The sequence below is a fragment of the Gaetbulibacter sp. M235 genome, from assembly GCF_043876835.1.
GTDB lineage: Bacteria > Bacteroidota > Bacteroidia > Flavobacteriales > Flavobacteriaceae > Yeosuana.
Genome location: NZ_JBAWJZ010000001.1, coordinates 345,471 through 403,141, shown reverse-complemented (window position 1 = coordinate 403,141; position 57,671 = coordinate 345,471). Strand labels below are relative to the sequence as shown.

The window sequence follows — 57,671 nt, the reverse complement described above, 5'->3', positions numbered from 1 at the left end:
AGTGCTTCTAACTACAGAAAAGAGATTAAAAAGATTATAGAACAGCCTTTATTAGCTGCAGGTTAATTAAGCCCGTTCCATTCTTTATAAAATTGTTTTAGAAAGGTTTCCATATAATTATGCCTTTCTAAAGCTATTTTATGGGCTGTTATTTTAATATTAGTTTTACTCTTTTTTGAATGATATTATTATCAGTTTTAAAAGTAAATATCCCAAATATAAGTTGATTGTGAGATTCTATTTCTTTTAATCCAATAGGAACATTATTGTTTCCAGTTTTAAAAGTAAAATTCATATTCTTTTGTGTTATTCTTCTGCCTAAAACATCATAAAATTCAGCCTTTAATTCCCCTGAAAAATTTGTGTTAAAATTTAGAAAAATGAAATCCTTATAAGGATTTGGGAAGATATGAAGCTCAAAGTCAGCATTAATAACTGTTTTGGTTAGATTTAATGTTCCTCCTGGACAGGTAAATTCTTCGATATTTTTATTTAGCACCCGATTAAATAGAATATTATGACCAACATTGTTTAAGTGTATACCATCACCAAAGTCTAAATTACTAAGAATTTTTCCATTTACATCCGCTATATCGTTCCAAAAATCAATTGCTTTATCAGTATATATTGAAAATATCTCATCTCTAACATCTATTTGAGTTTGGATCTTAGAAGGAGTTGAAAAATTTCTAGGTTGTGGTGTTGCTATCCACATTTGAACTGAATTATCTGTTGAAACAGAATTTAATGTAGCATAATTTTCTAATTGGCTAGTTATTGAATAACCATTGGCAGTATCATTTGAAGGCATGTTAACTATAATAGCCGTAGGATTATAAGTTAATGCCTTGGTTATATTTCTATTTTCGTCTATAGTTTCAACCACCCCATCAGGTAATGTTGTTCCTGTTGGTAAAATTTGATACGTTGTAAACCCAGGATAACCCAAATTAATAACATTAAGTTTTGTGTTTTTTTGGAATAAAGCAGAACTATATAAATTTACCCAAGAATTTTCTATTGGAGTTGCACCAGTGCCGTATGCTGTAGATGAGCCCAAAACTACAATAGTACAAGAAGAAGTGTCATCTGAGATTTCAAAAACAGCATTACTTACATCATCAATTGCATCAGATTTTGCACGCACTAAACACTGTAAGGAAATAGTATTAGGAATAGACCATTGATAGCTTTTGGAAGTATTGGAAACTGTAGCAATTGGAAGCCAAGAACTGCCATTATTTATTGAATACTCTAAAACAACATCTGAAGTTAAATTGGCACTTTCCCAAGTTATTGAGGGAGTTTTTCCAACTTGCCAAAATTCATTTCCATTTGGTGATCCAATGTTTAAAAAGGGTGTTGTTTCTGGTTGAGCAAATAAGAAAGAGGAAAATGAATTTATTAAAATTAGAAATCCAAAGACAATTTTGTAGGTTAATTTATAAGTCATTAAGTAATTTTAAGATAACGTATAATTTTTTTGCTAAATTATTAAAAGCATATATTTAAACATGGTTTTAACGATTAACAGCACTTTTATTTATATGAGACAATTTTTTTATAAGGATTATGCTTTAATAATCAGCTTAGTAACTTCTAGATATCCCATTCTTTATAAAATTGTTTTAGAAAGGTTTCCATATAATTATGCCTTTCTAAAGCTATTTTGTATGCTGTTTTAGTATTCATTTTATCTTTTAATAACAACAATTTTTCATAAAAATGATTAATTGTTGGAGCATTTGAAGACTTATACTCGTCCTTGGTCATGTTAAGGTTTGGTTGAATATCTGGATTGTATAATTGACGATTTTTAAAACCACCGTAATTAAAACAACGAGCAATGCCAATAGCGCCAATGGCATCCAATCTGTCTGCATCTTGAACGACGTCTAATTCTATCGATTTAAATTTTTGGGCTTCATTGCCACCTTTAAAGGAAATGTTTTCAATAATTTTTATAACATGTTCAATAATAGTAGAATCTACATTCAATTTAAATAAGAATTTTCTAGCAATTTTAGGGCCTTTGGTTTCATCTCCATCATGAAATTTACTATCGGCAATATCATGTAACAAAGCCCCAAGAGATACTACCAAGCCATCAACATTTTCAGTTTTAGAAATTAATAGGGCATTTTTATAAACTCTCTCAATATGAAACCAGTCATGCCCGCCTTCAGCATTGGTTAATTGCTCTTTTACAAAAGCAATGGTTTTGGTAATTTGTTCTTCTTTAGTTAGCATCTTTAAAAATAAAAATTCCTCTTGAAACAAAAGGAATTTAATATATTATTTAAAAAAATTATAGCTTTAAAGTTGCAGGTTCAACCCATTTAAATTGAAATGAATTTTCAGGGATTTTCATTCTATCTGCCAATCTCAACATTCTTTCTGGAAGTTTCATTAAGTATTCTCTTGCTTTTTCAGCTTCATCAGTAAGATTGGTGATTTTGTCAATTTCCCAACGAGCAATTAGTTTTTCAAGGATTTCAATATAATCTCTTGATGTGTAAACACCTATACGTTGAGCTGTATTTGAAAACTCTTCAAAAGCCGTACTTATTTTGTCTCCAGATTCTCTTAAAAAATGAGCAGGCATGGTGATTTTTTGTTTCATCATATATTGAAAAGCCATCATCATTTGGCTAGGATCTACTTTAAAAATTCGTTCAACAAACTCAGAATACGCATTATGATGTCTCATTTCATCACCAGAAATAATTTTACACATTTTACCTAACTGTTTGTTGCCACTTTTTGTTGCAATTTTAGCCACCCTATTATGTGATATATAGGTTGCTAATTCTTGAAAACTGGTATATACAAAGTTTTTGTATGGATCTCTATCTGTACCTATATCAAAACCATCAGCAATAAGATACTGTGTTGTTTTTTCGATTTCCTTCATATTCACTCTGCCTGATAGGTATAAATATTTATTAAGCACATCACCATGTCTGTTTTCTTCCGCAGTCCAATGTCTCATCCATTTAGACCAACCATTGCGCTCTACTTGTTCAACACCTTCAACATCCATTAACCACGATTCATAGGTAGGAAGTGCTTCTTCTGTAATCATATCTCCAACTAAAACCACCCAAAAGTCATAAGGTAATTCTTTTGATAATTCTCTTATTTCTTTGACTTCTTCAAAAAAATTATGTCCTTCAGAATTTGGTAAAAAATCTGTTGGTTGCCATATTTTTTCTATTGGAATCAGATATTTCTCTATTAAAGCTTCAACGTCTTTTTCCAAAAACTGCATCACTTCTAATCTCACATTTTTTAAAGACATAGTTATTTTTTAAGGTTGTATATCATTTTTTATAGTAGTCTCTATAGTTTTAATAAGAGCTTCTTTATCTGCAAAGGTAGACAATTTTAAAGGGGAATGTACTTTAAAAGTGATGTGGGTTCCTATTCCCATAGGAAATTTTCCGTAACGAACTGTTTTCCAAGAGTCATTAATTGATATAGGAACAATTAAAGCCGATGGAATTTTTTTGAATAAAATCTCCAATCCTTTAGTTTGAAATTCTTTTGGAACACCATTTTTACTTCTGGTTCCTTCGGGAAAAATAACAGCAGAACGTTTGGTTTCCTCAATATACTCACCAAACTTCATAAGAGCAGGCAATGATTGCCTTGGATTTTTTCTATCAATTAATGCAGCACCACCATGACGTAAATTATAAGATACACTAGGAATGCCTTTACCTAATTCTATCTTGCTAATAAACTTTGGGTGATGTTTACGCATATACCAGGTAATAGGATAGATGTCGTGTAAACTTTGATGGTTAGCAACAATTATTAAAGGCTGATTGGTATCAATTTTATGTGGATTGATAAATGAAAACCTAGTTCCTAAAATAGTACCACAACACATCAAGCAGAACTGTAAGGCATCAACACTTTTTTTATGAGCTTGATAACCAAAAACATTAAAACAAAACCATTGTATAGGATGGAATATTAATAATGTTATTAAAAAGAACAAATAATAAATTACTGTTAAAGGGTATGACAAAAGTTTAAGCATGCCCCAAAAATAAGTAAAAACTTAGTTTTGATAAACAGGAATACAGGTGTTATTTTCGCATTTAGTAGAAGATGGTGGATTTACGTAAGAACAATCAGAAAAAATGGTGTATTTAATATTAAAAGCAGCTTCTTTTTGGTTGTATTGTTCTACTAATTTTTCAAGTTTATTTTCATCAATAGAAGTAGAGTATACCAAATAACTCCAAGGTCCACCACAAGGTTTACTGCCAAAAGCAATAAATTTGCATTCTGTGTTTTCGTTACAAACCGATTGGGATGCTAAATCATTAATAGTTTGTTTTAAAGTAACCAATTCTTGAAGTTCTTGTTCTTTCGTTAGTTTTGAATCATCTTCACACTGAAACAACATAAAAAGGAGACTAATAGTAAATAAAGTTAAAAAAATCTTTTTCATGATTTAGCGTTTATTGTTAGATGATTTGATGCTAAAAAGGTTGCGTTATAAAATAAAAAACCATGACTTAGTCATGGTTTAATTTTTTTAAACTATAATGCTTTTAACAATATTCATTGTAAGCATCCATAAGGTTTTCAGCGATTATTTCAGCTGGTCTTCCTTCGATATGGTGACGCTCTAGCATGTGCACCAATTCACCATCTTTAAATAATGCCATACTTGGTGAACTTGGAGGAAACGGAACCATGTGTTGTCTTGCTTTATCAACAGCTTCTCTGTCAACACCAGCAAAAACGGTTACTATATGGTCAGGTTTTTTAGCGTTTTGTAAACTCATTCTAGCTCCTGGACGCGCATTTGCCGCTGCACAACCACAAACCGAGTTAACAACAACTAAAGTTGTTCCTTCTTTTGCTAAGGCTGCATCAACAGCTTCTGCTGTATGTAATTCTTCAAACCCAACCTTGGTTAAATCTTCACGCATTGGTTTTACTAATTCTGCTGGATACATATTTTTAAATGTTTTAAATTAACTTAATGTGATTGCAAAGATATTAATTGTGTAACAAAATAGACACTCAATATACTAACAAATATTATATTTGACGATAAACAAAATTTATACTTGCATGAGTTTTTCAAAATGGATAGGAGGTGCTTTAGGATGGTCGTTTGGTGGTCCAATTGGTGCAATAATAGGATTGGCGTTAGGAAGCATGGTTGACGCCATGTCTAATGGAAACTCCAGCACAATATATAAAGAACAACAAACTAGGCAATCTGTTCAAACACAACCAGGAGATTTTGAGGTAAGCTTGCTTATTTTAGCATCTATTGTTATAAAAGCCGATGGGAAACAAGACCAGCGTGAATTAGATTTTGTACGTCAGCAGTTTGTTGGCATGTATGGTAAAGAACGTGCCAACCATGCGTTTAGATTATTTAAAGAAATAAATAAACAACAAAATATTTCTGCTCGTCAGGTTTGTTTACAGATTAGGCAAATGATGGATCATCCATCTCGTTTACAACTCATTCATTTTTTATTTGGAATAGCAAAAGCTGATGGATTGGTTACTGAAGATGAGGTTAGTGAAATTCAAACTATGGCAAGTTATTTAGGTATTAGCCATATTGATTTTGAAAGCATTAAGGCCATGTTTTTTAATAGTAGCGATAATGCCTATAAAATTTTGGAAATTGATAAATCAGCCACTAACGATGAGGTTAAAAAAGCCTATAGAACCATGGCTAAAAAATATCACCCAGATAAGGTGATTCATTTAGGTAAAGAACACCAAAAAGGAGCTGAAGAAAAATTCAGGCAAGTTCAAGCTGCTTATGAGCAGTTGCAAAAAGAACGCAAATTTTAGTTCTCAAAAACAACGGTCGATTTATCCTTATCAACAATTAAATCAACAGTTCTACCAAATATCATAGCTCTGTTATCTTTTTCATGGCCGGCAGGCATATTAAATGCTATTGGGAAATCGTATTCAGAAAGAGCGTCTAAGATTAATTGCTCAACCGATGAACCCCAAGGTGTTGGATTTACACGAACTTCAGAAATGTCTCCTACAATAAGCCCTTTGCAATTGTCAAAATAACCTGCACGTTTTAAACTTTGTAACATACGGTCTATATGGTATTCATATTCACCAACTTCTTCAATAAATAATATTTTTCCAGAAGTATCTATGCTTGTTTTTGAGCCCAACATGGTGTGCAATAAAGTTAAGTTTCCACCAATTAATTCGCCTGATGCTGTTCCTTTTTTATTGTAATCAGAACCTTCTAAAGTATAAGCCAAAGGCTTTCCAAAAATAGCATCTTTAAAAGTTGAAACAGTTTCTTTAATTGAATCAAGATCTTTTTGAACACTAGTACACATCATGCCATGAATACTTTCAAAACCTTCATTTTGTAGCTGGTTGTGTAAGGCAGTAATGTCAGAATAACCTATAAGCCATTTTGGGTTTCTCTTGAATTTTGTGAAATCTAACTTATCTAAAATCCTAACGGTTCCATAGCCGCCTCTAGCACATAAAATAGCACTAATAGTAGGATCGTCCAACGCTTTTTGATAATCTTCACATCGTTCTTCATCTGTCCCAGCAAAATGATTGTTTATGTTAAATACATTTTTACCTACAACAACATTAATCCCCCAACTTTTTAAAAGCTCTATGGTAAGTTCTATTTTCTCATTTTTATTTCTTAAAGCACCAGAAGGCGCTACAATAGCAACGGTATCACCAGCTTTTAGATAAGGAGGTTGAATCATTTTATTTTGAGAATACGTTTCAATTGAAATAGCACACAAAAGAAGAAAAATTATTTTTTTTAAAATCATGATTTAATATTTTTTGTTTCAAGTTTATTTTGGGATAAAACTGGCAGGTTTTTTAGCTTGTCGTAAATGTACATTTTTTTTCTAAAAACCTCTCAAATTGCGTACTTTTGTGCCTTCAAAATATAAAACAATGTCAAAAAGATATACCATCACTGCAGCATTACCTTATACAAATGGCCCAATTCATATTGGTCATTTGGCAGGTGTTTATGTTCCAGCCGATATTTACTCACGTTATTTGCGTTTAACAGGAAATGATGTAGCTTTTATTTGTGGAAGTGACGAACATGGCGTGCCTATAACCATTAAAGCAAAAAATGAAGGTGTATCGCCTCAAGATATTGTAGATAAATACAATGCCATTATCAAACAATCTTTTGAAGAGTTTGGAATTTCTTTTGATAATTACTCAAGGACTTCGGCAAAAATTCATCATGAAACAGCATCAGAATTCTTTAAAACTTTATACGATAAAGGAGAATTTATTGAAGAAACTACTGAACAATTATTTGATGAAAAGGCTAATCAGTTTTTAGCTGACAGATTTGTTACAGGAACGTGTCCAAAATGTGGAAATGAAGAAGCATATGGAGATCAATGTGAAAAGTGTGGAACAAGTTTAAATGCAACCGATTTAATAAATCCAAAATCGGCGTTAACAGGAAATGTACCTACATTAAAACAAACAAAACATTGGTTTTTGCCACTTGATAAGCACGAAGCTTTTTTAAGAGAATGGATTTTAGAAGGTCATAAAAATGATTGGAAACCTAATGTGTACGGACAAGTTAAATCATGGATTGATGATGGTTTGCGTCCTCGCGCTGTAACTCGTGATTTAGATTGGGGAATTCCTGTACCAGTTGAAGGTGCTGAAGGAAAGGTGCTTTACGTTTGGTTTGATGCGCCAATTGGTTATATATCATCAACAAAAGAGTGGGCTGCTCGCGAAGGAAAAGATTGGGAACTTTATTGGAAAGATAAGGACACCAAACTTATTCACTTTATTGGAAAAGATAATATTGTGTTTCACTGCATTATTTTCCCGGCCATGTTAAAAGCTGAAGGCTCTTATATTTTACCAGAGAACGTACCGGCTAATGAATTTTTAAATTTAGAAGGCAATAAGCTTTCAACTTCAAAAAATTGGGCAGTTTGGTTACCAGAATACCTGGTAGATTTTCCTAATCAGCAAGATGTTTTAAGATACGCTTTAACAGCTAATGCTCCAGAAGCCAAGGATAACGATTTTACTTGGAAAGATTTTCAAGCAAGAAACAACAATGAACTGGTTGCCATTTTTGGAAATTTCATCAATCGTGTAGTTGTTTTAACGAATAAATATTACAACGGAATTGTTCCAATGCCGAATGAATTTTCACTAATTGATTTAGAAACATTAGCTGAAGTAAAAGCATTTCCAAATATTATTTCAAATTCTATTGAACGTTACCGTTTTAGAGAAGCTCAACAAGAATTGATGAATTTAGCAAGATTGGGCAATAAGTATTTAGCCGATGAAGAGCCTTGGAAAGTTATAAAAGTTGATGAAGCCCGAGTGCAAACCATCATGTATGTAGCGTTGCAGATTTCTAGTGCTTTGGCAACATTAAGCGAGCCATTTTTACCTTTTACATCTGCTAAACTAAAATCAATTCTTAATGTCAGTTCAAGTGATTCGACAACGGAGAATCGTATCGAGAACTCTTGGAAAGACATTGCAACAAAAAGCATTTTAATTCCTTCAGGACACCAAATTGGTGGAGCAGAATTATTGTTTTCTAAAATTGAAGACGAAACCATTCAAAAGCAATTAGATAAATTGATTGCCAGCAAAAAAGCTAATGAAGCTGCAAGCAGAGTAGTTGAGCCTCAAAAGGACACCATAACTTTTGATGATTTTACCAAGCTTGATATTAGGGTTGGAACTATCCTTGAGGCTGAAAAAATGCCGAAAGCCAAAAAATTATTGGTTTTAAAAGTAGATATAGGTATTGATGTAAGAACCATAGTATCTGGTATTGCCGAAAGTTTTACACCTGAAGAAGTAGTAGGTAAACGTGTTACTGTTTTAATAAACTTGGCACCAAGGGAACTACGTGGTGTAGAAAGTCAAGGAATGATTTTAATGACTGAAAATGAACATGGTAAATTGGTGTTTGTGAATCCGGACGACACTACAGTGGCTAATGGATTGCATATAAGTTAGTCATTTTCGAAATATATATTTTACTAATTTTTATGTTGTTTTAAAGTCCAATACAATACAGAATTCGTATATTAATCAGAACATTTGGGTGTTTTACCTTTATCTTTTTACATTATATAAAAGATTATTATGCTGTTTTCTAATGGAAATTATATAAACTAAACAGATAATCTTATAAGGTAATATCATCAAAATTTTTAGAAATTTGTAAAACAATATAACGACAATAATTATGAAAAAGATATTATTAATTTTTTTAGCAATTGGATTATTCAGTTGTGGGTCATCAAAAACAGTTAGAGACTCCAAAAAAGTCATTAAAGGTGAATGGACTTTAAATACAATAACCTATAATGAACCTGGAAAATATAATGTAACGCTATTAAACGATACCTCTAAAGATTGTTTTGAAGGAAGTACTTGGCAATTTATTCCTAATAATAATACAGGAACCTATTCTATTAATGAGTCAAGTTGTTCAACTGGAGTTAGAAACTTTGTTTTTACAATTCAAGAAGTGAATGCTGAAACTGGACTTTACGATTTTCTGTTAAAGCCGACAGATGCAAAGCATAAATCTGTAACCAATAAAGGGTTTAGGTTGAGTTTAACTTCTTTATCAGATACATCCATGCAATGGCAACAAACCGTATATGTTGAAGGTAAGCCATTCGTAATTACAATGAATTTTAATAAATAAAAAACTGAAATGAGATCAATTATTAATAAAACAGGAATTTTACTTTTCACAATCGTTTTAGCTATAAGTTTAACGAATTGTAGTGCAGTTCAAAATGCAAATAATAAACAAAAAGGAGCGGTTATTGGAGCTACTGGTGGTGCTATTTTAGGAGCCATTATAGGAAACAATGTTGGTAAAGGTGGTAATGGTGAATTAGGAGCTGTTATTGGTGGTGTTGTGGGAGGTACTGCTGGGGTTCTTATTGGTAACAAAATGGACAAACAGGCTCAAAAAATTGAAGAAGAAATTCCAGGAGCACAAGTAGAACGTGTTGATGATGGTATTGTAGTTACTTTTGATGAAACAAGTGGTGTGTATTTTGATACCGAAAAATATAACATCAACAGTGCGTCACAAACTACATTAAATAAATTAATTGGTGTTTTTAAAGAATACCCAGACACTAATATTCTTGTTGTTGGTCATACAGATAGTCAAGGGTCAGAAGAATATAACATGACACTATCTAAAAACAGAGCATATGCCGTAACAAATTATTTGTCGCAAAACGGAATTAGTCGAGGTCGTTTAACAACCAACTGGTTTGGTGAAACGCAACCTATGCATGATAATTCTACAGCAGAAGGTCGTGCTAAAAACAGACGTGTAAACATAGCAATTTTGCCAAATGAGAAAATGATAGAAGACGCTAAAACACAAGCCGGAAATTAAAAAACAATATAAAACTTGTATAAATCTCGTTTTCAATGTTACTTTGAAAACGAGATTTTTTTTGCAATAAACAATACTGATGACACATTTAATCAACTTCATAAGTTCACATACACAACTTCCAGAATCTTCAATAAAAAACACGGTTGAATTAATTAATGAAGATTGCACGATTCCTTTCATATCCCGTTACAGGAAAGAGCGTACTGGCAATTTAGATGAGGTTCAAATCGGGGATATTGTAAAATTTAAAGAGCAGTTTGAAACTTTAGAAAAAAGAAAAACAGCCATTTTAAAAGCACTTCAAGAACAAGGCGTTTTAACCTCAGAATTAAAACAAAAAATTGAAGCAACTCTAGACTTAATAACGCTTGAAGATTTGTATTTGCCATTTAAGAAAAGTAGAAAGACCAAAGCAGAAACAGCCAGAAAAAATGGACTAGAACCTTTGGCGAAAATCATCATGAGCCAAAATGCAAATGACTTGGAATCTATAGCGTTTAAATATATAAAAGGTGAAGTAAGCTCGATTGAAGAGGCTTTAAAAGGTGCAAGGCATATTATAGCCGAATGGGTTAACGAGCGGACTGATGTTAGAAATAATATTCGTTATCAACTGGAAAAGTTTGCAATTATTTCTACTAAGGTTGTCAAAGCAAAAGCAGATGACGAGAACGCTCAAAAGTACAGAGACTATTTTGATTGGTCAGAGTCCTTAAGTAGAATTCCTTCTCACAGGCTTTTGGCTATTTTAAGGGCAGAATATGAGGGCTTTATCAAAGTTAAAATTGAGATCGATGATGAAAAGACGTTAAGTAAAATTGAAGAAAGAATTATTCGTTCAAATAATAATTGTGCAGAACAAATTCAGTTAGCTATTCAGGACGCTTACAAACGTTTGTTACTGCCATCATTATCAAATGAAGCGTTACAAATAGCAAAAGATAAAGCTGATGAAGCGGCAATACAGGTGTTTGCTAAAAACCTAAAACAACTTTTGTTGGGATCACCTATTGGTGAAAAACGTGTGTTGGCAATTGACCCAGGATTTAGAACAGGCTGTAAAGTGGTGTGTTTAGATGCGCAAGGGCAATTAAAATACAATGAAACCATTTATCCACATCCACCAAAAAGTGATGCTGTTGGTGCTATGAAAAAAATAAGTTCGTTGGCCGATGCCTATAAAATTGAAGCCATCGCAATTGGTAATGGAACTGCTTCAAGAGAAACAGAAGCTTTAATACGAAAGATTCATTTTAAAAACGATATTCAGGTTTTTGTGGTAAGTGAGGCTGGAGCCAGTATTTATTCAGCATCAAAAATTGCTAGAGAAGAGTTTCCTAATTATGATGTAACTGTACGTGGTTCAGTTTCAATTGGAAGACGTTTACAAGATCCGTTAGCAGAATTGGTTAAAATTGACGCTAAATCGATTGGAGTAGGACAATATCAACACGATGTAAATCAAGCCAATCTTCAAAAATCTTTAGATGTGGTTGTGGAAAATTGTGTGAATGCTGTTGGGGTAAATATCAATACGGCGAGCAAATCATTGTTAAGTTATGTTTCTGGTATTGGACCCAAACTAGCCGAAAATATTTTTGAATACAGAAAAGAACATGGAGCTTTTTTATCACGTGAAGCAATAAAGAAAGTTCCAAGATTGGGAGATAAAGCTTTTGAACAAGGAGCTGCTTTTTTAAGAATTAAAGAAGCTAAAAACCCATTAGATGATTCGTCAGTTCACCCAGAAAGTTATGCCATTGTTGAAAACATGGCCAAAGATTTAGGAAAAACGGTTCAAGATTTAATTGGTAACTCAACATTGCTTCAAAAAATTGATTTAAAAAAATATTGTACATCTTCAGTTGGTTTACTTACGCTTCAAGACATCGTTAAGGAACTTGAAAAGCCGGGTTTAGATATACGCGAGCAAGCTAAAGTATTTACGTTTAATCAAAATATTAAAACCATTAATGATCTGCGTGAAGGACAATTACTTCCAGGAATTGTTAACAACATCACCAATTTTGGATGCTTTGTCGATGTTGGAATTAAAGAAAGTGGACTCATCCACGTGTCAAATTTAGCCAATGCTTTTGTAAGTGACGTTAACGAACATGTAAGTTTGCATCAGCAAATAATTGTAAAAGTGCTAGAAGTTGATATTCCTAGAAAACGTATTCAATTAAAATTACATAAATAGAAAAGGGCGAACCAATTGGTTCGCCCTTTTCTATTTAAGAATAAAATTTTATTTATTCATGTTTTTTATTTCATAGATAAAGGTTTCTAAATTAACACCGTTATGAACTAACGTTAAAGCTTTATCAACTATATATTTTACATTTACAGCGTGAAACCCTAGTCCAACTCCAATCTTATTTAAAAGCCTGTGTTTTGGGTCACCATGAATCTGATCTACATGTACCATACGAACCAAATCATACAAACGCTCTAAACGATGGTCATATGCTACAGGTGGGTTAATTGGATGACTTTGATAGTCTTTTAGAATAATTTTATAATCTTCTTCGCTAACATCTAAATTACGCGCCAATCTATCTAAAAAGGCTTTTTCTTCATTAGAAATAATACCATCATCCATAGCAACTCTTACAATGGCTGCAAAATGGTCTTCATTTCGCTTTTTAAAACCACTATCAAATAAATCTGAAATTGACATATTTTTTAATTTTTAGTGCTGCAAATATAAATAAACTAAAAGGCTATTAAAAAATAAATTCCCTTTTTTTAAATTCTCCTTTTTAAAGGAAAATAACCTGTTTTAAATGTTTTAGCTTTTAATAAAAAATTTAATTTTTAACTAAAAAAAATGTGAACTCTGTATATATAAAAATACTAAATCTAAATTCAAAAATCACAATTCTTAAGTTATATTTGCACCTTTAAGACACCAAAATGGTGAAAATTTAGGTGTACAAATTAAAAATAGTTGAGTAAAACAGTTTTGTTACAAGCTTATGAAAGGGTTTTGCAAATGCAAAATCTTCAGACTGCTATTGCCAAAACCGAAAGTAAAACCCATTTAAAGGGTTTGGTAGGTTCTTCATTTTCATTTGTTATTTCAAATGTTTTTAAACAATCTGAAAAGCCATTTTTAATTGTTTTTAATGATAAAGAGGAAGCGGCATTCTACTTAAATGATTTAGAACAATTGTGCGGCGATAAAGATGTATTTTTTTATCCGGGAAGCTACCGCAGACCATATCAAATTGAAGAAACCGATAACGCCAATGTATTATTGCGGGCTGAAGTTTTAAATCGTATCAATTCACGGAAAAAGCCAGCAATAATTGTCACCTATCCAGATGCGCTTTTTGAAAAAGTGGTTACCAGAAAAGAACTAGAGCGTAATACCTTAAAAATTTCACTTAACGATAAGTTATCTATCGATTTTGTAAACGAAGCCCTTTTCGAATATCAATTTAAACGTGTTGATTTTGTAACCGAACCAGGCGAATTTTCTGTTCGGGGTGGTATTGTAGATGTGTTTTCTTTTTCAAATGATGAGCCTTACCGAATTGAGTTTTTTGGTGATGAGGTTGATAGTATAAGAACCTTTGACGTAGAAACACAACTTTCGGTTGAACAGATAAAAAAAATCAATATCATTCCTAATGTTGAAAACAAATTTTTAGATGAGCAACGTGAAAGTTTTCTAAAATACATTTCACAAAAAACAGTTGTTTGTTTTAAAAATACCGATTTATTTTTCTCCAGAATTGATGACTTTTTTTCAAAAGCAGAAGAAGCATTTAAAACGCTTTCAACAACAATAAAACATGCAGAGCCAAATGAATTATTCTGCAATTCTGCATTGTTAAAAAAACAATTGTTAGATTTTAATTTAGTTGAATTTGGCTCTACATCTGTGTTTGTTAAATCGAGTGAAGATGTTATTACTTTCAATACTTCGCCACAACCCGCCTTCAACAAACAATTTAATTTGCTTATTGAAGACTTAAATTCCAACTACGAAAAAGGATTTACCAATTATATTGTCTGTGTAAGTGAACAACAAGCGAAACGATTTCAAGATATTTTTGATGATTCTCATTTAGAAGTAAAACCGTATAAAACTGTTGTGCTTTCATTGCATCAAGGATTTATTGATCATGAAAGCAACATACTGTGTTACACAGATCATCAAATATTTGAACGTTACCATAAATTTCAAGTAAAAAACGGGTATGCCAAAAAGCAAGCTATAACATTAAAAGAGCTTACAAATCTTGAAATTGGTGACTATGTTACACATATTGACCATGGAATTGGTCGTTTTGGAGGTTTACAAAAAATTGATGTTGAGGGCAAAAAGCAAGAAGCCATTAAACTGATTTATGGAGAGCGAGATATTTTGTATTTAAGTATTCACTCATTACATAAAATCACCAAGTTTAATGGAAAAGATGGTAAGCCGCCTAAAATTTATAAGCTTGGAAGCAATGCCTGGAAAGTTCTTAAGCAAAAAACAAAAACGAGAGTTAAGGAAATTGCTTTTAACTTAATCCAACTTTACGCCAAACGAAAAACTGAAAAAGGATATCAATACAATCCTGATAGTTATATGCAATTGGAATTGGAATCATCATTTTTATATGAAGATACACCAGACCAAATAACCGCAACAGCCGATATTAAAGCCGACATGGAAAGCGAAAGACCAATGGATAGATTGGTTTGTGGTGACGTGGGCTTTGGTAAGACCGAAGTTGCAATTAGAGCAGCTTTTAAAGCAGTTGATAATGGCAAACAAGTCGCCGTTTTGGTGCCAACAACTATTTTGGCGTATCAACATTCCAGAACGTTTAAAGAACGATTGAAAGATTTTCCTGTAACGGTTGATTATTTAAACCGTTTTAGAACTTCAAAAGAGAAAAAGGAAACACTTGAAAACCTTGAAAAAGGGAAAGTAGATATTATTATTGGGACTCATCAATTAGTCAATCAAAATGTAAAGTTTAAAGATTTGGGTCTGCTTATTGTTGATGAAGAACAAAAGTTTGGTGTTGCGGTCAAAGAGAAACTAAAAACTATGAAAGACAATGTAGATGTACTCACGTTAACAGCTACGCCAATTCCTCGAACACTTCAATTTAGTTTAATGGCAGCGAGAGATTTGTCGGTTATCACAACACCTCCTCCAAACAGATATCCAATTGAAAGCCATGTGATTCGTTTTAATGAAGAAACCATTAGAGATGCTGTGAGCTATGAGATAGAACGTGGTGGGCAAATTTTCTTTATTCACAATCGTATTGAAAACATAAAAGAAGTAGCAGGCATGATTCAACGTTTGGTGCCCGATGCTAAAATAGGTGTTGGTCATGGACAACTTGATGGCAAAAAGCTAGAAGAACTTATGTTGTCTTTTATGAATGGCGCTTTTGATGTTTTGGTAAGTACTACCATTGTAGAAAGTGGACTAGACGTCCCCAATGCAAATACCATTTTTATTAATAACGCCAATAATTTTGGATTGAGTGATTTGCATCAAATGCGTGGAAGAGTAGGAAGAAGCAATAAAAAAGCTTTTTGTTATTTTATCACTCCTGAATATTCAGCCATGACCGATGATGCCAGAAAGCGTATTACGGCTTTGGAGCAGTTTACTGAACTTGGAAGTGGATTTAACATCGCCATGAAAGATCTGGAAATTCGTGGCGCTGGGGATTTATTAGGTGGTGAGCAAAGCGGATTCATCAATGAAATTGGATTTGACACCTATCAAAAAATCTTGCAAGAAGCCATTGAAGAATTAAAAGACAATGAGTTTAAAGACTTATATGAAGATGTTTCAGAAGGCAAAGAGTATGTAAAAGATGTTACCATAGATTCTGACTTTGAATTGTTGTTTCCAGATGATTATATAAACAACATTACAGAACGATTGAATCTTTATACGCAGCTTAATAATGTTAAAACTGAAGAAGAACTCAATGTTTTTGAAATGCAACTAATAGATCGTTTTGGGGAACTACCACCATCTGTATCAGATTTACTAAATAGCGTGCGTATTAAATGGATTGCCAGTAAGATTGGTTTTGAAAAGATAATCATGAAACAAGGGAAACTGGTTGGGTATTTTATTAGCGATCAGCAAAGTAATTTTTATCAAAGCAAAGCGTTTAGTATGGTGTTACAATTTGTTCAATCAAATCCAGGAACCTGTAAAATGAAGGAGACGCAAACACGAAACGGTTTACGTTTATTGCTTACTTTTGAGTCTGTTAAATCTGTTAAGCAAGCTTTAACAAGATTGCAACCTATTGTGGCTTGATTATTGCCGATAATTAAATAAATTTTCATCATGTTAAAACGAGTTATTTTTTTAGTTTTTTTACTGCCAAGCTTTCTTTTTTCTCATACCATTAAAGGAACTTTTACAAATGCAAAAGATTATAAATATGCTTTGTTATATAAAATTTTGCCTCTTTCAACATCTTATATAGGAAATGCAGAAATTAAAAAAGATGGAAGTTTTATGTTAGAAATTGATTCCACCGCGACTGCTGGCATGTATAAAATTGTGTATGCCATTCCAAAGGAAGAGTACAATTTTGATATTATTTATAACGGAAAAGAAGATATTGAATTTACTTTTGATACTGAAAAAGGAATAGCATATCAGGAATCTGTTGAGAATAAATTGTTAACTGGCTACACAAGTAGCATGTCTATGATAAGCCAAAGTATTTCAAATTTTTTCAGACAGAAAAGTAAAGATAAAGAGGCGTTAAAAGCTATTTTTAAAACACAGAGAGAAACTCAAGCAAGTTTTGAAGAGGCTGCAAAGGGAACTATTGCTTTAGCGTTTATAAAAGCTAACAAGCCATATATTCCACAAACTTTTGAAGATGCAGAAACGTACATTAACAATCTGGAAACGCATTTTTTTGATAATGTAGATTTCAATGACGAAACACTACAGAGTTCAGATTTTTTGGTAGAGCGCATGTATAATTATATTCTTGGAATAGGTAAAGACACTCCAGATATTGTTGCGAATTATAAGAAAAACATTGATGGCTTTTGTTTGGCAATGAACGATGCGCCTTTAACTATAAAAAGTAGTTTGCTACAACAATTATGGCAAAGTATGGCAGATTCAGATTTTGAAGGAGTAGCTAACTATATTTCAGATAAATATTTAATTAATATTGCCCAAACTTTAAATGACCAAGTGCTTGTTAACAGCTTGGTTCAGTTTAAAAACACATCAAAAGAAAGTAAAGCCCCTGATTTTTATTTAGATGCTTCCAAAGAGAAGAAATTGAGCAATTTAATGGGTTCTAAATATTATATTTTGGTTTTTTGGAGCAGTACCTGTTCGCATTGTTTAAATGAAATTCCCCAATTGGAAGATTTTGTAAAAACAATGAAAGAAAGTGAGGTTAAAGTAGTTGCAATAGGACTGGAAGATGATGATAAAAATTGGTCAGTTAAAATCAAGGAATTTCCAGACTTTATTCATGTTTTAGGATTGGGTAAATGGGATAATGAAATAGGAAATCAATACGATATAACTGCTACTCCAACGTATTTTGTGTTAGACAAAAACAAACGAATTATTGCTAAACCAAACGACGTTGAGGCTTTAAAAAGTTTTTTTAATTAAAAGTGATAAAAAGCATTTTCTAAATGTTCAATATTAAAAGAAGTTCCTTCTTTGGTAATGGCAATAATATCAAAGCGTACATCAACATCTAAATTATTAACTTTCACATATTCATCAACTGCTTTTACTAAGCGTTGAATTTGCTTTGGTTTTACAAATTCCTGTGGGTTACCAAAATCGGCTGTAGATCTTGTTTTAACTTCTATAATTGCCAATATGTCTTTTAATTGTGCTATAATATCAACTTCTGCTTTATCAAATCTGTAGTTGCGTTCAATAATGGTATAGCCATGTTTTAATAAATAATCAACGGCTAATTGTTCTCCCTTTTTCCCTAGTTCATTATGTTGTGCCATTAAGTAAGTTTAAATTTAAGATGTTTAAAAATACATAAAAAAACACTAATGTTTTAAAATATTTAGTCTTGTCTAAAAATATTTTTACTCTCAAGTAAATTTTATTATATTTGTTGAATAAATATTTAGCATGGTTACACTATCAGAAGAAAATTATTTAAAGGCTATTTATCATTTAGGCAAAGAGGGAACCGTTGCTGTAAGCACTAATGCAATTGCTGAAAAAATAGAATCAAAAGCATCTTCAGTAACTGATATGATTAAAAAATTAGCTGAAAAAAACTTAGCCAATTATGTAAAATATCAAGGAGTAAGTTTAACAAATGAAGGACGTTTAGCTGCTGCTTCGGTTATACGAAAACACAGGCTTTGGGAAGTGTTTTTAGTTGATAAGCTCAATTTTTCTTGGGATGAGGTTCATGATATTGCAGAGCAGTTGGAGCATGTTAAATCTTTAAAATTAGTAAATGAATTAGATGCTTTTTTGCAATATCCAACTCATGATCCGCATGGAGACCCAATTCCTGATAAGTATGGGAATTGTTCCCCAATTAAGAGTATAAATATTCTTGAAATCGAAGAAGGAAAAGAAGGGGTTTTGTCTTTTGTAAAAGATTCGTCAGATATATTTTTAAAATATTTGAACAAAAATAATTTGGCATTAGGAGATACCATTAAGGTTCTAGATTTTGAACCTTTTGATAATTCTTTATCAATTGAAACCAAAACCAAAAAGCTAATTATATCTAAAGAAGTAGCTCAAAATTTATATTTAAGCATATAACATGAACCATTACAATCCCATAACAGCACTTATTCTATTTTTTGTAATAGCGGGATTTCTTTTTGTCTTATTTAGACCAGTAAAAGGCTGGTTTTGGATTATCAAAAAAAACTTTAAGGGCAATGAGAAAATTATTATTGAAGATATTTTAAAACAATTGTATCACTTTGAAAACTCTGGAAATAGAGTTGATATGAAAACCTTGGTTCAAGTGTTAGATTTTAATAATTCTAGGATAGTTGATGCCATAAAAAAAATGACCATTAATGATCTGATTTATTTTGAGTCTGATATTTTAAAATTAACGGAGTCCGGTAGAGAATATGCTCTGAAAATAGTTAGAGTGCACAGACTTTGGGAACGTTATTTGGCCGACAAAACTGGGTTTAGTAAAACAGAGTGGCATGATAGAGCTGAACTAATGGAACATCAGCTTAGTTATGATGAAACTGAACGATTGGCAGAGCATTTAGGGCAACCTAAATTTGATCCACATGGCGATCCTATTCCAACCAAGACTGGAAAAATGGCAAAAGTTAATGGAATAGAATTGCCCTTATTGCCTATAAATACAGTTGGTAGAATTACTCATATAGAAGATGAACCAGAAGTCATTTATAAACAGATTTTAGCTGAAAGCATCCATATTGGATCACTTATTAGAGTAACCGAAAATAATCCAACAAGAATTGTATTTCTTTCCGAAGGGGAAGAGTTTAAACTGGCACCAATTGTGGCTGCTAATTTAACAGTAGCCCCTATTGAAAAGGAGGTTGTTTTGGAAGACAACATTGCTCGATTATCAAGTTTGAAAGAAACAGAAAAAGCAAAAATTATAGGAATTTCAAAAGAAAGCAGAGGAGAAAGTAGAAGGAGATTGTTGGATTTAGGATTTGTAAAAGGAGCCGATATAAGTATCGACCTTATGAATCCTTTGGGCGAACCAAATGCTTACTTGATTAAGGGAACGTCGATTGCGTTACGAAAAGAGCAAGCGGCAAAAATTCTAATTAAAAAGGAATAATTATGGAAACTAAAATAAAAAGTGCATGCGAAACCTGTGCCCATTTCAATGCAGAGGGTTTGAAAAAGTTGGGAATCCATACAGATAATTTTGATTTTGTCGTGGCTTTGGCAGGTAACCCAAACACTGGCAAAAGTACTGTTTTTAATGCTCTTACAGGATTAAGACAACATACTGGAAATTGGCCGGGAAAAACCGTGACTAGAGCAGAAGGGGGATTTGAATATAATACACAAAAATATAAGTTGGTAGATTTACCAGGAACGTATTCATTACTTTCAACTTCTGAAGACGAGGAAGCGGCCAGAGATTTTATTCTTTTTGGAAAACCCAATGTAACGGTTATTGTCGTAGATGCCAACAGGTTAGAGCGTAACTTAAATTTAGTATTGCAAATTTTAGAAATTACTGATAAAGCGGTTTTATGTTTGAATTTAATGGACGAAGCCAAACGTAATAACATAACTATCGATGAACGCTCTCTTGCTCGTGATTTAGGTATTCCGGTGGTGCCAACAAGTGCAAGATTTAACAAAGGCATTCCAGAATTAATTCAAACTATAAGTGAAATTGCTAATGGAACTATTGTGTGCAAACCCCATAGAATAAAAAATGTTCCCGAAAACATAGAAAAAGCAGTAAAAACATTAACTACTGAGATTGAAAAAGAATTTCCTAGTATTCCAAATAGTAGATGGATTGCATTTAGGCTATTGGAAGGTGATACACACATTATTAATGCATTAAAATCTGGAGAATTCGTATAAATTTTTAAAATGAACAAAAAGAATATTGATAATATAATTGAGTTATCTAACGATTTACGTTGGCAAATAGGTGATGATTTTCACGATAATCTAACAGAAAGCATTTATGCTGATGCCGCTACTATTGTAAAGGGTACGGTTCATACTAAAGATTCAGAAAAACACTTTCGCTTGGATTCTAAAATAGATAAAATTGTTACCAGCAAAGCCTTTGGCTTTCCTATTATGTTCTTAATTTTAGGAACAGTATTGTGGATAACTATTGTTGGGGCAAATTATCCATCGTCAATGTTAGCTAATTTATTGTTAGACAACATTCACCCTGCATTAAAAAGTGGTGCACAAAGCATTAACATGCCTTGGTGGCTAGATGGGTTTTTAATTGATGGTGTTTATTTAGCGGTAGCTTGGGTTGTAGCGGTTATGCTGCCTCCAATGGCTATCTTTTTTCCAATGTTTACTTTACTGGAAGATTTTGGTTATTTACCACGAGTAGCATTTAATCTGGATTCATTATTTAAAAGATCAGGAGCACATGGCAAGCAAGCTTTAACAATGAGTATGGGGTTTGGTTGTAATGCAGCGGGAGTGGTTGCTACTCGAATTATTGATAGTCCTAGAGAGCGTTTAATAGCTATTATCACCAATAATTTTTCTTTGTGTAATGGGCGTTGGCCTACACAAATACTTATAGCTACTATTTTTATTGGGGCCATAGTGCCAGAATCTTTTTCAAGCTTAGCTTCCTTGCTAGCTGTTATAGGAATAGCCGTGTTGGGAATGGCTTTTATGTTCACAGTATCTTGGGCTTTATCAAAAACAGTTTTAAAAGGCGAAGTTTCAACATTTAATTTAGAGTTGCCACCATACAGACCACCACGTTTTTGGAAAACAATTTACACCTCATTAATTGATAGAACGTTAATTGTATTGTGGCGTGCTGTTGTGTTTGCCGCTCCAGCAGGGGCTGTTATTTGGCTTATTTCCAACATTCATATAGGTGATGAAAGTATTGCTGCATGGACGATACACTCGCTTGATGGATTTGGGTTTTTATTAGGTTTAAATGGCGTTATTTTGTTGGCTTATGTTGTGGCTATTCCAGCCAATGAAATAGTGATTCCAACTATTTTAATGTTAACAGTATTGGTTACAGGAATGGCTGGTGGTTCTGGAGATGGTGTTATGTTCGAGTTAGATTCAATGCATGCAACAGGAGACCTTTTAAGAGCGGGAGGATGGACTTTATTAACGGCCATTAATCTAATGCTATTTAGCTTATTGCACAATCCTTGCAGTACTACCATTTATACCATTTATAAGGAAACAAAAAGTGTAAAATGGACTGTTTTTGCCTCTATAATGCCCGTTATTTTAGGATTTGTTGTGACGTTTTTAGTAGCTCAGTTTTGGAGACTGTTATTTTAATTTAATGACAGCCACAATCGTCACTGCCACCACACGATTTTTTTGATTCTCGATTTTTTTTAATAATTTTTTATGCTAAAATTAAATTTTTTTGCTGTTGCATTTTTTGCCGTATGTTTCTTGGGTAGTGCCCAAACAATGGTAACAGACAGGCCAGACCAAACCGAGAGTTCCTCTACGGTAAATAAAGGTAGTTTACAAATTGAATCAGGAATTTTATTGGGGTTTACAGAAGATGATTTAAGCTCGGAAAGACAACTGTTTGCACCCACAACACTATTTAGATATGGCATTTTAAACGGAGTAGAAATTAGGGTACTTAACCAATTTGAAAGTTTAAAGGACAAAAACAGTTTGCTTAAACGCAATGGTATTAGTGATTTAGAAATTGGAACAAAAATCAGTCTATTAAATAAAGAGCACATAAATACAAAAATTGCTTTTCTGTCTCATGCTATTCTTCCAACTGGGTCAAAAGATCTAACAAATGATAAATGGGGTACCATTAACAAATTTTCCATTTCTCATGAGTTAAGCAATGTTTTAGGATTAGGATATAATATTGGGTATGATTATTTTGGATCTGGCAAAGGCAATTTAACCTATTCAATATCCTTAGGGGCATCTATTACAAAACAATTCGGGATGTATATTGAACCTTATGGAGAGTTGTCGGATTTTGACAGTTATGAATCTAATTTTGATGTAGGCATAACATATTTATTAAAGGACAACTGCCAATTGGATTTTTCGTTTGGCACAGGAATAAACCACACCATGAATTATATGTCATTAGGATGTAGTATTCTTATTGAAAGGGCAGAAGATACTGATTAATGACAGCCACAATCATCACCGCCACCACACGACTTCTTTGATTTTTGATTTTTTAAAAATAATTTTTTAATAAAAAAGCCAAGTGCTAAAATAATGGCAATGACTACTAAAATATTTTGAATAATAGTGTTCATATTAGTTTTGTCGAATTTTGTACTAATTCCTTAATGTAACTTTATTTTAAAAGTTGAAATGCAATTAACGCTACTATGTAAGCAAATGCACTCATAATTGTCAATTGCAATACTGGCCATTTCCATGTATTTGTTTCGCGCTTAACAACTGCCAATGTACTCATGCATTGCATAGCAAAAGCATAAAACAGAAGTAATGATATTCCTGATGCAAAGTTAAACAAAGGGCCTCCTAGAATAGGATTTACTTCACCAGCCATCCTGTTTTTTATAGTATCTTCATCATCATTTCCTACACTATAAATAGTTGCCAAGGTTCCAACAAAAACTTCACGAGCAGCAAAACTACTAATTATGGCAATACCTATTTTCCAATCATAACCTAAAGGTCTAATTATTGGTTCAATAGCTTGTCCAGTAATACCAATGAATGAATGCTCTAATTTGTGGGATGCTGTTTTTTGTTGCAATTCTTCTGAAGTTAAATTTTCAGAAGCATATGCTTTTTTGGTAATTTCTTCAGCATTTTTAAAGTTTTCTCCCGGACCAAATGAAGCCAAAAACCAGAGAATAATAGAAATAGCCAAAATTATTTTACCTGCACCAAAAACAAATGATTTTGTTTTTTCTAAAACAGTAATCGCTACGTTTTTAAATAACGGCAATTTATAGTTTGGCATTTCAACTACAAAAAATGTTTTGCTCTTTATTTTTAAAATTTTGTTTAATATATATGCTGAAAGAACAGCGGCGCCAAAACCTAAAAGGTATAAAAACATTAAGGTCAAAGCCTGATAACTAAGACCAATAAAACGACCTTCGGGTATTACAAGTGAAATAATAATTAAATACACAGGTAGGCGCGCAGAACATGTTATAAATGGTGTTACCAAGATGGTAATTAAACGCTCTTTCCAGTTTTCAATATTTCTTGTTGCCATAATGGCTGGAATAGCACAAGCAGTTCCTGAAATAAGTGGAACAATACTCTTTCCGCTTAACCCAAATCGACGCATAAGTCTGTCCATCAAAAAAACAACACGACTCATATAACCACTCTCTTCAAGTACTGAAATAAATAAGAATAAGAAAGCGATTTGAGGTATGAAAATAACAATACCACCAAGACCCGGAATAATACCTTCGGTTAATAAACTTGTGAAAGCACCATTTGGTAATTGATTTTTTGTCCATTCGCTAAAAGCAGCAAAAGTAGTATCAATAAAATCCATAGGAACGCTTGACCAATCATAAATGGCTTGAAAAATAGTTAACAGGATTATAAAGAATATAGCATATCCCCAGATTTTATGAGTAATGATTCTATCTAATTTCATTCTTAAATCTTTGGCGTTTGCTACGTCAATAGTTTGGCCTTTTTTAAGAACATCATTAATAAATTGATAACGTTTTATAGTCTCTTTTTGCTGTAAACGTTTTAAATCATTTTTTGATTTGGTTTTGAAATTGGCAACAGCATCAATTTCATTTCTATCGGTTTTTCCAAAATTGACATCTTGTGTAATAACAAGCCAAAGTTTGTAAATAAGTTGATTTGGAAAAGCACTTTGTAAGTTTTTAAAATATGCAGGATCAATTTCTGATAGATCTATACAATGACTTATAGAAAGGTCTTTGTAATTAGAAATTAAGTTTTTTAGTCTGTCAATTCCTTGGTTTTTTCTGGTGCTTACTAGAGCAATTTTTGTTTTAAGATGCGTTTCAAGGTATTCTAAATCTAAAGAAATTCCTTTGTAGGCCATTCTATCAGCCATATTAATGACAAGAATGGTTGGGATTTCTAAATCTTTAATTTGTGTATATAGTAAAAGATTTCTTTTTAAATTTTCAACGTCGCTAACTACAACAGCTAAGTCTGGGAAATCTTTATCATTTTTATTTAAAAGCAGTTCAATAACTACGTTTTCATCTAGTGATGACGCGTTTAAACTGTATGTTCCAGGTAAATCAATGATATGGGCTTTAACACCACGGGGCAATTTGCAAACACCTTCTTTTTTTTCAACCGTAATTCCAGGATAGTTACCAACTTTTTGGTTTAAGCCTGTTAGAGCATTAAAAACAGATGTTTTTCCTGTGTTTGGATTTCCAATTAAAGCTACATTGATTTGTTTGCTCATTTGCTACTTTTTAATTAAAATGTGCATAGCAGTTTCCTTTCTAATGGCCAGATGAGTCCCGTTAATATTTAAGTACATAGGATCATGAAAAGGAGCGACCTGAACTAATTCTACATAATTTCCAGGCAAACACCCCATTTCTAAAAGTTTTAAAGGAATATGAATTGAAGAGACATCTGTAATTATACAACGTTCTCCTCGTTTTATGTCGGCTAATGTATTTTCCAAGCTTATTTAGATTGATTTTAAAGAAGCAAATGTAATGTAAAAATTTAGGGTAAAAAAATAGTAATTAAAAAACTATTTAACAGGTTCTTTTTTAAGAATTTTTATATCCTCGAGTAAACGATTTATATCATCAGGGTTAGTGCCATCATAAAACCCTCTTATTTGCCGCTTTTTATCTATTAACATGAAATTTTCGGTATGAACCATATCAAATGGCCCACCATCACCATTGTCTTTTACAGCCAAATAACTTTTACGTGCCAATTGATAAATTTGTTTTTTATCTCCAGTTACCAAGTTCCATTTAGAGTCAATTACACCCTTTTCTTTGGCATAACGTTTCAGTTGGGCAACATTATCAATTTCTGGAGTAACCGAATGAGAAAGCAGCATAACCTCGTTGTCATTTAAAATTTCTTTTTGTACATCTGCCATATGGCTTGTCATAATTGGGCAAATTGTTTGGCAAGTGGTAAAAAAGAAATCGGCGACATAAATTTTATTCTTATAATCATCCTGAGTAATGGTTTTTCCATTTTGATTAATAAGACTAAAATCGGCTATTTTATGATATTTTTTTTGATACTGAATAGTGCTGTCAACTAACTCTGTACTTACCATAGAAGGTTGGTAAATAGGCAAAGGCTGATACACATTCAATTTGTTATAAATGATTGAAATAATAACAATTGAAATAATTAAAAAAACAATGGCGAACTTTTTATAGCCCTTAAAAAATGAAAGCATCTTAACGAAAAAAAAAAAATTGTAGCACAAAAATACAATGAATTTTAAACACACTAAATTTTATGGATGCATAAATTAATGTTAAATACAATGGCATTAAACATTTGTCTTTTTAAAGTTGCTTTAAAAGCTTACTTTTGTGCGATTATAAAAATTTGACAGAATACATATGGAGTTTGTAATTAAAATATCTCAATTTTTATTAAGCCTTTCTTTACTAATAATTTTACATGAATTTGGACATTTTATTCCTGCAAAAGCTTTTAAAACGCGAGTAGAAAAGTTTTATTTATTTTTTGATGTAAAGTTTTCTTTGTTTAAAAAGAAAATTGGCGATACAGTTTACGGAATTGGTTGGTTACCATTAGGAGGTTATGTAAAAATCTCTGGTATGATTGATGAAAGCATGGATACAGAGCAAATGGCTCAAGAACCGCAACCATGGGAATTCCGCTCAAAACCAGCATGGCAACGTTTAATTATTATGCTAGGTGGTGTTACAGTTAATTTTATATTGGCAATATGTATTTATATAGGCATGAGTTATTACTATGGTGATAAATTTTTACCTAATGATAATATTAAAGATGGTCTTTTAATTGAAAGTACAGTTGCTAACAAAGCAGGATTATTTACAGGGGATAAGGTTATAGCTGTTGATGACAGTAAAATTAAAACCTTTTCTGAAATAACTGAAAAAGTTCTTTTTGGTAAAAAAATTACAATTGAAAGAAACGGAACACAGTCAACAATTACTTTTCCTGAAGATTTTTTATCTCAATTAATTGACTCCAAAGAAAGAGGAATTATAGATTTAAGAATACCTTTTGCCATTGTAGAAGTACCAGATTCTTCTCAGAACAAAAATAGCGGCATTAAAAAAGGAGATATAATTATTGGATTGAATGATTATAAAACTAAATATGCCGATGAAGTTAAAAGCGCTTTAGAGAAGTTAAAAGGACAACAAGTAAAAGCCACAATATTAAGAGATAAAAAAGAGACAACATTGCCATTAACTATAAATAATGATGGTAAATTAGGTTTGGTATATGCTGCATCATCAACTCCAGAAACATTAGAAGCCTTAGGGTATTATAAATTTGAAACCAAAGAATATGGTTTTTTTGAGTCGTTTCCTGTAGGTTTAAATAAAGCTTATGAAAAAGTAGATTCTTATATTACCCAATTTAAAGCTATCTTTACTCCAAGTACAGGAGCTTATAAAGGTGTTGGAGGATTTAAAGCCATTTACGATATTTTTCCCGATTTTTGGAATTGGCAAGTGTTTTGGAGCATCACAGCGTTCTTATCCATTATGCTGGGAGTATTAAACTTATTACCAATACCCGCACTTGATGGAGGGCATGTGATGTTTTTATTATATGAAATGATTTCTGGAAGAAAGCCGGGAGACAAGTTTATGGAGTATGCGCAAATGGTTGGTTTTGTGATATTAATAGCTTTAGTGTTATTTGCTAATGGCAACGATATTTTTAAAGCTATTTTTAATTAAAAAGTTTTTAAATATTATATTTGCAGTAATTAAAAATATATATATATTTGCGCTCGCAAAAGCGAAAAGATAACACTCCTCCTTAGCTCAGTTGGTTAGAGCATTTGACTGTTAATCAAAGGGTCCTTGGTTCGAGCCCAAGAGGGGGAGCTTAACAACAAAAACCTTACTAGAAATAGTAGGGTTTTTTTATGCGACAACTCTTGATAATAGTTGCGTTATATGCATTAATTGCATTTTCTTCAAATTGTCAACTTTGACAAGTTTTTTATCCAAAAAAGACTCCTATTAGGTTTCCCATTAAAACCAAAAAGACTCCCATTTTTTAACTCAAAAAAATCAACCATGAAACTAAATATATTGTTTACTATAAATAAACATAAAGTCAACAACAAAAGGCTTTGCGGAATTACATGTAGAATTACTTTTTTAAAAAAAAGAAAACAATTCTCTACAGGATTATTTATAAACCCAAAAAACTGGGATTGCAAACAACAACAGGTTAAACCACCAGAGCCTGATAGTGATTATATCAACACACAACTGAGCCTTATTAAAACAAAAATTAATAAGGCTTTTTTATTGCTTCAAGTTAAAGAAGAAATTTTTAATGTTGAAGATATCTACAGGCTTTATAAAGGTGAAAAACTGACCAAAGAATACAATGTGGCTGAATACTTTGAACGTTACTTAAAACAGCTTAAAACGCTTATAGGCATTGATATAAAACAAATCACCTATAATAAATTTGAGTACGTTAAAAATGACGTAAAAGCCTTTATTAAATGGAAGTTCAAAACCAATGATTACCCTCTAAAAAAACTTGAATTACAGTTCTTAAATGACTTTGAGTATTACCTTAAAGTAGTTAAGAAACAAAAACAGGTTACTATTAATAAAGGAATTCAACGCTTTAGGAAACCCATTAAAGTGGCTGTTTCAGAAAGGTATTTAGAAGTTGACCCATTTCTGCTTTATAAATCCAAACGTGTTAACAAAGAGGTAGTGTTTTTATCACCAGAAGAACTTTCTGAATTGGAGAAACATGAGTTTACACAGCCTAGATTAAAACTTGTCAAGGATTTATTTGTATTCTGCTGTTATACAGGACTGCCTTATAATGAATTGATGAGGCTTCAAAAAAGACATATTGTAAAAGGTTTTGATGGTAATTTGTGGATTAAGATAAAGCGTGATAAAACCTCTAAGGAATTATCCATACCATTATTGCCTAAAGCTGAATATATTTTAGATGACTACCAAAATGAAGATAAAATGATTTTTCCAAGAATTAGCAACCAAAAGTATAATTCTTATCTAAAGGAAATAGCAGGCATTAGTGGTATTGAAAAGAATCTAACTACACACATGGCTAGAAGAACTTTTGCGTCAACTGTTCTATTATATAATGATGTGCCGATGGAAATTGTGAGTGAATTATTGGGACATAGTAGTATGAAAATAACACAAGACAGTTATGGTAAAGTGGTTCAAAAGAAAATTAGTTTGGAGATGAATAGATTGAAGGGAAGTGGTTAGCTTCCCTTTTATTACAATTTTTTATGGACTAGCCTATAAGGTAGCTCAACAAATTCAATTACTAAATTTTCACCTTCAAAATAAGCTCTTAATCTAACTTCATTCAAGGAATTATAGATTTCATATAAATTGTCACTTTTTTTACTCCATTTTTCTGATGTAAAATTGGCATTCTCTTTACAATCTATTGGTGTTGAGTCAAAATCAATATATCCCCCAACAAAATTGTGGTTTGAATTAAATTCATTATAGAAATATTCACCACAACCAATATCTACTGATACTCCAGATTCATATCTTTCTATAATTTGCCATTTTCCAATAATATTATCATCGTTACCATTGTCACTAGAACATGATAAGACCAAAATTGATATAAAAACTAAGGCATATAAATTTTTCATAAATAATTTTTATTTCTAAAATAGTTTAAAGTAAATATACATTTATACTTATATTAATTTTAATATTTCCTTATTTAAAAAGTGATTTGTCCTTAAATATGAAGAGGAATACATTATTAGTTGTATGCAAAGAGCAAAAAATAAAATCACAAAGATTCCAAATGACTTAGGAATTAAGTGAGCCTTTTATTTGAAAAAATCTCAAAACAATAATGACAAGATTGTTCAAAGTGATTAGTTTGGTGATGGAGAAGTTAAAAGAGAATAGTTAGCTTTCCTTTACTCTTATTTTGAAAATATTTTAACTAACCAAAGAATTAAATAAAGACCAATGCCAACTCCAAAGAATAATACTGATACAACAAAAGCAATGCGGATATTTGAAGTTTTCCACCCTAATTTACCGCTTAACCATTCTGAAACTCCTAAAATCATAATTTTATTTTAATTAATTATGAATCAAATATAAACAATTAAGGTTGTTCTATGATGCAGACTATTCAAGATAGTATGGTAAAGTGGTTGAAAAGAGGATTAGTTTGGAAATGAACAGGTTAAAGGGGAGCGGCTAGATTTGCTTTTTAAGTATGAAATCTAAATTACTTCAGAATCTATTAAGATTCTAGCTTTTAGGAATAAAAAAATCACCTACATCAACACCAATAGTATCAGCTATTCTTTTTAGAGTCAATATTGAAGCATTCTGACGACCATTTTCAATTGCAGACAAATTGGATTTTTCCATTTTTATTTCAGCACAAACATCAAGTTGACTGAATTTATTTTGCTTCCTTAATCTGGCAATATTCCTGCCAATTGTATATAAATATGCCTTTTCTGTATCTGTCATAATAAGATACAACAAGGTGTCCATAATTCACATTCATATAGTTATGATATATCATAACTTTTTATTTATATTTGATAGATGCTAAATCTATCAATTAACCTAAAAACTTATAAAATGAAAAATCAATTTTTAAAATCGACTTTAGTAATTGTAACATTAATACTAATTTCAATAGCATGTAGCTCTAATAGTCCTACAGATGATAACAATAATACAAATACTAAAATAGAAGGAGTTTGGAAGCCTATTAAAGCCATATATACAGATTCAGATGGAATGATTACTACTGAAAACTTTAGTGATTGCGAACAAACTGGAAGAACTACATTTTCATCCAATGGGAACTTTGCACAAACAGGATACTATCCCACCTCAACCTGTGAACTAGAATTTGACAATACAGGGAATTGGCAAATCATAAATGATAACATCTTAAAGGTCACACTAAACGGTCAAGTTGACAATGGAACCATTGGTGACTATTTAATTTTAGAATTGACAGCAACATCTCTAAAGATTGACGCTGATACGGATGCAAACTCAACAGAAAGTGAAGTATATGTTTTTCAAAAAGTTAATTAGCAAGTATCATAAAATAGGATAGTTAAATGCCTTATATCCTAATATAACAACCTTTAAACCATTAAAATATGAAATCAATATTTAAACTAATAATATTTAGCTTAATATTATTTAGCTGTGGAGTTCCACAAAATAAATACGATGAGCTATTAGTAGAAAGAGATTCTTTACTCGTTGTAGCAACCGAAAATAAAGAACTAATTGAAAAGAATGAAGAACTGAAAGAGTCTTTATCTAATTTGAGAGAGAATTTTGATAAAGTCTGGAAGGAAAAATTTGAATTGGAAAGAGATAAAAATAGCAAGATTGTTATATATGACTCAGATGCTTTAAATTACTTGAAAGATCATTATGAATTTTATGATTCCGATAAAATATATAGAAATCCTAAACTCAGACGGATAGATAGTAATCAATTTGTTATATCTCTTGAAGAATGTGATAAAAAATTTAGTGATCGGGAATTTTTTTGGACTTCAGTTGTAAAAGAACTAATAGTTAACAATGATAAAACCTACACATTAAAAACTAAAATTTAACTGCACTTCTTAGAATTCATAACAATAGCTTATACTGGTAGTTCCACCAGATGAAAAAATAAAATTTATAATTTTTTTTCAGATTGAATTTTATTGAGAGCGTGACACAACCTAAAAGACCAACCCCACTCTGATTTAAATGGGGATGTACTCCCGGGTGCATTTCCTATTTGTTTAATCTAAAAATTTAAAACTATGGTTAAAGTGATTAACTACAAAGCCTATCTAACAGAAGATGGGAAAGAATTTTATGCACTTCAAGTTCAAGGTGGATTGGAAGCTGTAAAAAGCAAGGAAACAGGTAGAACATACCTAACAGCTAGAAAAGCTACAGTGTCCTGTACATTTGACAAGGAAACATGTGAGATGCTAAAGGGAACAGAATTGCCAGGAAGTATCAAAAGGGTTGAAACAGAACCCTATGAGTATGACATTCCTGAAAGTGGAGAAGTCGTTACGCTAACACATCGATTTGAATATGTTGGTGAAGATGAAACCATAGTAAAACAAAACGTGGTTGAAAAAGAATTGGTTGCATAACCAAATCAACTACAGAACAATTTAAGAGAGCTTCAGAAATGAGGCTCTTTTTTTTATGTACTCATTACAGAACATAACAATTTTAATTATAAACCGTAAAGATTCAAATTATGGAATTAAGAAAATCAGAAAGAAGAAGATCCAAAATAAAAATGGCTTTGCAGGGTAGTGCTGGAAGTGGTAAAACATATTCTAGTTTAATGCTTGCCAAAGGATTAATAGATGGAGACTTTTCAAAAGTGGCCATTATAGATAGTGAGAACGGTAGTGCAGATTTATACGCACACTTAGGGCAGTACAATGTAATTTCATTAACCCCTCCTTTTACACCTGAAAAGTATATTGAAGCTATAGATGTATGTCTAAAAGCAGGTATGAATGTTATAATCCTAGATTCAATCTCACAAGTATGGGATGAATTATTGGACTTTCACTCCAAACTACCAGGTAATAGCTTTACCAATTGGAATAAAGTGACTCCAAGACAAAAAGCTTTTGTAGACAAGATATTACAAGCAGATGCTCATATCATTGCTACCATGAGAACCAAACAGGATTACGTGCTGAACCAAAAAGATGGCAAATTTATTCCAGAAAAGGTTGGACTTAAGGCAGTACAGAGAGATGGGGTAGACTATGAATTTACCTTAGTATTTGATTTAGACATTAAACACTTTGCTGTTGCCAGTAAGGATAGAACTGAATTATTTTCTAATAAACCAGAGTTCCTAATTAATGCTAGTACAGGCAAAAAGATACGGGACTGGTGTGAGCAGGGAACTTCCATTGATGAGATTAAAGAAGAAATTAACTCATGTGAAACCCTAGAAGGACTAAAACATTTGTATAACAAATACAGCAGTTTACAACAGCAAATACATCCCTTGATACTAGAGCGTAAAACTATACTTGACAATGTATCAAATCAAATTATTGACAAAAAAGAAATCGTTAACCCCTCTAAAACCCAACAAAATGGAACTCATAGCAAATCCTGACCCCAAACAGATGATTCATTTAAATAATGAAATCATTGATAAGCCTTTAAGTAGTTTTATTGAAGCCAATACTAAGGCAGTATCATTGGAACATCTTAAAAACGACTGTATCATTCCAGTATTCTCAAAGGACAATGAATCCACTATAAGTCATTACCAATTTGTAGATACACTTTACAGACAAGTACAGTCTAGATATCCCGATTACATTATCAAAGAACCAGAAATAAGGGTCAGCCATGTTATTAAAGGCAGGATTCCATCAGCTATAGGCAAACCAGCTAAGGAGTTGCAGGAACATGAAAAGACCATTTATTATGAACGCTGTGCATTTTTAATACACATCCTACAGATGAAAAAAACAATCAATGGAAATGAACTGTCATTGAGCATAGGTGGAGTAAGATCATTATCACAGGAAAATCTTTATTCTAAAAAGAGCCTAGAGAAATTCAAGGTATTTATTGGGTTTAAAAATAAAGTGTGTACCAATCTGTGTGTTTCAACAGATGGTGTTGCTGATGATATCAGGATAGGTTCTATAAATGAACTGGAACAGCACACAGACCAATTATTTCTTAATTATAATGAAGAATCTCATCTTGAGAATATGGAACGTATGGGTAGGTTTAAACTATCTGAAAAGCAGTTTGCTCATTTCATAGGTAAGGCAAGGATGTACCAACATTTGGATAAGCGTGAAAAACAGGAAGTATTTCCATTCACCCTAAATGATAGCCAGATAAATACGGTTGTTAAGGATTATTACAATGACAGGTATTTTAAAAGGGATAAAGATGGTTCAATTAACCTATGGAAGCTCTACAATCTCTTTACAGGAGCTAACAAGTCATCCTATATAGATAATCTTTTAGATAGGAATGTAAATGCATACGAGCTTGTAAAAGAACTAGGTATTTCAATAGAAAACAACTCTAGAAACTGGTTCCTACAATAATTTAATATAGCGGTATTATGCCTTTTTATTAAAATGTATGATACCGTTCAATTTGATAAAAATCACCCTAATAATGGATGAAAAACAACTAGCGGAACTATTACGCTATTCTTCTCCAAAAGAACTCTATGTGGTCACTTATGAAAACAAGCTCAAATTATTGGTCTGTCCTTTTGAAGTCCTCGTAAAATATGATATTGACAACTTAAAAAAATACCAAATTGTTCTTGTAAATGAAGTTAAAATAACGTTGGAATTGGTTACTGTCTACATTATTAAAGGACGTGCCTATTTCTATTTTCATTTTGAGATTATAGTACTTGATTGAGAAAAGGGCTATATAATTATGTGCTTATTAATTTTACTTTTTTTTTGGATTTTATTTTAAAATACCTTTACCTTTGCTGAAAGCAGTTGGAATAAACTGGGACATTGTTAAAATATAGCAATGTAATTTCAAAAGTGAACCCTCTCAAGGTTTTTTAAATAGCTTTTGTACTTCTTATTTAAAATCATATTTACATATTAATTGTAACTATTTGCGAGTAATTGACTTGCTTGAACATTTAATAATTTTTTAAAAAAGTAAATATGGAATAATGAAACTTCAAATTAGTCAAATTCTACTATCAGTAACGATGTTGAAAGTAGTAGAGCTGAATATCCTAAAACAACAGGATACAGTACGCTTATGGAATCTGGCAAATGACGCAGAAATCATAGAATTAGGTTCCTAATTATATAAGACTAAAAAAATGAGTCTAAGAAGAACAGAAGATTATTTAAACAAAAAATATAATTTTAAGTATAATGTAGTAACAAGTAAAACAGAGTTTAAACTAAAAAATACAACAAATTTTATAGAACTTGACGAATACGACCTGAACTCACTCTATAGGGAATTGCATCATAATGACATAAAAATTGCAAAGAAAAATATAGCAGATTTATTGAAATCGGATTTTGTTAATAAGTATAATCCGTTTGAAGATTATTTCAACTCTTTGCCAAAATGGGATGGACAAGTTGATCATATTGGTAACTTTTGCAATACTATACAAACCCATAATGACGTAGATTTTAGATGGGCGTTTAGGAAATGGTTTGTTGCAATGGTGGCTTGTTCTATTGATAGTAAAATAGTGAATCACACTGTCCTGATACTAAGTGGTCAACAAGGTATTGGAAAAAGTAGTTGGTTTGTAAAATTAATACCTCAGAGATTGCAGGAATACTATTTTTCTGGAATTATAAATCCAAATTCTAAGGACGATTTAATGCAACTATCAAAGAATTTGATAGTTCATATGGATGAACTGTCAACTTTTAATAAAAAGGATGTGGAAGCTTTTAAAGAAATGATTACTAAACCTAATTATGAATTAAGAAAAGCTTATGGACATTTCCACGAGAACTTTATTAGAAGGGCATCATTTATTGGGTCAACAAACAACGTCAATATATTAACTGATACAACTGGAAATAGGAGATTTCTGGTTTTTAAAGCATTGAAAATTAATTATCAGACAAATGTAGATATTGACTTATTGTTTGCACAAGCCTTAGTAATGTTTAATAATAATAATTTTAAGTATTATTTTGACCAGCAGGATACCCAGAGAATTGAGGCAAACAATCAAGTATTTGTCGACAAATGTCAAGAAAGAGAACTTCTAGAGAAATTTTTTAGAGCTCCTAAAGCAAATGAAACTTCAGAAACTTTAACCGCAACGGACATTATTGATTACATAAATGATAATTCCAACAATAAACGTTATAATTTAAATAACAATACAATTGGAAAGGAATTACATGCAATGGGATTTGAAAAGGTCAAGAGAGGCTATAAGGTTGTGAAGTTAAAACTTTAAAAAGGGTGGGTAGGTAAGTAGTTTTTACAAACATATTTTAAAAATAAAAAGTTTAAGAAAATTACCTTCCTACCCTCCCATTAACATATTAAATTATATCTAAAAGGATGGCTAATAGCTGTCCTTTTTTTATCTACAGGAACTATAAGTCCTAAAATCTAACTAAAACATGAAAAATATTATATCAGAAATAGAGCTTAAATACAGCCCTATTGTTTTAAAACAAGAACGCGCCATTATAAAGGACAGTTCATCTGCTTATAAGGTATTATTGAATAACTGGAACATGGATTCAATAGAATTATATGAGGAATTTAAGGTTTTGTTACTTAACAGAGCAAATGAGGTATTAGGAGTCTATGCTCTATCTAAAGGAGGGATACATGGAACTGTGGTTGATATAAAGCTTCTATTTGCAGTTATACTCAAATCAGCTTCAAGTTGTGTCATTTTAGCTCACAATCATCCTAGCGGTAATTTAAAACCTAGTGAGGCCGATAAGAATTTGTATTTGAAGATTAAAAAGGTTGCTGAATATTTGGACGTAAATGTTCTGGACAACCTTATAATTTCAAGAGAAGGGTATTATAGTTTTACCAATACAATGGAATAGTCTCATTGGTTGATGGTTATCTCAATGTAAAATATAAATTAAACCTTAAAAAATTAACTAGTCTTAGTGTATTTCACTATTTTAGTTTTCATTTAAAAAATTAAAATTTTTGGATAACAATTTATTTTACTCTAGCACATACGGTATTGGGCAAATTATTTCTCAAAATAAGATGCTGCAAGTACCGTTACATCAAAGAAATTATTCATGGGAAGAATCAGAAGTTGAACAGTTCTTAGAGGATGTGTTTTTTGCAATTGATGAGGAATATTCAAATTATTTCCTTGGATCCATTGTTTTAACTAGACCATTCGATGGAAAATGGGGCATATTAGATGGTCAACAAAGACTTACAACTGCAAGTATTATGTTTTCTGCAATTAGGTCCATAATGGTAGAAAATAATATGGCTATAGATGCCCAACAAGTAACCAATGATTTTTTAGCTGTAAGAAGTTTAGGGGGTGAATATGTTTCTAGATTAACCTTGAATTATGAAAACAAAGATTTATTTGATGAAGCTGTAATTAAATACAATACAGTTGAGAAACTGAAAGAATTGCATAGAAAAGAGAAGAGTAAGTCAAATAAATTAATTATAAATGCTGTTGTAATATGTTTAGAAAGAATAAAGGAATGGAGTTTTAGAAATGACACTTTTGATACTGCTCTAAAAAGATTATATACTCTAACTGAATATTTAGACAAAAATGTATTAGTGGTTTCAATTGAGGTAGCAAATGAATCAGACGCATATGTAGTATTTGAAACTTTAAATACAAGAGGCCAGGATTTGTCCGCTTTAGATTTAGTTAAAAATTATATTTATGGTACTTCTGATTCGAAGAATCACGAGCTAATTACTGATTATTGGATAAAAATGAAATCCAATATAGGAGAAAATCAGGCTGACGATTTTTTGAGAATATTTTGGATGGGAAATTATGGATTAATTAGAAAATCAAGACTGTTTCCATCATTAAAGGATAAATTTGCTGGATCAGATAAAGCGTTAGAATTAGCCAAAGAATTATTCACTGGTTCTGAAATTTATGCTGCAATTGAAGAACCCAAACATGAATTTTGGCAAAATTATTCTCCCTATTGTAGACATTTAGTTGAAATGCTAGTTCTTTTTAAGGCTAAACAAGTTAGACCAGTTATTTATGCTTGTATCAATTTAAGAAAGCTAGAGGTTAAAACCATGGAATTTGCTTTGTGGAATTTATTGGTTTTAACAATAAGATTTCAAAGTATTAGTAAAAAGAGAACAGGTTTGTTGGAACAAAACGCTGCAAAATTATCAAAATTGATTTCGAGTAATAAGTCTGTAAATTCAAAATTATTTGTTGATAATATTAATGAGATTATGCCTTCAGATGAAGAATTTAAAAAAGATTTCACAAGACATTCTGAGTCTAATTTAAAAAGAACACTTTATTTTATTGGAGCTATTGATTTCAGTAAAAAGGACAGTAAAAGGATTTATTTAGATTATTGGAATGAATTAGAAAGCTACTTAGAGGCAGAATCAAATGTAAATATTACCCATATATATCCAAAATCAAATAACAGTACTTGGGTAAATCATAAAGAATTTGAATCAGTCCCAAATCTCATAAGTAGATTAGGAAACTTTGTCTTAATTAATAAATCATTAAATAGTAAAGTAGTAATTACTGATTTCAAAACTTTTAAAACGGCTATAAAAAATGTTGGGTTCACAACAACTTCAGAATTACTATCACTTGATTCTTATAATTTAAATATATTAAATAAAAGACAAGATGATTTTGCAGAAATTGCCACTAAAATTTGGAAAATTATTAAATTATAGTGGGAAGATTAATTCAAAATAATATCACTGTAAATTCTACTGATGGACAATCATTTAGGACAATACAATTTTTAGGGGAAGGTGGTAATTGTCAGGTGTATCTTGCAATGGCAACAAAAGGTACATTAAAAGGGGTGCTATTTGCTATTAAGTTTTTTTTAAAAAGTAATGATGAGGGTAGGCTGTTACAGTTTAACAAGGAAAAGAGCTTATTAATTGAAGTTACTCATCCTGCAATAATGAAAATTTATTGTGAAGGAAAATACTATTCTACCATTTTAAAAGATTATGTTCCATTTGTAGTTGCCGATTATTTTCCAGATAGATTGGATCAAAGATTAAGCAACAATAGGTTAGGATTGATGGAAAAATTAATTTATATAACCCAACTACTATCTGCTTTACAACATTTAGATGGAAGAAACCCTAAAATTGTTCATAGAGACATAAAACCTGAAAATATTTTTCTAAAAGGTTATTCATGCGTGTTAGGTGACTTTGGTCTAATGCGTGATTTAGACCCTAAAGCATTAGACGAGGATGGGAATTTTATGAAACAAAGTGATGGGCCAGGTATGCCAAAGTATTATAGAACACCTGACTTGGTTAGTTATGCTAAAAAAGAAAAATCACTAACAACAAAATCAGATATTTTTCAACTAGGATTAGTAGCAGCTAAAATGTTTACAGGTAGAAATCCATTAAAACGTTGCAATGATAAATTAGATAAAGTAGAGTTAGAAGAAATTGGTAACGTTCCTGGAATTAGTGGTGAATTAATTAAGGACATAATTAGAAAAATGCTGGTCATGAATCCTGAAGATAGAGGTGATTTAGAAGAACTATTAGACTCTTTTGATGGAGTTCTAAAAGAAACTGCTAATAAGCATTTAGACATTGATGGGTTTGTTTTATAAAAAATCAATTTTAAGATTTTTTATAATCTCCAACCAATTTTATTGAGCTTGTTATTCCACTTTCAAATTTAAATCTGAAACCTACTGAATAATCTTTTAAAATTATAGAGACAGAATCGTTACCTCTTTTTATAATATCTAGAATGTCACTTTCATTTTTTTTTGAAATGCTATAATAAATTGCTTTTTCCTTATTTCTTTCATAAGAAGCATATATATGATTTTTACCTGAGTCTAAAATAAAATTTGATGCTGTCGCAATTTGACCTTTGGATATTGTACTTAAATTAATAAAAAGATTCTCCCTTAATGTATTTAAGAAATTATTTCTATAAGTGTTAGCCAAAGGATATATTGAATCACTAAATCTAGGTTTTGTTAGGCCGTTTTCAATAGCATGGTCATTAATATACTTTTTTGCTAAGGATATTGAACTGAGCCTTGTTTTTAAAATTGAATTTAAAAATTCTAAATACGCAAGATCCATATTTTCATTGAATTCCTTTTGTTCCTTAGGAGCCTTAAAATAGTTCAACAATAAACTTCTGGCTCCCATATTTTTAGATAAAATTTGACTCAAATTTTTTGCACATTTCAAAGAAAAAGCAAATCGCTCATTGCTTTTTGACGTTACAATTATATCATCAGTATTTTGGAAGCCAATAGCCCCAGAGCTTACTCCAATGTCTTCAATTTTAACTAAAGGCTCATTAATTTCATCATTAATAATATTAGCACTAAACCTTCCAATCTTTTCTAATGATTTAATCTCTATGGGTGTGAATTGTATGGAATGTACAAAATGCTGATCAAGATTATTCAATGGAGAAAAATAATGTGAATCTGGAAAAATATTTTTTAAATGTCTTGATGTATAAAATTGATGAAGTTTTCCAGCAGAATCAGATCTATTTGGCATTTTGAAAATTGTTAATTATTTGTTCTAAAAAATAAATCAAGTTAAGTAAAATCTAAATAGTAAATCTATAAATTTGAAAATATAAAAAGTAGTTATGGATATTGTATCATTTTTTTCAGGAGCTGGTGGACTTGACCTAGGCTTTCAAAAGGCAGGATTTAAAATTATTTGGGCAAATGAGTATGACAGAGAGATTTGGGAGACCTATCAGAAAAACCATCCAGAAACTATTTTAGATAAAAGGAGTATTGTTAAAATTAACCCAGAAGAAGTTCCTGACTGTGAAGGAATAATAGGAGGACCTCCTTGCCAGAGTTGGAGTGAAGCTGGAAGTTTGAGAGGTATTGAAGACGACAGAGGTAAATTGTTTTTTGATTTTATAAGGATTTTGAAAGCAAAAAAGCCTTCTTTCTTCCTAGCAGAAAATGTTTCTGGGATTCTTGCTCCAAGACATGCAGATGCTCTCAAACAAATATTATCACTATTTGAAGAGGCTGGATATAATGTTAATTATAAGCTTTTGAATGCAAGAGATTTTAAAGTTCCTCAAGACAGAAAGCGAGTTATTTTTGTTGGTTACAATAAAGAAAAAACAGATAATAATACTTTTGAATTTACAGAGTCAAGTAATCGTAGCTTAGCTTTAGAAGACGCAATATGGGATTTAAAAGACAATGCTTTACCCGCACGAGTAAAAAATTATTCCAATGGAGATACTTGTAATGTAGTTAATCATGAATATATGACTGGGGCTTTTTCAACCATTTACATGTCTAGAAATAGAGTTAGAAGTTGGGATGAACCATCCTTTACTATTCAAGCTGGAGGAAGACATGCTCCAATACACCCACAAGCTCCTAAAATGAGAAAAGTAGAATTGAACAAGCAAATATTTATTCCTGGTTTTGAACATACTTATAGAAGATTATCAGTTAGGGAATGTGCTAGAATTCAAACCTTTCCAGATGATTTTAAATTTTATTATGAAAAGATAGCAGCTGGTTATAAAATGATTGGAAATGCAGTTCCGGTTAAAATGGCTGAGGCATTGGCAAGAATGATTAAACAGGACTTAGAACTTAAACTTAAAAATTCACCTAATAAGGAACCAATTACACATAGCGTTGAAGTGTAAATGTCATATCTTTATGTAAAGTGAGTTTTTAATTAGAAAGTAAAAACTCAAATAACATATTATGGTTATTTATAGACCAAAAGTAGGAGTTGGTGTTATTGTCATTAAGAATAACAAAATTCTTCTTGGGAAAAGATTAAATTCACATGGAGAAGGATCTTGGAGTTTTCCCGGGGGACACTTGGAGTACAAAGAAACGTGGGAGGAATGTGCTATAAGGGAAACTATGGAAGAAACAGGGATATGTGTTAATAAAGTTCGCTTTGGCTCTGTTACGAATGATATATTTTGCAAGGAAGATAAGCATTATGTAACTATTTTTATGCTAGCTGATTATTTGTCAGGAGATGCAAGAGTAAGGGAACCTGAAAAATGTGAAAAATGGGATTGGTTTGAATGGGAAAAACTTCCAGATCCACTTTTTATTCCAATTGAAAATTTAATAAAAAATAATTTCAATCCAATTAACAGACTTTCTTAGCCTGTTTTTCCAAATAGCACTTACTTTTATAAACATTAAACTATAATAAAGGCATACAATTAGGAAACCTTTAAAGTTAGCTAGTTGTCAAAAAGTTGGATTACAATTAATTACTGTCCTTGGTTCGAGCCCAAGAGGGGGAGCAGATAACAAACCTCAGCATAGATGTGCTGGGGTTTTTTGTTTCTATGAACTATTTTTTATCCAACCGTTTATCCAACAAATGGATCTGTTTCATCTTAATCGATTTGACCTTAAATAATCAATGATCTCCATTTTATTATAATACCTGCGGTTCGATATTCCATAAGAATTTAAAACCCCTCTATTGGTCCAATGCCAAAGGGTTGAAGAATCAATTTTAAGAAATTCAATAGTCTCATTTCTCGTCATAAAAACATCATTCCCTTTTTCGTTTAGTTCCTTTAAGTAAACTTCAATCTTAATTAAAAGTTTCTCTGCCACTTTATCCGCTAATTCATCAAAAGTGATTTCATTGATCTGGATTGTTTTTGTAATCATATTTTATTGTTTTATTTTTTGCTTATCCTAACATCTTTATTAGGAAATGCTTCTTTTAACCCTTTTTATGTGGGCTAAAAGGGTCATTTAATTAATAGTATTATTATCAAAATTCCTTAACACTAACTAGCGTAGGAGCGTTTACTGAGAATTAACCATACATTTAGCATCTAAATCTCTAAACTTACACTTTAAAAGAGGTGTTGGAGAAGCTATTCAAGATAGCGATAGGACATTTCAAATTTTACTAGAAAAAGAAAGCTCCCTTTTACACTCAGACTGCTTCTTGGTAACAATCATTTGAACGAACCTAACATATTGTGATGGTTTTAAAAATCTATTCCTATAACCTACCAACACAGGTTTGTGAAAAGCATTGATTCTTTCAATCCTTTCCGGAAGCATTTCAAACACCAATTCCAATCGATAGTTCAATGGGATGTCTGAATGCTCATTTGGCGTAAATTCAACCAATCTAAAAGGGTTTTCAAAATACTTTGGACTGTTTAGGGTGCTTTTGAATTCAGAGCCTATAAACGTCCTATTTCCTCTTAATCCTTTGTGCTTTTTGTTCTTAATTCTATAAAGCAATAAAGGGGATAGCGATACCTTTAGCTTTACCCAATGCGCATGCTTCCTGTCTTCCTTTAGTTTAAGGATTGCCGTTTGCTTATTGAAGTCAACTGTTTCCAATAAATAGATGACTTGGGTTTCTTCATTTGTTTCCATAGTCTTTTGGTTTAATTACGCTTAATTATTTAAATCTCGACCTCAACCAAGGCGCATAAACCAAGGAATAACCCAAACCCGCAATTGTCAACGAGGCCGCAATGGTCACCCCTAGCGTAAATGTGGCATAAATCGTCAAAATAAAGATCAGTACATCCACCAATCGATTACTCCTGATTATGCAATGCCTAATATAAGTACTGCTTTCTGCAATAGCTATTAAGCCTGCTAGGGTAATAATCCCAAAGAAAACATAAGTTGCTATAGCTGCACTTAATAACATTCCAAACCAAGAAAGCCCTATAAATATTAAAGCTCCCCTAGTAAATGATATTGGTTTTACCTTGGGAGCTTTCTTAAAGTATGGCCTAGCTTGTTTTCTGGTCTTCATTTCGTTTGAAGGTGATTTTAACAACTCCTTCAATTCGTCTTTAAATAGTATCATAATTATTGTGTTTGATATTTATTGAATTCCGACTTCGCATTGTCCTTAATATCCTTGATCTTGCAATAGAATTGACTTGCTTTTTGCTTCGCCTTTTGTGGTGTCTTAACAAGGTATTGTTGACTTTCCTGTGTTTTGATTCTTCTGGCTTCCATTATCTCTTCTACCGTTTTGTCAAAGACATTTAATTTGTCAATGAGTTTTGCTTCACCGTAGCAGATAATATCAGCCATGGATTGAAATCCTAAATGCAACACACCTGCGGTGACATTGATACCAATAACAGTTGCTGCCTTGATCTTAATTTTTCGATTTGTTTTCATTTTGTGGATGCCTGTTTCCAGGACTTTATTAAAATTAGTAATTGTTTCGGTGTTGTAGTTATCACTCATAGCAAGTATAGAAAGAGATTCAGGCTGTTTTCTAGGCTTTAAAAACTGATTACAGACCTCAACAACCTTATTGAATTGGATCTGTTCTAAACTTCCCAATGATATTTTGAATTTGGGATATCTAGTTTTTAACTCCTGATAGATATCCTTTAAGCATTTGTTTTTCCAGAGCTGGAACATCTGCCCCTTTTCGACAGCTACATAGCCTTTGTTGGATAGCACGATTACGATGTGTCCATCTTGATTTGTTTCCATAATGTATTGCCTGTTTCCAGGACTTTATTGATTAATAAAAAAGACTCTCTTTTGAAGTTAGTATATAAAGCACCCCCTACCCAAAAAATTGATTATGGGTGGGGGTTAAATACTAGGTGGTAAAAGAAATCGAGATTCTTTTATTGAGTATTGGGGTAGAATTGAAAAAAGAATTTAGGAGAATGCGAAACTGAAATATGAAAACACATAGTTTAAAATTATTAAATTTACTTTAATCAATGGATAATGAATAGTTCATATTTTTTAAATCGATACTTCAGTTATGAAATTCACTGATTTGTTTTTTGATTTCCCATCGATAAAAGGCATATACGATGTAAAGGTTATGAATTTTAATGGAGGGATTAGAGTTGCAAAAGCTTATTGGGATGATTCTGGATTCTCTTTGCTGAAAGGCAATTTGCAAGATTCAGAATATATTTTCTCATGGCGTAATAGTGATATCATAGTACATTTTGATAGGCAATCATTTCACTCTAGGATCTGGCTCCAATTGCATTCTACATGATTTTATATTCTCACAAAGCAATTTAACCAAAGTCTAAAAAAAGCCATTTATAATTTCCTTTATATTTCAGAAAATACCATTATTAAGGAAAAGGAAGAACTGATAATGAGGAAGCCTTTTATATAATTGAAAAAGCGATAATGGAGCTTACAAGTTTATTGAAAAACATGAACAGATCACATCCCTTGAAGATTTTGAGCCATTCTTAATTCCTCAAATGAATAATATTGATATTCAAAAAATTATTACTGAACTAATCCCAATTCAAACAGAAAAAACTAATTAGTATCTCATTATTAATTGGTTAAAATTCATTTTTATTGGACAAAGAATGAAAGCTTTAAAAAAAAAACAATAAATATTTAACCTTTCTGATATTAATACTATTTTTAATACTTAAAATGTAAGAATATTAAGTATATTCATCCGAATAAACATAAAGAATATAAACGCAAATGTTTTTATCCATATATAAGCGAAAATTAAAAAATGAGATTCAGAAAGATAGCATTAGAAAATCATCCAATTTTTACCAACTTGAATTTGGACTTCACAGATGAGGAAAATAAAAGTGTTGAGACCTTAATTCTAGCAGGAGAAAATGGAGCAGGGAAAACGTCTGTTCTTGATTTACTGTATGAGTTTTCAATGATTAATCTTTCTAATAAAAAACGTGATGAACGGAGGTCATTTGAGATTGAGCTGACACCTAAGGAGTTAGAAATTCTTTCGAATAATGAAAACTATAAACATTTCTTCAATAATGGTTTTGCAAATGGTATTTTCACTGTAGAATTCGACTTTAATATCATGCATAATTGGAATCAAATAAAAGTTTCTTTCCACGATTCAGATAACAACGAAAAAACTGTAACCGGAGACTTTTTTCAACAGCCAGAGATTAAGCAAATTATTAGAGTCGTTTATTCAGATGTTGAAATCAATTATACATCTAAACAGCTTAAATCAGTTACAGCTAAAGACCTAGACGAAAATATACCCGGTAGTTATAAGTCAGATGGAAATCTAGCTACAGATATAACACAATTACTTATTGACGTCCAATCTTTGGACTCACAGGAGTTCGCACAGTGGGCTAAACAGAATATTGGAAATGCTGTAGATGAGACAAAAATTGATACACGAATTAAAAGATTCACAACTGCTTTTGATTCAATTTTTCCCTCCAAGAAATTTCTTGGAATTGAAAATCGTAATAATGCTAAAGAGGTTTTATTTCAAGAAGATGGAAAAACTATGTCAATTAATCAATTAAGCTCAGGAGAGAAACAAATAGTCTTTCGAGGTGGTTTCTTATTGAAAGATAAAGGTGTTAGTAAAGGTGCTACTTTTTTAATTGATGAGCCAGAGATTAGTCTTCATCCTAAATGGCAAATTGAAATCTTGGATTTTTACAAACGAGTAATAAATGAATCTAGTTCGGAAGAGAGCAGTCAAATGATTTTTTCAACCCACTCACCTTTTATAATACATAATCCAAACCGCAGAAACGATAAAGTAGTCATTCTTTCGAAAGATGAAACGGGACAGATTACTGCACTTGAAACACCTGAATTTTACTCTTGGACCAACAATAAGGTTGTCAAGGAAGCATTCCAAGTAGATTTTAATCTTCAAGAATCCCCTAATAAAATATATCTAGAGGGCGAGACAGATGAAAAGTACTTTAAGAAGACAATAGAGGTATTCGACCTTAACACATTACAATTTGAAATTTCTTGGATTGGCAGAATAAATGAAAATGGAAATACTGAATTTACAGGTGACACAGCCTTGAATCACGCAAAGTCTTTCTTCGTAGCAAACTCTGATATTCTAAAATCAAAGGTTGTGTTATTCTATGATAGCGACACAAAGAAACCAGAGGAAACATTAGGAAACTTATTAATACGCAAAATGCCTTTGAATACAGATAATGAACTTTATAAAATAGGAATTGAAAACCTTCTTGTTTTGCCTGAAACATTTGATAAAGACCAATTCTATACAGAAAGATGGAAAGAAGATGATTATGGTGCTCAAAGTGTTATAAGAACATTAGATAAAACCAAATTATGCGCTTGGGTTTGTGAAGAATGTACTACAGAGCAACAGAAAGAAATTTTGATAAATTTGGTACCATTACTAACTACCTTAAATAATGAAATGTAAAATCTTTCGCTAACAAGGTGTATAGTGCATAGCACCCTGCGGGATGCTACGACACCATACACAGAGGGTTAGCATTAATATAACAAAACGAAAATGGAAGAAAATAAATTAGCTGAATCATTTTATACATTTTTAGAAGAGGAAAAAGGATTTCCAAAAGCTAGTTTATTAAAACGGACTCCTGTTTATACAATTAGCAGCATAAGAGTAAATATTGACTTACTTTTATTAGACGTTAGAATTGGAAACTACATTGGTCTAGTTGAGTTTAAAAGTCAAATAACTCCACAAATTAAAAAAAATGTAAAAAGTCAAACTGACCTTTATGCTAAAGCCATAAAATCAGAAGGGATACCAATATATTTAGTTTACCCAATTGACGATGAAACTTTTCAAATTTTAGTTTATGGAGAAGAGGATTGGATTTCTATCTCAAAAGATGAGTTCCCTGAATTCGAAACTTTGTCTGCGAAGAAAAAAATTGAAGAAAAAATAGATTCAAAAGAAATTGAGGAAAAGAATTTAGAAAACATTGAGAGAAAAAGAGATTACAAAAAAAGAACTTCACTTTGGACTTTGAATAGTCTTATACTTGGTATTTTAACTTCAATACTTACATTTTATATTTCTACAAATAAAAAAGATGTTACTAAACCAACTCTAGTTAACTCAATAATTTTAAAGCAAATTGACAGTTTAGAAACTCAAATATATGCCTTAAAAATGGCAAATAATCAAACTACAGTAATAGACACATTGTTTATTGTAGACTCTACTAAAACATTTGTCGGAATAAATAAAAGACTGAAAAATATTGAAAAAGGAATCATCGACAATCCTGAAAAAATATTAGCTCTAAAAAATACAAATCAACAAATAGAATTATTAAAGCAAGAATTGATTAATCAAGAAAAACTAATTGAATTAAGAAACGAAAATTTGAGTAACCGAATTGAATGGCTTAATGCAATTGTTATTGGAATGGTTATATCCCTATTTGGTGCTGCAATTGGATTTGTAATAACAAGCTATAATGAGAGGAAAAATACTAATGCCACCATATAATAAAATTTGCTCGTTTTAGCTTAAACAAAGTTAGTTGTTCGTTTGCTAGCTTCTCATTTTCCCTCGGAAAATCCTCGCACACAAACACACAACTTTTCTTATACATCAACGCTAGTTAATATGAAAAACCAAATATGACAACAGAAATAACATTACTCATAATACTGATAATCTTACTTGCAGTAAATCTAATTATAACTTTAGTCAAAAAGATAAAACTTGATTTTGACATTGAAGGAAATTTTAATGAAACGAAAAGTTCATTAGTCAAATTTGATTCAACATTGGAAAGAACTGACAAGTCAATGAAAGATGAGTTTCAAAGAAATAGAGAAGAATCAAATACTTCTGCAAAAAATCAAAGGGAAGAATTGACTAAATCGCTTGATAGTTTTAAAGAAGGTTTTGACAACAATACCAAACGCTTAAATGACTTTTTAAAAGAAAGTTTTGATTCCTTTAGCAAACAACAAACCGAAATAAACCAAGAATCAGAAAAAAGAATTAAAGAGGTAAAAGAAACAGTTGAAAACCAACTTAAAGAAATTAGAGAAGATAATACAAAACAACTAAATGAAGTAAGAAAGACAGTTGACGAAAAACTTCAAAAAACATTAAATGAACGTTTGACCCTATCCTTTGAAACTGTGGGCAAACAGTTAAAATCTGTTCAAGAAGGTTTAGGAGAAATGAAGAACCTTGCAACAGATGTAGGTGGTCTTAAAAAAGTTCTAAGTAATGTGAAAATGCGCGGTGGTATTGGCGAAGTTCAACTTGCTATGTTGTTGGAACAAATACTAGCACCAGACCAATATGAAGCAAATGTAAAAACAAAAAAAGGTAGTTTGGCAACAGTTGAATTTGCTATTAAATTGCCAGGGAAAAATGAAGATGAATCTGTTGTTTGGCTACCAGTAGACGCTAAATTTCCAAAAGATGTTTATGAAAAACTTCAAGAGGCTTATGACGATGGTGATTTAGACAAAATTCAATTTGCTCAAAAAGAATTGGATAACACAATTAAGAAAATGGCTAAAGATATTAGCGATAAATATATTGATCCACCAAATACAACAGATTTTGGAATTATGTTTTTACCATTTGAGGGAATTTATGCAGAAGTAGTTAGAAAGGCATCCTTATTGGAGACTTTGCAAAGAGATTATAAAATAATTGTAACAGGTCCAACAACTTTAGCTGCAATTCTAAATAGTTTACAAATGGGATTTAAAACACTTGCTATACAAAAAAGAAGCAGCGAGGTTTGGCAGGTATTAGGAGCGGTGAAAAAAGAATTTGAAAATTTTGGCGGAATGATGCAAAAAGCTCAAAATAATATAAGAACTGGATTAAATCAATTAGATGATGTAATGGGTGTACGCACAAGAGCAATTCAAAGAAAACTTCAAGACGTAACTTCATTAGACGAAATAGAAACTACAAAAATATTTCCCGAACTAAAAGAAGGAGTTATAGATTTTGATGATGAAGATTAAAAAGAGCTTTTAAAATGAACGGCATTGAGAAACTGAAAGAAAATTTGAACGAACAACAGTTGAAAGCTGTAACAGAAACTGAAGGTTTTGTTAGAGTAATCGCTGGTGCAGGTTCGGGAAAAACAAAAGCTTTAACTCAAAGATATGCCTACATTATTGAAGCATTAGGAATTAATTCTTCTAATATCCTTTGTGTGACCTTTACCAACAAGGCTGCCCAAGAAATGCGAAAAAGAGTAAAACGTTTAGTCGGAGAAAATTCAGATTTAAGTTACATAACTACTTATCACGGATTTTGTGTTAGAGTATTAAGAGAGGACATAAACAAAATCAAATACCCAAAGAACTTTATAATAATGGATGTTGAAGACCAAAAAACTGTTCTTCGACAAGTTTATGATGAATTAGGTTTAACATCAAAAGTGTTCACTTTTAAACAAGTTTTAAGATATATAAGCAAACAAAAAACTTCGCAAGAATATCTTCAATATATCCTAGAATCAAAGAAAAAAGAAACTGATACCGAAATAGAAAAAGTCTTTATTAGGTATTTAGAAAAGCAACAAAGAAATTTCGCTTTAGACTTTGACGATTTACTCAATTTTGCTCTTTACATATTCGTAAATAATCATGATGTTCTTGAAAAATGGCAAAAAAGATTACACTACATTCAAGTTGACGAAACTCAAGATAGTTCGCAAAAACAATTTATGCTAATTGAGATACTATCTCAATTCCATAAAAATCTATTCGTTGTTGGCGACCCAGACCAAACCATTTATGAATGGAGAGGTGCAAAACCTGAAATTTTGGTTCATTTTGACAAACAATTTACGGATTCAAAAACAATAATTATGAATCAAAATTATCGTTCAACACCAAATATTTTAAATCTCGGTAATAGTATAATTAAAAATAACAAAATTCGAGTAGATAAGGATATGTTTACTCAAAATCCCGAAGGTGTTGAAGTTGTTCACTTTCACGGAGAGAATGATTACGAAGAAGGTTTATGGGTCGCAAATGAAATAAAAAGACTAGTAAACGATGAAAACTGTAAATATTCAGATTTTGCAGTATTGTATAGAGCAAATCATATTTCTCGTAGTATTGAACAATCGCTAATTAGAGAAAATATTCCTTATTCTGTTTTTGGCGGTATTCGATTCTTTGAACGTAAAGAAATTAAAGATGTCTTGTCATATTTACGATTGATTGAATTTGAAGATGATTTTTCATTTTTAAGAGTTGTGAATACTCCAAGCAGAGGTTTAGGGAAAAAGTTTATTGAAAATGTCTCAAAAATTGCAGAAAAAGAAAGCATTTCTCTTTATTCGGCTTTGCAACAAAATATAACGCAACAAGATTTAAGTCGAAAAGGAGCTATTGAATTTGTTGAACTTATAGAAAAGTATAAAAAATCAAAAGCTGATTTAATTATTTCGGATTTAGTAAAAGAAATAATGGACGAAAGCGGCTTAACTACTTATTACAGAACTGATGGAGACACAGATAAATTAGATAATATTAAAGAACTTCAGAACTCTATAATTTTATTAGAAACTCTAGACGAAGAACCAATAACCCTTACTGAGTATCTTCAAGAAATTGCTCTTTACACAGATATGGACCTTGAAGACGAAAGAAATGAGCGAGTTAAATTAATGACTATTCACACTTCTAAAGGTTTAGAGTTTCCTTACGTTTTTCTTTGTGGCTTCACAGAAGGAGTATTACCAAGCGCAATGTCAATCAAAGAAAGGAGAGTAAAGGCAATAGAAGAAGAAAGACGTTTAACCTATGTCGCAATTACAAGAGCTGAAAAAGCATTTTATATGACTGAATCAGAAGGTTTCAATTTCAGCACAGGATTAAATAAATATCCTTCACGTTTCTTATTTGAAATAAGCGACAATTATTTTGTAAGAAAAGGAAAGCTAAGTCAAGAAATCATAAATGAGGCTAAAGAACAGCTTGAACTTGATAGGCGACAATTAATTGAAAAGAAATTTGACGTTGGAGATTTGGTAAATCACTTGATTTGGAAACAAGGTAAAGTAATAGAAGTAAATGAAGAAAAGGGTGAATATCAAATTGAGTTTGTGGTAACCGGAAAAACTAAACCAATAAATTTTGAATTTAGAGGTTTAACAAAAATGGAAAAACAAACTGAACTTACAGATGAAGAAAAGTCTAAGAATTCAAAATCAGATGAAAATTGGAATTCCTACGTAGAAAACGAAATTCAAATTAAACAAAGTAAGAAACCTGAAATTCCCCAAACAAAAGAAACCAGCGTTGAGGAAAAGAAAAACATGATTAGAAAAAGAATAGCTGATTTAAAAGAAGAAAAGAAAATACTTGATAAAATAAATGCCGAAAATATTAAATCAGAACTATCAGTCGAATCAAAAAAATCGGAAATAGAGACGACTATGGAACAAAATACGGAGGAAAAAATAGTAAGCCCACCAACGAATAAAAGTAATGGCGGTAATAGTGCTAAACCCAAAGATAAAGATAATTTATGGTCTAAGCTGAAAGGTTTGTGGTCTTAAACCTCCACTACTTTATACAAGACCTTTGGAAAATTTGAGTAATGAAAAATATTATATTATTTGGAGCAGGAGCAAGTTTTGGGTCGGACACGTCTGATGTGCCTCCTCTTACTCCTCTTTTGTTCGAAAAATTGGCAAATTTCAATCCTCATGGCTGGGGTGCATTGCCAAATGAATATAGAACATCATTTAAAGAAGATTTTGAACAAGGAATGATAAAGGTAGCAAATGAACGACCTCATGACTTGCCTATTTTACAACGTGCAATGGCTGCATTCTTTTTTGACTTTCAACCAAAAAACACTAACCTTTATTACAGATTTGCACAAGAACTAAAAAAATCACCTAAAAAAGTCTCTCTTGCAACCCTCAACTATGAAAGACTTTTAGAAATATCCTTTAATGCTGCAGGGCATAACTTAATGATAGGGATACCAAATCCAAATGAAATTGAATTAATATTGCCTCATGGATGTTGCCATCTTTTTTGTGAATCGGTAAGGGGAATGGCAGGTGCTGTAAGTTTTGCAGGAATGAATGTTCAAGTTAATGGAGAAATAAAAATAATTTCTAATCCACAGGACTTTAATCAGAGAATAAATAATGATGCTTTTCCTCCAGTAATGTCATATTTCGAACCGAGTAAAAGAGCAACCGCTGGACAAAATTTCCTAGAAGAACAAAGAGCTAGGTACAATGAACTTATTCAAAAAGCCGAAACTATCACAGTTATAGGTGTTAAAATAAGAGAACATGATACCCATATTTGGGATCCTATAAAAAACTCAAATGCGAAATTCGTTTATTGTTCTGGATCTATTGAGTTAGACGACTATAATGAATGGACTTTAAGAAATAGGGGGGCAAAGGATAATGTATTTATTGACGGATTTTGGTCGAACAATTTTAATGAAGTAATAAATGAACTAGAAAACTAATGCCAACACAATGTAAAAATAATTGCAATGTACTCACCTACGGGGAAAATCCTCCCAAATATTCAGTTTGGGGAGTACTTGCAAAGTTAAGTGGTAGCTCAGGCAACTACTCATGCCCGAAACTGTGGTGTAAAATATCTTTGCCCTATAGATTGCAAATTAATATTTAATATAATCAATAAATTATGAGAGAAGAAATCTTAACTGACTTAAATAATGCAATAAAACAATACAACGAACTGCAGAAATACTCAAATATTCTACCTTCAAATCTAATGGATGGTGCGAAATCAGCAATTGAAAAAAGTATTCCTCATTCAGCGAATAAAATACTGTCATTGTTGAATTCAGTATCAGGCGAAAATCTATTTGATAATCAAAATACGGTTTTAAATTTGATAACTTTATTAAATAATAAGGCAGTTGAAATTGACCATGCCTTTAAACTTGTAAATAACAATGAAAACATTAAAGGATATACTGGAGACAAACTTTACAATGCTAAAGAAATTTTAGGCTATTTGACATTTTGGTTCAAGTCAAACTGTGATACCATAACTATTACATTAACGGCTGGCAAAGTAACAACAGATCATTATAGAAATATGAATAAAAGAAATCATTAAACTATATAACTTTTGCTCAAAAAATTAAATTTGACGAATTTTTAGTTAGACTGTTTTAGTCTTTACAAAAAATGTTTAAAACATGAATTCATTGCACAATAACATGTTTAGCTAATACTATTTTGGTTGACTAAAGGAAAAAATTCTTATATCTATTATTTTAAAAATACTGAAAAATCTAAACTACACAGCATTCGCTCTTTTTCTCCAACGACGAATTTTCGCTGGAAGCAGCTCAGGTGAATTCACACTAACCCTATATAAATATGTTAAACAAACTGAATAATCAAAACTGAAATATGAAAATAAACTACATTTTGACCATAGGACTAATCGTACTAACCATTTCTTGCGGGAAAAGCAAAAAAGAGATTGAACAGGAAAAAGCCCAAATTGAACTTGAACAGAAAACACTTGCTGAACAAAAAGAAAAAGAAAGAATTCATTTGGAAAAAATTGAGGTTGGAAAGACAAAGCTAAAAATGACTTTAACCAATGAAGTTGACCGGTTAAAAAAAATATTAGAAGAAGAAAATAATATTCTGACTGAATTAAATAATTTTCAATTAGGACGTTTAACCTCAACAAAGGAGAAACAAATTGCTGAACAGAGGGAAAAAATCAGCTATTTAACTGACTACATTAGAAAATTGGAAAATGAAATCGCGATGACGAACCTCCGAGAAACTTTCGATTTCCAGGACACCCCAGAAGGCGTTGTTAATTTCTTTTTCCAAGCCGCAAAAAATAGAGACTTCAGTAAATTAAGAAATCTCTGCGATCCATATGGAGAAAATGAAGTGGAAATTCGTCGAATATGCCTAGTAGAAATGCAACCAGAAGAAATGCAGGACCAGTTTGTTGAAGCCTTTGAAAATGGTAGAATAATGGGTGATCCAAAAATTGAAAATGATATTGCTGAATTAGAAGTCGCATTTGGACCATCTTCAAATAAACTAGAAAAAATTAAACTGGTTAAACGAATGGACAAATGGTATATAGGTGGGTATTAATGACACCGGCTATAATCCTTGCAAGTTTTAAGGAAAATTAAAATTTTCTATATTTTAACAACCTATGATGATTTTTAGCTGGAAATTAAATACGCACAAGTAGAATATATACAATTAGAATAAAATTTGGAGCATCTACTACACATATTTGGATCTGAAAAAACGTGTGAATACCGTGGTGAAATTTATCGAGTAAGAGATAATGGTGCTATTTTAAGATGTCAAAAACCTAATAAAAGAAAAAGACCCTTAGACGAAAAATGGACTTTTGGAAACCCATGTAAAGTAAAGGGTTATATGAATTTCTCCTCTGAAACAGTACATAGAATTGTGGCAACCGCTTTTCATGGCACGCAGCCTTCTGAAAAACATATTGTTGACCATATTGACACCAACAAAAAAAACAATAGGCCAGAAAACTTGCGATGGATTACTAGATTGGAAAATATCCTATTAAACCCAATAAGCCTTGCAAGGATAACTTTCAAGTATGGAAGTATTGACAATTTCCTTGCAAACCCTTCAGGTCCGATAGACGGAGAACTAGATCAAAATTTTGAATGGATGAGGACAGTAACGGAAGAAGAGTCCGAGAACGCAAAAAGAAATTTAATTAATTGGGCTAAAGAAGGTAAAATTCCTAAAGGAGGACAATTGGGAGAGTGGATTTACACAAAACTAAATCCTGATGTTGTACACTCTAATACAATTTCTCAAAAGAAACCTAAAAACCCTAATGTTCCTAAAATCATTGGAGAGAATCCAATTCAAACTTATTATGATAATTTAAATAAAGGAGATATTCTTTTCTGTCAAGGTGAAGAAATACATTATGTTTTAGAAAAAGAAATATCCAACAGCCGGCAAATGAAAGTTACTGCAATCCAGGATCTTTCCGAAAGTCACATTGCTATTTATTGGTATGAAATAACTTATAATGGTAGATTCTACGAACATATACGCAGAGATGTGTTTTATAGAAAGCCAACGGAAGAATATCGAAATATTTTAGAATTATTTTCCAAGTAAAAGAATAAAATAAATAATACAATTTAAGCCTACACTTCATTAAAATAGAAAACAACCTAAACTTCAATTTCCATTAAACCCATTATTTCTTGACCTAAATTTTCATTCAATTGTTTTCCCTTCAAAACATTCACAAATCCAATTTTGCATTTATTCTCTCCTTCTCTTCCCTTGTGGAAATCCCCAAATTTCGTTTCATAATATGTAGAAGAAGGATATAACAATAAACTTCTTTTACTATCCCAATACATATTGTAGGCATACATCTGTTTTAGATCATTATCACCCGGTTGTTTAGGATCTATAATCTTCCATTTAGTATCAATAATAAAGGTTTCCGTAATATCATCTTCATTTTTCTTAGAAATAACGATATCAGGTTTTATTAACTTATTCTTCCAGAACTTTTCGCTGTTTTGAAATTTGACTTTTAAATTCCCGTCTTGATGTTTGGCTAATACTCGGTAAACATATTCTTCCCAAAGTTTATTCATATCAAATAGTAATGCCAACATATTTTCTCCTCCACCTTTAATATCTGGAGAATAATTAAGCAGAATCATTTTGGAGATTTTTATAGCCTCATCATATTTTGTTGATTTACGATTAGCTACCAAACTATCAAAATGACCCTTATTAATTTCTTTCTCTTTGACCTCTGGAAAATTCCCTAATGTTCTTATGATATTATCTGATAACGATGAATTATTGGTAATTGTTTGCAAAACCAGAAGTGCTTTATATAAAATTTGATTTAGCAAGTGATCGTAATCATACACTTGATGGGTTGTAAAAAAGCGTTCTTTATGAATTACATTATTCTGTATGTTTTTTCCAAAATCAAGACGCCCTTTAAGTGCATTTAAATTACCATCATTCCTTCGGTACTTCTTAATAAGGCCTTGTTCCAAAAGGTAATCAACCTCTTTAAGAAATAATTCAAAATATAAATCAAGTAAGGAATAATTTCGCTTCTTCAATGAAGCTTCACTAACAGAATCAACACGGATTTTTTTACATTTTGCGAGCATTTTGAGTAATGCATCATGCCAATTCTTTTTGTCATCCTCTGTGCTCTTTTGCTTATCTGCTTTTGGTAGAATTTCTATCGTAATATTTCCAATCTGAATAACCCCAACAAAGTGTTTGAACTTAACCCCATTGCGAATACCATCAAAATAGATGTTATTGTTTACGTCATTATACTGCCAGAGTTTATTTATTACATTTTCACCAAGCTCCTTACCTTCCGAACACTTGGAGTAAATGGTTAGTTTTTCATATTCAAAAACCCTGACTAAGCGACTCATTTAAATGGTGTTAAAATCCCAATCTTTTGTAGGTCTTATTTTATAAACGGATCGTTCCTTTAAGTCAGAAGACACATCAGAGTCATAACCTTCAAATTTTGCAAACTCAAATATCTCTGGATCATCTTTAGTAACAAAACTATCACCAAGAACCAATCCTATCTTACCATAATCTCCAAAAAAGTATTCTTCCAACAAAGGAATAACTTCATTTTTAAAACACGTTTTCAAAGATTTTAAATCATTTACTTTTAAAAAATAAGAGTGTCCAATTTTATGGTCCTTATCTATTAACTTTTCAATTCTATTGTTGATTTTTGTCAATAGATTTTTTAGATTAACTCCATCAACCAATCCATTT

General features: G+C 31.5%; 57 protein-coding genes, 1 tRNA gene and 1 pseudogene (2 of these 59 cut by a window edge). 36 read left to right on the top strand and 23 right to left on the bottom strand.

Annotated elements, in window-relative coordinates; genetic code table 11:
- Nucleotides 1–66, top strand: partial view of an AraC family transcriptional regulator gene (locus V8G69_RS01855; RefSeq protein ID WP_394880008.1) — the final stretch only. The gene continues 828 nt to the left of window position 1, outside the view; only the last 66 of its 894 coding nucleotides appear in the window; its start codon lies beyond the left edge, outside the window; its stop codon occupies nt 64–66.
- A gap of 82 nt (nt 67–148) precedes the next feature.
- Here the strand turns inward: V8G69_RS01855 and V8G69_RS01850 are convergent, their stop codons facing one another.
- The 6 genes from V8G69_RS01850 to V8G69_RS01825 form a co-directional block, all read right to left on the bottom strand.
- Nucleotides 149–1,453, bottom strand: a complete 1,305-nt coding sequence (locus V8G69_RS01850; protein WP_394880007.1) for a GDSL-type esterase/lipase family protein — start codon at nt 1,451–1,453, stop codon at nt 149–151.
- 146 nt (nt 1,454–1,599) lie between these two features.
- Nucleotides 1,600–2,250: an HD domain-containing protein gene (locus V8G69_RS01845; protein WP_394880006.1), complete on the bottom strand. Its 651-nt coding sequence runs from the start codon at nt 2,248–2,250 to the stop codon at nt 1,600–1,602.
- Between the two features lie 58 nt (nt 2,251–2,308).
- Entirely contained in the window at nt 2,309–3,301 is a 993-nt protein-coding gene (locus tag V8G69_RS01840; protein WP_394880005.1) for an acyl-ACP desaturase, read from the bottom strand.
- Between the two features lie 9 nt (nt 3,302–3,310).
- The gene (locus V8G69_RS01835) at nt 3,311–4,048 is read right to left on the bottom strand and encodes a lysophospholipid acyltransferase family protein (protein WP_394880004.1); all 738 of its coding nucleotides are present in this window, start codon (nt 4,046–4,048) and stop codon (nt 3,311–3,313) included.
- Nucleotides 4,049–4,069: 21 nt separating this feature from the next.
- The gene (locus tag V8G69_RS01830) at nt 4,070–4,465 is read right to left on the bottom strand and encodes a hypothetical protein (protein ID WP_394880002.1); all 396 of its coding nucleotides are present in this window, start codon (nt 4,463–4,465) and stop codon (nt 4,070–4,072) included.
- A 103-nt stretch (nt 4,466–4,568) separates the two neighbouring features.
- Nucleotides 4,569–4,979 carry a BrxA/BrxB family bacilliredoxin gene (locus V8G69_RS01825; RefSeq protein WP_394880000.1) on the bottom strand — a complete coding sequence of 137 codons (411 nt, stop codon included), beginning with the start codon at nt 4,977–4,979 and terminating at the stop codon, nt 4,569–4,571.
- A gap of 118 nt (nt 4,980–5,097) precedes the next feature.
- On the opposite strand from V8G69_RS01825, the gene V8G69_RS01820 reads away from it, so the two are divergent.
- Entirely contained in the window at nt 5,098–5,841 is a 744-nt protein-coding gene (locus tag V8G69_RS01820) for a TerB family tellurite resistance protein (RefSeq protein ID WP_394879998.1), read from the top strand.
- Here the strand turns inward: V8G69_RS01820 and V8G69_RS01815 are convergent.
- Entirely contained in the window at nt 5,838–6,821 is a 984-nt protein-coding gene (locus tag V8G69_RS01815; protein WP_394879996.1) for an LD-carboxypeptidase, read from the bottom strand. The genes V8G69_RS01820 and V8G69_RS01815 overlap by 4 nt on opposite strands.
- Nucleotides 6,822–6,951: 130 nt before the next feature.
- Between V8G69_RS01815 and metG the strand changes: the two genes are divergently transcribed.
- The 4 genes from metG to V8G69_RS01795 all read left to right on the top strand — a co-directional run bounded on the left by metG (nt 6,952) and on the right by V8G69_RS01795 (nt 12,650).
- Complete coding sequence (gene metG, locus V8G69_RS01810) at nt 6,952–9,030, top strand: methionine--tRNA ligase (protein ID WP_394879995.1); 2,079 nt, start codon at nt 6,952–6,954, stop codon at nt 9,028–9,030.
- A 232-nt stretch (nt 9,031–9,262) separates the two neighbouring features.
- Nucleotides 9,263–9,730 carry a lipocalin family protein gene (locus V8G69_RS01805; protein ID WP_394879993.1) on the top strand — a complete coding sequence of 156 codons (468 nt, stop codon included), beginning with the start codon at nt 9,263–9,265 and terminating at the stop codon, nt 9,728–9,730.
- A gap of 9 nt (nt 9,731–9,739) precedes the next feature.
- On the top strand, nt 9,740–10,444 hold the full coding sequence (locus V8G69_RS01800) for an OmpA family protein (RefSeq protein WP_394879991.1): 705 nt from the start codon (nt 9,740–9,742) through the stop codon (nt 10,442–10,444).
- Between the two features lie 79 nt (nt 10,445–10,523).
- Complete coding sequence (locus V8G69_RS01795) at nt 10,524–12,650, top strand: Tex family protein (RefSeq protein ID WP_394879990.1); 2,127 nt, start codon at nt 10,524–10,526, stop codon at nt 12,648–12,650.
- Nucleotides 12,651–12,698: 48 nt separating this feature from the next.
- Here V8G69_RS01795 and V8G69_RS01790 read toward each other — a convergent pair whose 3' ends face one another.
- Entirely contained in the window at nt 12,699–13,130 is a 432-nt protein-coding gene (locus V8G69_RS01790) for a TerB family tellurite resistance protein (RefSeq protein ID WP_394879989.1), read from the bottom strand.
- Nucleotides 13,131–13,400: 270 nt separating this feature from the next.
- Between V8G69_RS01790 and mfd the strand changes: the two genes are divergently transcribed.
- The gene (mfd, locus tag V8G69_RS01785; protein WP_394879988.1) at nt 13,401–16,748 is read left to right on the top strand and encodes a transcription-repair coupling factor; all 3,348 of its coding nucleotides are present in this window, start codon (nt 13,401–13,403) and stop codon (nt 16,746–16,748) included.
- Nucleotides 16,749–16,778: 30 nt separating this feature from the next.
- Nucleotides 16,779–18,086, top strand: coding sequence for a TlpA family protein disulfide reductase (locus V8G69_RS01780; protein ID WP_394879987.1), 1,308 nt, complete (start codon nt 16,779–16,781; stop codon nt 18,084–18,086).
- On the opposite strand, the gene V8G69_RS01775 is transcribed toward V8G69_RS01780, so the two are convergent.
- Nucleotides 18,083–18,442: a YraN family protein gene (locus V8G69_RS01775; RefSeq protein WP_394879986.1), complete on the bottom strand. Its 360-nt coding sequence runs from the start codon at nt 18,440–18,442 to the stop codon at nt 18,083–18,085. The two genes, V8G69_RS01780 and V8G69_RS01775, sit on opposite strands and share 4 nt — an antisense overlap.
- Before the next feature lie 130 nt (nt 18,443–18,572).
- On the opposite strand from V8G69_RS01775, the gene V8G69_RS01770 reads away from it, so the two are divergent.
- From V8G69_RS01770 to V8G69_RS01755, 4 genes and pseudogenes are all read left to right on the top strand, one after another.
- The gene (locus V8G69_RS01770; protein WP_394879985.1) at nt 18,573–19,226 is read left to right on the top strand and encodes a metal-dependent transcriptional regulator; all 654 of its coding nucleotides are present in this window, start codon (nt 18,573–18,575) and stop codon (nt 19,224–19,226) included.
- Between the two features lies 1 nt (nt 19,227).
- Complete coding sequence (locus V8G69_RS01765) at nt 19,228–20,250, top strand: DtxR family transcriptional regulator (protein WP_394879984.1); 1,023 nt, start codon at nt 19,228–19,230, stop codon at nt 20,248–20,250.
- Nucleotides 20,251–20,264: 14 nt separating this feature from the next.
- A pseudogene (gene feoB, locus V8G69_RS01760) lies at nt 20,265–22,445 on the top strand (ferrous iron transport protein B).
- A gap of 72 nt (nt 22,446–22,517) precedes the next feature.
- Nucleotides 22,518–23,282, top strand: a complete 765-nt coding sequence (locus V8G69_RS01755; RefSeq protein ID WP_394879983.1) for a transporter — start codon at nt 22,518–22,520, stop codon at nt 23,280–23,282.
- On the opposite strand, the gene V8G69_RS01750 is transcribed toward V8G69_RS01755, so the two are convergent.
- The 4 genes from V8G69_RS01750 to V8G69_RS01735 form a co-directional block, all read right to left on the bottom strand.
- A complete protein-coding gene (locus V8G69_RS01750; protein WP_394879982.1) occupies nt 23,279–23,416 on the bottom strand; it encodes a FeoB-associated Cys-rich membrane protein in 138 nt (45 codons plus the stop codon). The genes V8G69_RS01755 and V8G69_RS01750 overlap by 4 nt on opposite strands.
- A 41-nt stretch (nt 23,417–23,457) precedes the next feature.
- Complete coding sequence (gene feoB / locus V8G69_RS01745) at nt 23,458–25,557, bottom strand: ferrous iron transport protein B (RefSeq protein ID WP_394879981.1); 2,100 nt, start codon at nt 25,555–25,557, stop codon at nt 23,458–23,460.
- A 3-nt stretch (nt 25,558–25,560) separates the two neighbouring features.
- Nucleotides 25,561–25,785 carry a ferrous iron transport protein A gene (locus V8G69_RS01740; protein ID WP_394879980.1) on the bottom strand — a complete coding sequence of 75 codons (225 nt, stop codon included), beginning with the start codon at nt 25,783–25,785 and terminating at the stop codon, nt 25,561–25,563.
- Nucleotides 25,786–25,857: 72 nt separating this feature from the next.
- Nucleotides 25,858–26,532, bottom strand: coding sequence for an SCO family protein (locus tag V8G69_RS01735; RefSeq protein ID WP_394879979.1), 675 nt, complete (start codon nt 26,530–26,532; stop codon nt 25,858–25,860).
- Nucleotides 26,533–26,701: 169 nt separating this feature from the next.
- On the opposite strand from V8G69_RS01735, the gene rseP reads away from it, so the two are divergent.
- From rseP to V8G69_RS01720, 3 genes are all read left to right on the top strand, one after another.
- Nucleotides 26,702–28,048 (top strand): RIP metalloprotease RseP, encoded by a 1,347-nt coding sequence (gene rseP / locus V8G69_RS01730; RefSeq protein WP_394879978.1) that lies wholly within the window; start codon nt 26,702–26,704, stop codon nt 28,046–28,048.
- A 76-nt stretch (nt 28,049–28,124) separates the two neighbouring features.
- Nucleotides 28,125–28,198: transfer RNA gene (locus V8G69_RS01725), tRNA-Asn, on the top strand.
- Nucleotides 28,199–28,393: 195 nt separating this feature from the next.
- The gene (locus V8G69_RS01720; RefSeq protein WP_394879977.1) at nt 28,394–29,587 is read left to right on the top strand and encodes a site-specific integrase; all 1,194 of its coding nucleotides are present in this window, start codon (nt 28,394–28,396) and stop codon (nt 29,585–29,587) included.
- An 11-nt stretch (nt 29,588–29,598) separates the two neighbouring features.
- Here V8G69_RS01720 and V8G69_RS01715 read toward each other — a convergent pair whose 3' ends face one another.
- The 3 genes from V8G69_RS01715 to V8G69_RS01705 form a co-directional block, all read right to left on the bottom strand.
- Nucleotides 29,599–29,991 (bottom strand): hypothetical protein, encoded by a 393-nt coding sequence (locus V8G69_RS01715; RefSeq protein ID WP_394879975.1) that lies wholly within the window; start codon nt 29,989–29,991, stop codon nt 29,599–29,601.
- A 285-nt stretch (nt 29,992–30,276) separates the two neighbouring features.
- A complete protein-coding gene (locus V8G69_RS01710; RefSeq protein WP_394879974.1) occupies nt 30,277–30,426 on the bottom strand; it encodes a PspC domain-containing protein in 150 nt (49 codons plus the stop codon).
- A gap of 187 nt (nt 30,427–30,613) precedes the next feature.
- Complete coding sequence (locus tag V8G69_RS01705; protein ID WP_394879973.1) at nt 30,614–30,841, bottom strand: helix-turn-helix domain-containing protein; 228 nt, start codon at nt 30,839–30,841, stop codon at nt 30,614–30,616.
- Nucleotides 30,842–30,955: 114 nt separating this feature from the next.
- Here V8G69_RS01705 and V8G69_RS01700 point away from each other — a divergent pair, with 114 nt between their 5' ends.
- From V8G69_RS01700 to V8G69_RS01655, 10 genes are all read left to right on the top strand, one after another.
- Nucleotides 30,956–31,423 carry a lipocalin family protein gene (locus tag V8G69_RS01700; RefSeq protein ID WP_394879972.1) on the top strand — a complete coding sequence of 156 codons (468 nt, stop codon included), beginning with the start codon at nt 30,956–30,958 and terminating at the stop codon, nt 31,421–31,423.
- A 68-nt stretch (nt 31,424–31,491) separates the two neighbouring features.
- The gene (locus V8G69_RS01695; RefSeq protein WP_394879971.1) at nt 31,492–31,962 is read left to right on the top strand and encodes a hypothetical protein; all 471 of its coding nucleotides are present in this window, start codon (nt 31,492–31,494) and stop codon (nt 31,960–31,962) included.
- A gap of 195 nt (nt 31,963–32,157) precedes the next feature.
- Complete coding sequence (locus V8G69_RS01690; protein ID WP_394879970.1) at nt 32,158–32,502, top strand: hypothetical protein; 345 nt, start codon at nt 32,158–32,160, stop codon at nt 32,500–32,502.
- Between the two features lie 110 nt (nt 32,503–32,612).
- The gene (locus tag V8G69_RS01685; RefSeq protein WP_394879969.1) at nt 32,613–33,500 is read left to right on the top strand and encodes an AAA family ATPase; all 888 of its coding nucleotides are present in this window, start codon (nt 32,613–32,615) and stop codon (nt 33,498–33,500) included.
- Complete coding sequence (locus V8G69_RS01680) at nt 33,478–34,458, top strand: DUF3871 family protein (protein ID WP_394879968.1); 981 nt, start codon at nt 33,478–33,480, stop codon at nt 34,456–34,458. The genes V8G69_RS01685 and V8G69_RS01680 overlap by 23 nt, the downstream gene beginning before the upstream one ends.
- A gap of 37 nt (nt 34,459–34,495) precedes the next feature.
- A complete protein-coding gene (locus tag V8G69_RS01675; protein WP_394879967.1) occupies nt 34,496–34,786 on the top strand; it encodes a hypothetical protein in 291 nt (96 codons plus the stop codon).
- A 427-nt stretch (nt 34,787–35,213) separates the two neighbouring features.
- Entirely contained in the window at nt 35,214–36,329 is a 1,116-nt protein-coding gene (locus V8G69_RS01670) for a VapE domain-containing protein (RefSeq protein ID WP_394879966.1), read from the top strand.
- Between the two features lie 169 nt (nt 36,330–36,498).
- Entirely contained in the window at nt 36,499–36,942 is a 444-nt protein-coding gene (locus V8G69_RS01665; RefSeq protein ID WP_394879965.1) for a JAB domain-containing protein, read from the top strand.
- Between the two features lie 109 nt (nt 36,943–37,051).
- On the top strand, nt 37,052–38,779 hold the full coding sequence (locus V8G69_RS01660; protein ID WP_394879964.1) for a DUF262 domain-containing protein: 1,728 nt from the start codon (nt 37,052–37,054) through the stop codon (nt 38,777–38,779).
- Entirely contained in the window at nt 38,779–39,696 is a 918-nt protein-coding gene (locus V8G69_RS01655) for a protein kinase (protein ID WP_394879963.1), read from the top strand. The genes V8G69_RS01660 and V8G69_RS01655 overlap by 1 nt, the downstream gene beginning before the upstream one ends.
- A 10-nt stretch (nt 39,697–39,706) precedes the next feature.
- Here V8G69_RS01655 and V8G69_RS01650 read toward each other — a convergent pair whose 3' ends face one another.
- A complete protein-coding gene (locus V8G69_RS01650) occupies nt 39,707–40,615 on the bottom strand; it encodes a hypothetical protein (RefSeq protein WP_394879962.1) in 909 nt (302 codons plus the stop codon).
- 94 nt (nt 40,616–40,709) lie between these two features.
- Here V8G69_RS01650 and V8G69_RS01645 point away from each other — a divergent pair, with 94 nt between their 5' ends.
- Together V8G69_RS01645 and V8G69_RS01640 are read left to right on the top strand one after the other, a co-directional pair.
- Complete coding sequence (locus V8G69_RS01645; RefSeq protein ID WP_394879961.1) at nt 40,710–41,750, top strand: DNA cytosine methyltransferase; 1,041 nt, start codon at nt 40,710–40,712, stop codon at nt 41,748–41,750.
- A 61-nt stretch (nt 41,751–41,811) separates the two neighbouring features.
- Nucleotides 41,812–42,231 carry an NUDIX hydrolase gene (locus V8G69_RS01640; RefSeq protein WP_394879960.1) on the top strand — a complete coding sequence of 140 codons (420 nt, stop codon included), beginning with the start codon at nt 41,812–41,814 and terminating at the stop codon, nt 42,229–42,231.
- A gap of 234 nt (nt 42,232–42,465) precedes the next feature.
- Here the strand turns inward: V8G69_RS01640 and V8G69_RS01635 are convergent, their stop codons facing one another.
- From V8G69_RS01635 to V8G69_RS01620, 4 genes are all read right to left on the bottom strand, one after another.
- Complete coding sequence (locus V8G69_RS01635; protein ID WP_394879959.1) at nt 42,466–42,753, bottom strand: helix-turn-helix domain-containing protein; 288 nt, start codon at nt 42,751–42,753, stop codon at nt 42,466–42,468.
- Between the two features lie 237 nt (nt 42,754–42,990).
- On the bottom strand, nt 42,991–43,482 hold the full coding sequence (locus V8G69_RS01630) for a hypothetical protein (RefSeq protein WP_394879958.1): 492 nt from the start codon (nt 43,480–43,482) through the stop codon (nt 42,991–42,993).
- 25 nt (nt 43,483–43,507) lie between these two features.
- Nucleotides 43,508–43,873, bottom strand: coding sequence for a hypothetical protein (locus V8G69_RS01625; RefSeq protein ID WP_394879957.1), 366 nt, complete (start codon nt 43,871–43,873; stop codon nt 43,508–43,510).
- A gap of 56 nt (nt 43,874–43,929) precedes the next feature.
- Nucleotides 43,930–44,574, bottom strand: coding sequence for a hypothetical protein (locus V8G69_RS01620; protein WP_394879956.1), 645 nt, complete (start codon nt 44,572–44,574; stop codon nt 43,930–43,932).
- A gap of 283 nt (nt 44,575–44,857) precedes the next feature.
- Between V8G69_RS01620 and V8G69_RS01615 the strand changes: the two genes are divergently transcribed.
- From V8G69_RS01615 to V8G69_RS01575, 9 genes are all read left to right on the top strand, one after another.
- Nucleotides 44,858–45,103: a hypothetical protein gene (locus tag V8G69_RS01615; protein WP_394879955.1), complete on the top strand. Its 246-nt coding sequence runs from the start codon at nt 44,858–44,860 to the stop codon at nt 45,101–45,103.
- A 489-nt stretch (nt 45,104–45,592) separates the two neighbouring features.
- The gene (locus tag V8G69_RS01610; protein WP_394879954.1) at nt 45,593–47,275 is read left to right on the top strand and encodes an AAA family ATPase; all 1,683 of its coding nucleotides are present in this window, start codon (nt 45,593–45,595) and stop codon (nt 47,273–47,275) included.
- A gap of 93 nt (nt 47,276–47,368) precedes the next feature.
- Nucleotides 47,369–48,340 (top strand): hypothetical protein, encoded by a 972-nt coding sequence (locus V8G69_RS01605; RefSeq protein WP_394879953.1) that lies wholly within the window; start codon nt 47,369–47,371, stop codon nt 48,338–48,340.
- A gap of 134 nt (nt 48,341–48,474) precedes the next feature.
- Nucleotides 48,475–49,836 carry a DNA recombination protein RmuC gene (gene rmuC, locus V8G69_RS01600; RefSeq protein ID WP_394879952.1) on the top strand — a complete coding sequence of 454 codons (1,362 nt, stop codon included), beginning with the start codon at nt 48,475–48,477 and terminating at the stop codon, nt 49,834–49,836.
- Between the two features lie 14 nt (nt 49,837–49,850).
- Complete coding sequence (locus V8G69_RS01595) at nt 49,851–52,394, top strand: UvrD-helicase domain-containing protein (RefSeq protein ID WP_394879951.1); 2,544 nt, start codon at nt 49,851–49,853, stop codon at nt 52,392–52,394.
- 41 nt (nt 52,395–52,435) lie between these two features.
- On the top strand, nt 52,436–53,332 hold the full coding sequence (locus tag V8G69_RS01590) for a hypothetical protein (RefSeq protein WP_394879950.1): 897 nt from the start codon (nt 52,436–52,438) through the stop codon (nt 53,330–53,332).
- Nucleotides 53,333–53,517: 185 nt separating this feature from the next.
- Entirely contained in the window at nt 53,518–53,958 is a 441-nt protein-coding gene (locus V8G69_RS01585) for a hypothetical protein (RefSeq protein WP_394879949.1), read from the top strand.
- A gap of 299 nt (nt 53,959–54,257) precedes the next feature.
- Nucleotides 54,258–54,971, top strand: coding sequence for a hypothetical protein (locus tag V8G69_RS01580; RefSeq protein WP_394879948.1), 714 nt, complete (start codon nt 54,258–54,260; stop codon nt 54,969–54,971).
- 126 nt (nt 54,972–55,097) lie between these two features.
- Nucleotides 55,098–56,000 (top strand): HNH endonuclease signature motif containing protein, encoded by a 903-nt coding sequence (locus V8G69_RS01575; RefSeq protein ID WP_394879947.1) that lies wholly within the window; start codon nt 55,098–55,100, stop codon nt 55,998–56,000.
- A 56-nt stretch (nt 56,001–56,056) separates the two neighbouring features.
- On the opposite strand, the gene V8G69_RS01570 is transcribed toward V8G69_RS01575, so the two are convergent.
- Complete coding sequence (locus V8G69_RS01570; RefSeq protein WP_394879946.1) at nt 56,057–57,310, bottom strand: McrC family protein; 1,254 nt, start codon at nt 57,308–57,310, stop codon at nt 56,057–56,059.
- Nucleotides 57,311–57,671, bottom strand: the final stretch of a protein-coding gene (locus V8G69_RS01565; protein ID WP_394879945.1) for an AAA family ATPase. The gene runs 2,825 nt beyond the window's last position; 361 of the gene's 3,186 nt are visible here — the last part of the coding sequence; the start codon falls outside the window, past its right edge; its stop codon occupies nt 57,311–57,313.

Coding starts and splice junctions, on each gene's coding strand:
- V8G69_RS01570 (WP_394879946.1), bottom strand. CDS start 57,310: ATGAGTCGCTTAGTCAGGGTTTTTGAATATGAAAAACTAACCATTTAC.
- V8G69_RS01700 (WP_394879972.1), top strand. CDS start 30,956: ATGAAAAATCAATTTTTAAAATCGACTTTAGTAATTGTAACATTAATA.
- metG (WP_394879995.1), top strand. CDS start 6,952: ATGTCAAAAAGATATACCATCACTGCAGCATTACCTTATACAAATGGC.
- V8G69_RS01720 (WP_394879977.1), top strand. CDS start 28,394: ATGAAACTAAATATATTGTTTACTATAAATAAACATAAAGTCAACAAC.
- V8G69_RS01650 (WP_394879962.1), bottom strand. CDS start 40,615: ATGCCAAATAGATCTGATTCTGCTGGAAAACTTCATCAATTTTATACA.
- V8G69_RS01755 (WP_394879983.1), top strand. CDS start 22,518: ATGCTAAAATTAAATTTTTTTGCTGTTGCATTTTTTGCCGTATGTTTC.
- V8G69_RS01735 (WP_394879979.1), bottom strand. CDS start 26,532: ATGCTTTCATTTTTTAAGGGCTATAAAAAGTTCGCCATTGTTTTTTTA.
- V8G69_RS01805 (WP_394879993.1), top strand. CDS start 9,263: ATGAAAAAGATATTATTAATTTTTTTAGCAATTGGATTATTCAGTTGT.
- V8G69_RS01680 (WP_394879968.1), top strand. CDS start 33,478: ATGGAACTCATAGCAAATCCTGACCCCAAACAGATGATTCATTTAAAT.
- V8G69_RS01825 (WP_394880000.1), bottom strand. CDS start 4,979: ATGTATCCAGCAGAATTAGTAAAACCAATGCGTGAAGATTTAACCAAG.
- rmuC (WP_394879952.1), top strand. CDS start 48,475: ATGACAACAGAAATAACATTACTCATAATACTGATAATCTTACTTGCA.
- V8G69_RS01840 (WP_394880005.1), bottom strand. CDS start 3,301: ATGTCTTTAAAAAATGTGAGATTAGAAGTGATGCAGTTTTTGGAAAAA.
- V8G69_RS01795 (WP_394879990.1), top strand. CDS start 10,524: ATGACACATTTAATCAACTTCATAAGTTCACATACACAACTTCCAGAA.
- V8G69_RS01610 (WP_394879954.1), top strand. CDS start 45,593: ATGAGATTCAGAAAGATAGCATTAGAAAATCATCCAATTTTTACCAAC.
- V8G69_RS01765 (WP_394879984.1), top strand. CDS start 19,228: ATGAACCATTACAATCCCATAACAGCACTTATTCTATTTTTTGTAATA.
- V8G69_RS01595 (WP_394879951.1), top strand. CDS start 49,851: ATGAACGGCATTGAGAAACTGAAAGAAAATTTGAACGAACAACAGTTG.
- V8G69_RS01675 (WP_394879967.1), top strand. CDS start 34,496: ATGATACCGTTCAATTTGATAAAAATCACCCTAATAATGGATGAAAAA.
- V8G69_RS01670 (WP_394879966.1), top strand. CDS start 35,214: ATGAGTCTAAGAAGAACAGAAGATTATTTAAACAAAAAATATAATTTT.
- V8G69_RS01685 (WP_394879969.1), top strand. CDS start 32,613: ATGGAATTAAGAAAATCAGAAAGAAGAAGATCCAAAATAAAAATGGCT.
- V8G69_RS01645 (WP_394879961.1), top strand. CDS start 40,710: ATGGATATTGTATCATTTTTTTCAGGAGCTGGTGGACTTGACCTAGGC.
- V8G69_RS01705 (WP_394879973.1), bottom strand. CDS start 30,841: ATGACAGATACAGAAAAGGCATATTTATATACAATTGGCAGGAATATT.
- V8G69_RS01815 (WP_394879996.1), bottom strand. CDS start 6,821: ATGATTTTAAAAAAAATAATTTTTCTTCTTTTGTGTGCTATTTCAATT.
- V8G69_RS01615 (WP_394879955.1), top strand. CDS start 44,858: ATGAAATTCACTGATTTGTTTTTTGATTTCCCATCGATAAAAGGCATA.
- V8G69_RS01780 (WP_394879987.1), top strand. CDS start 16,779: ATGTTAAAACGAGTTATTTTTTTAGTTTTTTTACTGCCAAGCTTTCTT.
- V8G69_RS01845 (WP_394880006.1), bottom strand. CDS start 2,250: ATGCTAACTAAAGAAGAACAAATTACCAAAACCATTGCTTTTGTAAAA.
- V8G69_RS01820 (WP_394879998.1), top strand. CDS start 5,098: ATGAGTTTTTCAAAATGGATAGGAGGTGCTTTAGGATGGTCGTTTGGT.
- rseP (WP_394879978.1), top strand. CDS start 26,702: ATGGAGTTTGTAATTAAAATATCTCAATTTTTATTAAGCCTTTCTTTA.
- V8G69_RS01640 (WP_394879960.1), top strand. CDS start 41,812: ATGGTTATTTATAGACCAAAAGTAGGAGTTGGTGTTATTGTCATTAAG.
- V8G69_RS01835 (WP_394880004.1), bottom strand. CDS start 4,048: ATGCTTAAACTTTTGTCATACCCTTTAACAGTAATTTATTATTTGTTC.
- V8G69_RS01800 (WP_394879991.1), top strand. CDS start 9,740: ATGAGATCAATTATTAATAAAACAGGAATTTTACTTTTCACAATCGTT.
- feoB (WP_394879981.1), bottom strand. CDS start 25,557: ATGAGCAAACAAATCAATGTAGCTTTAATTGGAAATCCAAACACAGGA.
- V8G69_RS01850 (WP_394880007.1), bottom strand. CDS start 1,453: ATGACTTATAAATTAACCTACAAAATTGTCTTTGGATTTCTAATTTTA.
- V8G69_RS01775 (WP_394879986.1), bottom strand. CDS start 18,442: ATGGCACAACATAATGAACTAGGGAAAAAGGGAGAACAATTAGCCGTT.
- V8G69_RS01605 (WP_394879953.1), top strand. CDS start 47,369: ATGGAAGAAAATAAATTAGCTGAATCATTTTATACATTTTTAGAAGAG.
- V8G69_RS01750 (WP_394879982.1), bottom strand. CDS start 23,416: ATGAACACTATTATTCAAAATATTTTAGTAGTCATTGCCATTATTTTA.
- V8G69_RS01695 (WP_394879971.1), top strand. CDS start 31,492: ATGAAATCAATATTTAAACTAATAATATTTAGCTTAATATTATTTAGC.
- V8G69_RS01715 (WP_394879975.1), bottom strand. CDS start 29,991: ATGAAAAATTTATATGCCTTAGTTTTTATATCAATTTTGGTCTTATCA.
- V8G69_RS01690 (WP_394879970.1), top strand. CDS start 32,158: ATGGTTAAAGTGATTAACTACAAAGCCTATCTAACAGAAGATGGGAAA.
- V8G69_RS01590 (WP_394879950.1), top strand. CDS start 52,436: ATGAAAAATATTATATTATTTGGAGCAGGAGCAAGTTTTGGGTCGGAC.
- V8G69_RS01665 (WP_394879965.1), top strand. CDS start 36,499: ATGAAAAATATTATATCAGAAATAGAGCTTAAATACAGCCCTATTGTT.
- V8G69_RS01710 (WP_394879974.1), bottom strand. CDS start 30,426: ATGATTTTAGGAGTTTCAGAATGGTTAAGCGGTAAATTAGGGTGGAAA.
- V8G69_RS01635 (WP_394879959.1), bottom strand. CDS start 42,753: ATGATTACAAAAACAATCCAGATCAATGAAATCACTTTTGATGAATTA.
- V8G69_RS01585 (WP_394879949.1), top strand. CDS start 53,518: ATGAGAGAAGAAATCTTAACTGACTTAAATAATGCAATAAAACAATAC.
- V8G69_RS01830 (WP_394880002.1), bottom strand. CDS start 4,465: ATGAAAAAGATTTTTTTAACTTTATTTACTATTAGTCTCCTTTTTATG.
- V8G69_RS01630 (WP_394879958.1), bottom strand. CDS start 43,482: ATGGAAACAAATGAAGAAACCCAAGTCATCTATTTATTGGAAACAGTT.
- V8G69_RS01625 (WP_394879957.1), bottom strand. CDS start 43,873: ATGAAGACCAGAAAACAAGCTAGGCCATACTTTAAGAAAGCTCCCAAG.
- V8G69_RS01580 (WP_394879948.1), top strand. CDS start 54,258: ATGAAAATAAACTACATTTTGACCATAGGACTAATCGTACTAACCATT.
- V8G69_RS01790 (WP_394879989.1), bottom strand. CDS start 13,130: ATGTCAATTTCAGATTTATTTGATAGTGGTTTTAAAAAGCGAAATGAA.
- V8G69_RS01770 (WP_394879985.1), top strand. CDS start 18,573: ATGGTTACACTATCAGAAGAAAATTATTTAAAGGCTATTTATCATTTA.
- V8G69_RS01620 (WP_394879956.1), bottom strand. CDS start 44,574: ATGGAAACAAATCAAGATGGACACATCGTAATCGTGCTATCCAACAAA.